37 protein-coding genes and 1 tRNA gene are annotated in these 41079 nt (G+C 70.7%); 23 read left to right on the forward strand and 15 right to left on the reverse strand.

Going from position 1 to position 41079, the window contains the following annotated elements:
* Positions 1-207 precede the first annotated feature (207 nt).
* Positions 208-2244 carry a fructose-specific PTS transporter subunit EIIC gene (locus RB628_RS09845; RefSeq protein ID WP_318319941.1) on the forward strand — a complete coding sequence of 679 codons (2037 nt, stop codon included), beginning with the start codon at positions 208-210 and terminating at the stop codon, positions 2242-2244.
* Positions 2245-2367: 123 nt separating this feature from the next.
* Here the strand turns inward: RB628_RS09845 and RB628_RS09850 are convergent, their stop codons facing one another.
* The 3 genes from RB628_RS09850 to RB628_RS09860 form a co-directional block, all read right to left on the reverse strand.
* Entirely contained in the window at positions 2368-3114 is a 747-nt protein-coding gene (locus tag RB628_RS09850) for a DUF6227 family protein (protein ID WP_318319942.1), read from the reverse strand.
* 190 nt (positions 3115-3304) lie between these two features.
* Entirely contained in the window at positions 3305-4537 is a 1233-nt protein-coding gene (locus RB628_RS09855) for a L,D-transpeptidase (protein WP_318319943.1), read from the reverse strand.
* A gap of 154 nt (positions 4538-4691) precedes the next feature.
* Positions 4692-5723, reverse strand: coding sequence for a P1 family peptidase (locus RB628_RS09860; RefSeq protein WP_318319944.1), 1032 nt, complete (start codon positions 5721-5723; stop codon positions 4692-4694).
* A 143-nt stretch (positions 5724-5866) separates the two neighbouring features.
* Between RB628_RS09860 and RB628_RS09865 the strand changes: the two genes are divergently transcribed.
* A complete protein-coding gene (locus RB628_RS09865; RefSeq protein ID WP_318319945.1) occupies positions 5867-6046 on the forward strand; it encodes a hypothetical protein in 180 nt (59 codons plus the stop codon).
* Positions 6047-6086: 40 nt separating this feature from the next.
* Here the strand turns inward: RB628_RS09865 and mscL are convergent, their stop codons facing one another.
* From mscL to RB628_RS09895, 6 genes are all read right to left on the reverse strand, one after another.
* Positions 6087-6593: a large conductance mechanosensitive channel protein MscL gene (gene mscL, locus RB628_RS09870; protein ID WP_318319946.1), complete on the reverse strand. Its 507-nt coding sequence runs from the start codon at positions 6591-6593 to the stop codon at positions 6087-6089.
* A gap of 138 nt (positions 6594-6731) precedes the next feature.
* On the reverse strand, positions 6732-7262 hold the full coding sequence (locus tag RB628_RS09875) for an RcpC/CpaB family pilus assembly protein (RefSeq protein WP_412180622.1): 531 nt from the start codon (positions 7260-7262) through the stop codon (positions 6732-6734).
* Between the two features lie 194 nt (positions 7263-7456).
* Positions 7457-8308, reverse strand: coding sequence for an S-methyl-5'-thioadenosine phosphorylase (locus RB628_RS09880; RefSeq protein ID WP_318319948.1), 852 nt, complete (start codon positions 8306-8308; stop codon positions 7457-7459).
* Between the two features lie 93 nt (positions 8309-8401).
* Positions 8402-8749, reverse strand: coding sequence for an FmdB family zinc ribbon protein (locus tag RB628_RS09885; protein WP_318319949.1), 348 nt, complete (start codon positions 8747-8749; stop codon positions 8402-8404).
* Positions 8750-8818: 69 nt separating this feature from the next.
* Positions 8819-10096, reverse strand: coding sequence for an MFS transporter (locus tag RB628_RS09890; protein WP_318319950.1), 1278 nt, complete (start codon positions 10094-10096; stop codon positions 8819-8821).
* Positions 10097-10324: 228 nt separating this feature from the next.
* Complete coding sequence (locus RB628_RS09895) at positions 10325-11890, reverse strand: potassium/proton antiporter (protein WP_318319951.1); 1566 nt, start codon at positions 11888-11890, stop codon at positions 10325-10327.
* Positions 11891-12089: 199 nt separating this feature from the next.
* Between RB628_RS09895 and RB628_RS09900 the strand changes: the two genes are divergently transcribed.
* Positions 12090-14843: a penicillin acylase family protein gene (locus tag RB628_RS09900; RefSeq protein WP_318319952.1), complete on the forward strand. Its 2754-nt coding sequence runs from the start codon at positions 12090-12092 to the stop codon at positions 14841-14843.
* A gap of 61 nt (positions 14844-14904) precedes the next feature.
* Here RB628_RS09900 and RB628_RS09905 read toward each other — a convergent pair whose 3' ends face one another.
* Entirely contained in the window at positions 14905-15519 is a 615-nt protein-coding gene (locus tag RB628_RS09905; RefSeq protein ID WP_318319954.1) for a 5-formyltetrahydrofolate cyclo-ligase, read from the reverse strand.
* Between the two features lie 110 nt (positions 15520-15629).
* Here RB628_RS09905 and galU point away from each other — a divergent pair, with 110 nt between their 5' ends.
* From galU to RB628_RS09950, 9 genes are all read left to right on the forward strand, one after another.
* Entirely contained in the window at positions 15630-16532 is a 903-nt protein-coding gene (gene galU, locus RB628_RS09910) for a UTP--glucose-1-phosphate uridylyltransferase GalU (protein WP_318319955.1), read from the forward strand.
* A gap of 5 nt (positions 16533-16537) precedes the next feature.
* A complete protein-coding gene (glp, locus tag RB628_RS09915) occupies positions 16538-17860 on the forward strand; it encodes a gephyrin-like molybdotransferase Glp (RefSeq protein ID WP_318319956.1) in 1323 nt (440 codons plus the stop codon).
* A 111-nt stretch (positions 17861-17971) separates the two neighbouring features.
* Positions 17972-18454 carry a cyclic pyranopterin monophosphate synthase MoaC gene (gene moaC / locus RB628_RS09920; RefSeq protein WP_318319957.1) on the forward strand — a complete coding sequence of 161 codons (483 nt, stop codon included), beginning with the start codon at positions 17972-17974 and terminating at the stop codon, positions 18452-18454.
* The gene (locus RB628_RS09925) at positions 18451-19005 is read left to right on the forward strand and encodes a MogA/MoaB family molybdenum cofactor biosynthesis protein (protein WP_318319958.1); all 555 of its coding nucleotides are present in this window, start codon (positions 18451-18453) and stop codon (positions 19003-19005) included. Before moaC ends, RB628_RS09925 begins: the two co-directional genes overlap by 4 nt.
* A gap of 26 nt (positions 19006-19031) precedes the next feature.
* Positions 19032-19637: a GNAT family protein gene (locus RB628_RS09930; protein ID WP_318319959.1), complete on the forward strand. Its 606-nt coding sequence runs from the start codon at positions 19032-19034 to the stop codon at positions 19635-19637.
* A gap of 187 nt (positions 19638-19824) precedes the next feature.
* Positions 19825-21108: a gephyrin-like molybdotransferase receptor GlpR gene (gene glpR, locus RB628_RS09935; RefSeq protein ID WP_318319960.1), complete on the forward strand. Its 1284-nt coding sequence runs from the start codon at positions 19825-19827 to the stop codon at positions 21106-21108.
* Between the two features lie 127 nt (positions 21109-21235).
* Positions 21236-21309 (forward strand) — tRNA-Ala (locus RB628_RS09940).
* Between the two features lie 155 nt (positions 21310-21464).
* Entirely contained in the window at positions 21465-22772 is a 1308-nt protein-coding gene (locus RB628_RS09945; protein WP_318319961.1) for a sensor histidine kinase, read from the forward strand.
* Between the two features lie 17 nt (positions 22773-22789).
* Positions 22790-23404, forward strand: a complete 615-nt coding sequence (locus tag RB628_RS09950) for a response regulator transcription factor (protein WP_318319962.1) — start codon at positions 22790-22792, stop codon at positions 23402-23404.
* 53 nt (positions 23405-23457) lie between these two features.
* Here the strand turns inward: RB628_RS09950 and RB628_RS09955 are convergent, their stop codons facing one another.
* Positions 23458-23937, reverse strand: coding sequence for a GNAT family N-acetyltransferase (locus RB628_RS09955; RefSeq protein WP_318319963.1), 480 nt, complete (start codon positions 23935-23937; stop codon positions 23458-23460).
* Between the two features lie 68 nt (positions 23938-24005).
* On the opposite strand from RB628_RS09955, the gene RB628_RS09960 reads away from it, so the two are divergent.
* Positions 24006-24809 (forward strand): exodeoxyribonuclease III, encoded by an 804-nt coding sequence (locus RB628_RS09960; protein WP_318319964.1) that lies wholly within the window; start codon positions 24006-24008, stop codon positions 24807-24809.
* Positions 24810-24836: 27 nt separating this feature from the next.
* On the opposite strand, the gene RB628_RS09965 is transcribed toward RB628_RS09960, so the two are convergent.
* Entirely contained in the window at positions 24837-25463 is a 627-nt protein-coding gene (locus RB628_RS09965; protein ID WP_318319980.1) for a MerR family transcriptional regulator, read from the reverse strand.
* 167 nt (positions 25464-25630) lie between these two features.
* Here RB628_RS09965 and RB628_RS09970 point away from each other — a divergent pair, with 167 nt between their 5' ends.
* The 4 genes from RB628_RS09970 to RB628_RS09985 all read left to right on the forward strand — a co-directional run bounded on the left by RB628_RS09970 (position 25631) and on the right by RB628_RS09985 (position 29358).
* On the forward strand, positions 25631-27178 hold the full coding sequence (locus RB628_RS09970) for an NAD(P)/FAD-dependent oxidoreductase (RefSeq protein WP_318319965.1): 1548 nt from the start codon (positions 25631-25633) through the stop codon (positions 27176-27178).
* Positions 27175-28131, forward strand: a complete 957-nt coding sequence (locus RB628_RS09975) for an alpha/beta hydrolase (protein ID WP_318319966.1) — start codon at positions 27175-27177, stop codon at positions 28129-28131. The genes RB628_RS09970 and RB628_RS09975 overlap by 4 nt, the downstream gene beginning before the upstream one ends.
* A complete protein-coding gene (locus RB628_RS09980; protein WP_318319967.1) occupies positions 28128-29030 on the forward strand; it encodes an SDR family oxidoreductase in 903 nt (300 codons plus the stop codon). Before RB628_RS09975 ends, RB628_RS09980 begins: the two co-directional genes overlap by 4 nt.
* An 82-nt stretch (positions 29031-29112) precedes the next feature.
* On the forward strand, positions 29113-29358 hold the full coding sequence (locus RB628_RS09985; protein ID WP_318319968.1) for a hypothetical protein: 246 nt from the start codon (positions 29113-29115) through the stop codon (positions 29356-29358).
* Between the two features lie 156 nt (positions 29359-29514).
* On the opposite strand, the gene RB628_RS09990 is transcribed toward RB628_RS09985, so the two are convergent.
* Positions 29515-32766 carry a S41 family peptidase gene (locus RB628_RS09990; protein ID WP_318319969.1) on the reverse strand — a complete coding sequence of 1084 codons (3252 nt, stop codon included), beginning with the start codon at positions 32764-32766 and terminating at the stop codon, positions 29515-29517.
* Between the two features lie 214 nt (positions 32767-32980).
* On the opposite strand from RB628_RS09990, the gene RB628_RS09995 reads away from it, so the two are divergent.
* From RB628_RS09995 to RB628_RS10010, 4 genes are all read left to right on the forward strand, one after another.
* Positions 32981-33583: a TetR/AcrR family transcriptional regulator gene (locus tag RB628_RS09995; protein ID WP_318319970.1), complete on the forward strand. Its 603-nt coding sequence runs from the start codon at positions 32981-32983 to the stop codon at positions 33581-33583.
* Between the two features lie 157 nt (positions 33584-33740).
* The gene (locus RB628_RS10000) at positions 33741-36002 is read left to right on the forward strand and encodes an MMPL family transporter (RefSeq protein ID WP_318319971.1); all 2262 of its coding nucleotides are present in this window, start codon (positions 33741-33743) and stop codon (positions 36000-36002) included.
* Positions 36003-36150: 148 nt separating this feature from the next.
* Positions 36151-36636 (forward strand): YbaK/EbsC family protein, encoded by a 486-nt coding sequence (locus RB628_RS10005; RefSeq protein WP_318319972.1) that lies wholly within the window; start codon positions 36151-36153, stop codon positions 36634-36636.
* Positions 36633-37478, forward strand: a complete 846-nt coding sequence (locus RB628_RS10010) for a DMT family transporter (RefSeq protein WP_318319973.1) — start codon at positions 36633-36635, stop codon at positions 37476-37478. The genes RB628_RS10005 and RB628_RS10010 overlap by 4 nt, the downstream gene beginning before the upstream one ends.
* Positions 37479-37499: 21 nt before the next feature.
* On the opposite strand, the gene RB628_RS10015 is transcribed toward RB628_RS10010, so the two are convergent.
* Complete coding sequence (locus tag RB628_RS10015; RefSeq protein ID WP_412180623.1) at positions 37500-37634, reverse strand: hypothetical protein; 135 nt, start codon at positions 37632-37634, stop codon at positions 37500-37502.
* Between the two features lie 232 nt (positions 37635-37866).
* Here RB628_RS10015 and RB628_RS10020 point away from each other — a divergent pair, with 232 nt between their 5' ends.
* Positions 37867-38805: a bile acid:sodium symporter family protein gene (locus RB628_RS10020; RefSeq protein ID WP_318319974.1), complete on the forward strand. Its 939-nt coding sequence runs from the start codon at positions 37867-37869 to the stop codon at positions 38803-38805.
* A 149-nt stretch (positions 38806-38954) separates the two neighbouring features.
* Here RB628_RS10020 and RB628_RS10025 read toward each other — a convergent pair whose 3' ends face one another.
* Positions 38955-40424: a metallophosphoesterase family protein gene (locus RB628_RS10025; protein ID WP_318319975.1), complete on the reverse strand. Its 1470-nt coding sequence runs from the start codon at positions 40422-40424 to the stop codon at positions 38955-38957.
* 269 nt (positions 40425-40693) lie between these two features.
* On the opposite strand from RB628_RS10025, the gene RB628_RS10030 reads away from it, so the two are divergent.
* Entirely contained in the window at positions 40694-40972 is a 279-nt protein-coding gene (locus RB628_RS10030; RefSeq protein ID WP_318319976.1) for a DUF1876 domain-containing protein, read from the forward strand.
* Positions 40973-41079: the final 107 nt, after the last annotated feature.

Here is a 41079-nt window from a genome sequence, read left to right on the forward strand (position 1 = left end):
TGCCCGTGGATCGTGTGCTGAGGGAGCCGGTGTCATGAGCTTCCGTCTGCGTGTCCTCCCTGAACCGGCCCTGACGCGGCGGGGTTCCCCCGGCCCCGCCGCAGCCACCCCCCTCCCCATGAACCCCCACCGCACCACCCGCACCACCCCCGTCCCCAGCCCCGCCCACCCCACTTTCCGGGCGATACGCGTGCGAAGGAGCCCGCGATGAGCGAGATGATCACCGCGGATCTGGTCGACCTCGACCTGTCCGCCCAGACCAAGGATGCGGCGGCCCGTGCCCTCGCCGAGCGCATGGTGGCGAAGGGTCGGGTGACCGACCTCGACGGCTTTCTCGCCGACGTGGCCGCCCGTGAAGCCCAGATGCCGACCGGCCTCGACGGCGGCATCGGCATCCCGCACTGCCGAAGCGAACACGTGACCGAGCCGACGCTGGCCTTCGGGCGCAGCGCCGCCGGGATCGACTTCGGTGCGGCGGACGGCCCCGCCGACCTGATCTTCCTGATCGCGGCCCCGGCCGGCGCCGACGACGCCCATCTGACGATCCTGTCGTCGCTGGCCCGGCAGCTGATGAACGACGAGTTCACGGCGGCGCTGCGGTCGGTGGGCGACGCGACGAGCGCCGCCGCGCTGATCCGCGGCGACGAGGCCCCGGCAGCGGGCGCCGACGACTCCGCGGCGGCTTCGGCGGCGGCCTCCGCCGAAGCCGCCGCGGGTACAGTCACCCAGCCGGCCGCGCGGCCCTTCCGTATCGTCGCCGTCACCTCCTGCCCGACCGGTATCGCACACACGTACATGGCGGCCGAGTCGCTGGAGAACGCGGGCCGCGAGGCGGGCGTCGAGCTCGTCGTCGAGCCGCAGGGCTCGGCCGGGTTCACCCGGCTCGACCCGGCGGTCATCGCCGACGCGGACGGCGTGATCTTCGCCCACGACGTGCCCGTACGGGAGAAGGAACGCTTCGCCGGGAAGCCGACCGTCGACGTCGGCGTCAAGGCCGGCATCAACAAGCCCGCCCAGCTCATCGCCGACGTGCGCGCCAAGGCCGAGCGCGGCGAGGTCACCGCGAGTGCCCAGGGCGGCGGTACGCCCGTCGAGCGGGCCGGTGAGTCCGGTGACAACTACGGCACCAAGCTGCGCAAGTGGCTGATGACCGGCGTCAGTTACATGGTCCCGTTCGTCGCCGCGGGCGGTCTGCTGCTCGCCCTCGGCTTCGCGATCGGCGGCTGGGAGATCAACAATGCGCCCTCGGTCATGGAGCACTTCTCCTGGACCCAGGTCGACAGCTGGGGCGCGCTGCTGTTCCAGATCGGCGGGGTGGCCTTCGGCTTCCTCATCCCGGTCCTGGCCGGCTACATCGCCTACGGCATGGCCGACCGGCCCGGTCTCGTCCCAGGCTTCGTCGGCGGCATGATCGCCTCGAACATCGCGGCCGGCTTCCTCGGCGGTCTGGTCGCCGGTCTGCTGGCCGGTGGCATCGTCCTCGCGATCCAGAAGATCAAGATCCCGCCGGTGCTGCGCGGCATCATGCCGGTCGTGGTGATCCCGCTGATCTCCTCGCTGATCGTCGGCTTCCTGATGTTCGTCGTGGTCGGCAAGCCCATCGCCGAGGCCCAGAAGGGCATGACGGACTGGCTCTCCGGCCTCTCCGGCGCCAACGCCGTCCTGCTCGGCATCCTGCTCGGCCTGATGATGTGCTTCGACCTCGGCGGCCCTGTCAACAAGGTCGCGTACGCCTTCGCCACCGCCGGTATCGCCGTCCAGGACCCGAGCGACGCCGCGATGAAGGTCATGGCCGCCGTGATGGCGGCGGGCATGGTTCCGCCGCTGGGCATGGCGCTGGCCACCGTCGTCCGCAAGAAGCTCTTCACCCCGGCCGAGCAGGAGAACGGCAAGGCCGCCTGGGTGCTCGGCGCCTCCTTCATCTCCGAGGGCGCGATCCCGTTCGCGGCGGCGGACCCGCTGCGCGTCATCCCGGCCTCGATGGCGGGCGGCGCGGTCACCGGCGCCCTGTCGATGGCCTTCGGTGCCACGCTCCGCGCCCCGCACGGCGGCATCTTCGTGGTCCCGCTGATCGGCAGCCCGTTCCTCTACCTGATCGCCATCGCCGCCGGCACGTGTGTCACGACGGCCCTGGTGATCATCCTCAAGAGCATGCGCAAGCAGGCACCGGGCGCCACGGCCGCCGGGTCGCCGGAGGGCGCCGCGCAGGCTGCGGCCGGGAAGAAGGAGCCGGTGGCGGCGTAGGGGGAGCGACGAGCAGGCGGATCCCGAGCCTGCGAGCACGCGAAACGCCACGGTCCCGGACAGGTGTTTGCTGTCCGGGACCGTGGCGTCCGCTCCGCCGGGGAAACCGGTGGGCGTACGGGGTTATGACGTCCGAGCCGCCCGGCGCTCCATCGCGTCCCGCGCCCCGTCCTCCGACGGATACACCTCGCACATGTGCCGGCCGTCCGGCGTGGCCGTGTGCTCGACCTCCCACAGGGAGATCTCCTCACCGCCGGGAAGAAGGAAAGCGTGCTCGTAGAGCGAGAAGCCGATACCGGACCGGCCCGCGCGGCACGGGCGCCCGAAGGCCTGTGTGATCTGGTGCGCGAACGCCGAACGCAGCAACTCGGCGGTCTCCGCCCCCGGCCGGTCCGCGTTCTCCGCGCGCCGCAGTAAACGGCGTGCGTGGTCCGCCGAGTTGTCCGGAACGTACCTGTGGCGCGGCTGGACGACCGCCGCGAGCTGCACCGTCACCGGCAGCTCGAAGTCCGGGGTGTCCGCCGGCAGCGGGAGCCGGGCCGTGGCGGCGCGCAGCTCCTCCTCGTCGACATACACCTCGTGCTGCGGACCCGCCCCCGGCGCGGTGTTGTGCACCAGCTCCCAGAGGGTGAGCGCCGAACCGTCGGCGAGCAGCCAGGTGTGGCGGTACGTCTCGCGGTGCAGCCCCGCGCTGTGGTGCGCGGAGTGCAGCGAACTGTCGTGCGCCAGCGCGCAGTCGAGCCGACGAATCGTGTCGTCTGGCAGCTCGAATGAGTTCAGTGCACGGCCCAGGAGCCGCTCGAGATGCTCCTCCGGAGACTCGGGCGACTCGGGTGGTTCGTACGCTGCCGTCTCGTACGGAACGCTCAAGGCTTCTCCCGGCGTTGCTGCATGTCACCTTGTGAGTGCATACCGTAGCCCCTCGGTCGGACATCATGTCCGGGAACCGAGAAAACGTACGCCCGGAAGACGCCCGGACCGCGCGAAAAGTTCCCGCACGGCCCCGAAAACCGTCAATGATCCGTCAACAGGCCCTGATCGGAAGGCAGTTCGGGCGGCGTCAGGAACCAGCCCCCGCCGTCCACTCGCTCCACGGCAGATTCCAGCCGTTGAGACCGTTGTCCGGCGCGACCTGCTTGTCGGCGGAGTTCTCGACGATGACGACGTCCCCGAGCATCGAGTTGTCGAAGAACCACTTCGCCGGCGTGGCCCCCTGCGCCCCCTGGACGTCCTGCAGCCCCACACACCCGTGGCTGGTGCCCGTGCGCCCGAAGGGCGGGTTGCTCTTCTCGTACCAGTAGTTGCCGTGGATGAAGGTCCCGGAGGTGGTCAACCGCATCGCGTTCGGTACGTCCTTGATGTCGTACGCGTCGGCGAGGTCGACCGTACGGCTGTCCATCCGCGTCTCCCGCAGCTTCTCGGAGATCACCATCTGCCCGTTGTACGTGGTGAACTCCGGGCTGCCGGCCGAGATCGGGATGCTCTTGACGGTCTGCCCGCCCCGGACGACCGTCATGGTCTGCGTGCTGACGTCGACCGTGGACACCTGCGAGCGCCCGATCGTGAAGTTCACGGTCTTCTTCTGTACCCCGAACACACCGTTGGCACCCTCGACCCCGTCCAGGTCGATCTTCATCGTGACCTTGGAACCGGCCTTCCAGTACTCCTCGGGCCGGAAGTCGAGCCGCCGCGCCCCGAACCAGTGCCCCACCACCTCCTGCCCGCTGCTCGACGTGACCGTGATGTGCGAGCGCACGGCCGCCTGGTCGCTGATGGCCTTGTCGAACGTGAACGACACCGGCATCCCCACCCCGACCGTCGTCCCGTTGTCCGGCGTGTACGTCCCGATGAAGCTGTTCGCCCTGGTGACCGTGGTGAAGGTCGATTCGGCGGTCCCCGCCCGCCCGCCGGCGTCCTTCGCGGCCACCGATATTCGGTACCGCGTCCCGCGCTCCAACTGCCGCGCGGGCTGCCAGCTCCGCCCGTCCGCCGACACCGCCCCCGCCACGGCCGCCCCCGACCCCGCGACGGTCATCTTCACCCCGGTCAGCGTGCCGCCGCTGACCTTCACACCGGTCGTGTTGATCGATGCGCCCGTCGAACCGTCCTTCGCGGAGATGGCGATCCGCGCGGCCGACGTCGCGACGGAGCCGCTACCGCCCTTACCGCCACCGCCCTTGCTGTCGTCGCCTCCGCTGTTGTTGCCACCGCACGCGGTGAGGGTCAGGGCGCCGGCCATCAGGACGGCACAGGCCCCCAGTACGCGCCGAGCCGCTGTGTCCGGCGTTGTCACGGGCTGCTCCAGATTTGTGTGATGTGGGTGATCCGCTCCCTGCGTGAGGAAAGAGGGAAACACCGGCGGCCCGGGTTCCCGACGACCGCCCTCACACCCATCACGTGACAGAACCGCGACAATCACGACTCAACCGACGAGGAGGCGCGCCGCGTCAACGGCCCCCGTACAGCTCTCCGTACGACGGCCATGTACCACCCGGCCCCGCCACCGACTCCGCCGCCCGTACGGCCCGGACAATCGCCCGGGTCACCAGGTCCGCGCCCGCCGTGAGGATCTCGTTCAGCGCGAGCGGGTTGTCCTCGGCCGGCGGACGCGCCCCCGTCGCCAACGTGAACACGGTGTCCCCGTCGGTGAGCAGATGTACGGGTCGTACGGCACGCGCGATGCCGTCGTGCGCCGTGCCGGCCACCTTCTGCGCCTGCGCCTTCGACAGCGCCGCGTCGGTCGCGACCACCGCGAGCGTGGTGTTCAGCGGCGGAAGGGGGGCCTGCGCGGCGACCTCGGCCAGCCGCCGCCGTGCCCTCTCGTGCACACCGGCTGCCGGATACCCGACCCGTCGCCCCTCGAACAACTCCCCGTACAGCACCCCCGTTTCCGGATCCACCGGGTACCCCGCCGCGTTGGCCACCACCAGCGCCGCCACCGTGATCCCCGACGCGAGCACGGTGCTCGCGGTGCCGACACCGCCCTTGAGATGCCCGGCCACGGCCCCCGTACCGGCGCCCACGCACCCCTCCGCCACGGGCGCGCCGGGTTCACTCGCGGCGGCCGCCTCGACGGCTGACCGACCGGTGGCCGCGTCCGGCCGGGCCCGGAAGTCGCCACCCCGGCCCAGGTCGAAGACGCAGGCGGCGGGCACCACCGGCACGACGTGTCCGGGATCGGGGCCGACCCGCACGCCGCGCCCCCGCTCCTCCAGCCAGGCCATCACGCCCGAGGCCGAGTCCAGCCCGTACGCGCTGCCGCCCGTCAGCACCACCGCCTCGACACCGCGCACGACGTTGCGCGGATCCAGGGCGTCGGTTTCCTTGGTGCCGGGTCCGCCGCCCCGCACGTCCACGGCCGCCACGGCCCCGCCCTCCGGTGCGAGCACGACCGTCGTGCCGGTGAGCCACCCGCCGCCGATACGGGTCGCGTGCCCCACTCGCAGGCCGGCGACATCTGTCAGAGCGTCAACTGTCATGACGCCCAGTGTTGTCCAGCGCCGCCCCTTCTTCGGCCTCAGCGGTTGAAGACCCCCTTCGGCGCTTCCGCGGGCGCCGGATCGCGCTCCGGCGCCCGCCACGGCCCGGACAGGGTCCGGCGGGTGGGACGTACCCTTGAGGCATGAGCACCCCCGCCGCCCCCGAACCGCGCGATCCGAAGCCCGCGCTGGTCTTCGACGACCCGCTGGACCAGCAGTCGTCGGACGACACGGACCGAGGGTGGGGCGAGCGCCCGGGTGGCGGTGACGGCGCGGCCGACCTGAAGCGCTTCCTCGACGAGAAGCCGCCCCACCACCTCTGAACCAGTCCGGACGCCCTCTGTACGCGGCCGGGCGCGCCGCCTACCGCTCGCTGTGCCGGGAGTCCCGCTGGGCCACCAGGGTTTCGTCGTGCCCGGCGCTCCGCTGGGCCACCAAGGCGTCGCGGATCTCCTTGAGGACCTCCAGCTCGCTCACCTCGATCATCTCCTGCGCGCCCTCCTTCGCCTTCTGCCGTGCGGCCATCCGGGCCAGGTACTTCGACATGGGCAGGACCATCAGGAAGTAGACGACGGCGGCGGTGATCAGGAAGGTGAGGGTGGAGCCCAGGACCGAGCCCCACATGATCCGGATGCCCGTCGCGGTGTCGCCGGTGCCGGTGCAGGGGTCCTTGAGACAGGAGCTGTAGTTGTCGAGGGCCTTGGTCCCGAACGCCCCCACCATGGGGTTGATGACGCCCTTCACCACCGAGTTGACGATGTTGGTGAACGCGGTGCCGATGACTACCGCGACCGCCAGATCGACGACGTTGCCGCGCGTCAGGAAGGCTTTGAAGCCGTCCCAGACGCCCGGTTGCTTCTTCTCGCTCACCGCGGGGTCTCTCCTCGTACAGGCAAATGGTGGAACAAACAGTTCCGCAACCTATGCCAACGACCGGCAGCCGTGTCCAATTGGCTAGCTCCAACGAGGGACTCGACGGCAGCCGGTTCGAGGCGATCGCACCACCGCTCACCACAGGGTCACCGCCAGCCGTGCCGTCGCGCCCGCGCCGGCCAGCCGCGACGCCGTTGCGTGCGGCACCGAGAGCACGACCAGGGCCCCGCCCTCGACCACACTGTCCTCGGGCGACGGGGCCTCCGGCACCTGCGTCACCCGTGCCCGCCGTGCGACCACCCGGGCGTCGGTGCCCGTCGGCGTCTCCTCGGCCGCGATGACGTCGACCCGGTCACCGGGTCGCAGCAGCCGCACCGTGGCCGCGTCGGCGATCCGTACCGGTGCCGTCACCATCTCCACCGCGGGCCGCTCCCGTACCGGATCCGCCACGGGGTGCCCCCGGACCCGTCCGACGTCGGGCGGTGGCCCCGCCGCCTCACGTGGGCCGGCGGCCACGATCGCCGCCGCCGTGACGGCGAGGCCGACGGCCAGCGCCCGCCTCCGGTGCCGCACCAGGCGCCGCAGTCGACACCGCCCGCCGCGCACGCGCACGGGAGCGAAGTGCGGCACCTCGCAGGGCGCGGGTACGAGAGGAACGGACTGCACGGGACGTACGGGAGACACGAGGACCACCACCTGTGACGAGGGACCTGCTGGCGCTCCCACGATGAGGCCTCGCGGCGAACCGCGCTGAGGCCTGTGTGTTACTCGCCGGTTGTGGACAACTCGCTCACCCGAACGAGGAGTTCCGCTCCGCCCGCCCCCCCGCCGCCTGCCCGGCCCCCCGCCCGGCCTCGGGATCAGGGCAGTTCGAAGCCCGGATCCATCCCGCCCAGCGCCTTCGCGCACAGGCAGTCCCGCGTCGCACTCGTCGGCAGCGCCGCCACCGCGTCGGACAGCACACCCCGCATCCGGTCCACGTTCGCCGCGAACACCTGGAGCACCTCCTCGTGCGAGACGCCCTCGCCGGTCTCCGCACCCGCGTCGAGGTCGGTGACAAGGGCCAACGACGTGTAACAGAGCTCCAGCTCACGGGCGAGCCCCGCCTCGGGATGGCTCGTCATGCCCACCACCGACCAGCCCTGCGCCCGGTACCAGAGGGATTCGGCGCGGGTGGAGAACCGCGGCCCCTCGATCACGGTCAGCGTGCCGCCGTCCACCGGCTCCCAGTCCCGCCCGCGCGCCGCCTCCAGGGCGACCCCGCGGCCGACCGGGCAGTAGGGGTCGGCGAGGGACACGTGCACCACGTTGGGGACGGCGCCGCCGGGCAGCGGCAGGCCGTCGAAGAACGTCCCCACCCGGGACTTCGTACGGTCGGCCAGCTGGTCCGGCACGAGCAGCGTGCCCGGGCCGTACTCGGGCCGCAGGCCGCCCACCGCGCACGGGGCGAGCACCTGGCGCACGCCGGCCGAGCGCAACGCCCACAGGTTGGCGCGGTAGTTGATGCGATGCGGCGGAAGATGGTGGCCGCGTCCGTGCCGGGGCAGGAAGGCGACCCGCCGGCCGGCGAGTTCGCCGAGGAACAGGGAGTCACTGGGGGAGCCGTACGGCGTGTCCACCTGTGTCTCGGTCACGTCGTCGAGGAAGGAGTAGAAGCCGGAGCCACCGATCACGCCGATCTCGGCGCTCGCGGGATTCACCTGGTTCACCATGCCCGCACACTAGGACCTGTCCGGCCGCGCGCGGAAACGCCGAAGACCCCGTCGCCGTACGACGACAGGGTCCTGCGGGTCAAGAGGCGGCGTTCACGCGGCCGAGCTGGTGCTCGACGAGCTGCTGGAGCCCGACGAAGAGCCGGCCGACGAGGACGAGCCGGACGACGAGGAGCTCGACGAACTCGACGACGAGTCCGAGGACGACGACGTCGATGAGGACGCCGTCGACGGCTTCGACGCGGGCGCGCTGCTCGACGAGGAGCCGCGGCTGTCGTTGCGGTAGAAACCGGAGCCCTTGAAGACGATGCCGACCGCGGAGAACACCTTCTTCAGGCGGCCACCGCAGCTGGGGCACTCGGTCAGGGCGTCATCGGTGAACTTCTGCACCGCTTCGAGGCCCTCAGCGCACTCCGTGCACTGGTACTGGTAGGTCGGCACTGTGTCTTCCTCCTGGCACTCTCACTCGATGAGTGCTAACGACGGTCCAGTGTGACGTATTCCCGGGGATCAGTCCACTGTCACCGGCACGCGGTGACCGACGCCACGTGCCACGGTCCGGCTCTCCGGGGGGATCGTCGCTGCTGGTGCGAGCCGTGAACGCAGGGCCACGAGGGTCGCCAGGGCCAGCAGCGTGCCGCCCATGGGGACCAGGAACCCGGCGCCGTCCCAGAGGCGGTCCTCCAGCTGGCCGGCGACGCTGACGGCCGTCGCCTGGCCGAGAGCCACCGCGCCGGTCAGCCAGGTGAACGCCTCGGTGCGGGCGCCGGCCGGGACCAGACCGTCGACCAGGGTGTAGCCGGTGATCAGGGCGGGCGCGATGCACATGCCAACCAGCAGGCCGAGCCCCGCCAGCGTCAGGGCGGACTCCGCCGTCCACAGGCCGGAGGCGGTGACCGCGAGTGCCGCGTACCCGGCGAGCAGGCGCCGCTGCGGTGCCATGCGCCAGGTGACGGCTCCGCAGACCAGGCCGGAGAGCATGTTGCCGGCGGCGAAGACCCCGTACAGGACGCCGTTCAGGCCGGGGTTGCCGGTGGACTCGCTGAACGCGGCGAGCGAGACCTGCATACCGCCGAAGACGGCCCCGATGCCGAGGAAGGCGACGATCAGCACACGTACCCCGGGGACGCCCAGTGCCGAAACGCGCTCCGCGCGCGCGTGCCCGTCGCCGAGCGGGCCGTCCGTGACGACCGACGGCTGGGTGCTCTTCTGCGCCGCGAACAGGAGGCCGCCGAGGAGGGTCAGCGCGGCCTCGGTGACCAGGCCGGCCGCCGGGTCGACAGCTGTGCACAGGGCGGTCGCGAGCAGCGGACCGAAGACGAAGGTCAGCTCGTCCGTGACGGACTCGAAGGCCGCCGCCGTCGGCATCAGGGGCGAGTCCTGGAGCTTCGCCGCCCAGCGGGCACGGACCATGGGCCCGACCTGGGGCGTGGAGGCGCCGGTCAGCACGGCGGCGGTGAACAGCGTCCACAAGGGGGCGCCGGTAAGCGCCAGCGCCGTCAGGGTGAGGCCGGACAGGGTGTGCAGGACGACACCGGGGACGAGGACCGCGCGCTGTCCGTAGCGGTCGGCGAGGCGGCCTCCGTAGGGAGCGCACAGGGCCATGGAGACGCCGGTGGCGGCGGCCACGGCGCCGGCGGTCCCGTACGAGCCGGTGGTGTGCTGGACGAGCAGCACGATGGAGATGGTGAGCATCGCGAACGGCTGTCGCGCGGTGAAACCGGGGAGCAGGAACGTCCAGGCGCCGGGGGTGCGGAGCAGCTGTCCGTAGGTGACCGTGGATGCCACGGCCGTGCCTTTCCGCTGCCTGGTAGCGCGGCCCCCGTGCGTGGGGCGGCGCCGAGAGCTGTCCTCTTGCGCGGACTGCGGTAGATGCCGACGCCCCCGCAGAGGATGTCCCGGCCGCCATACGGTCGCGCCAGCTCTGCTTCAGACAGAGTTGGTTCGATCAGGGTGCGCCTTCACTGTACAGGGGAAGCGGGCTGGTACGCCTGTGAAAGAAAGAAGCGAGGTACGTCACGCCTCTGCTCCGTTCCCGCCCGTTCCCAGCCACTGCGCCAGTTTGCCGCCCTGCCCCACGGCCCGCAGCCGTCGTTCCGTCGCGTCGCGGACCGGGTCGGTGGTCACCACGAGGAGTTCGTCGCCACGGCGCAGAACCGTCGTCGGCAGCGGGACGAACGACTTCTCGTCGCGTACGACGAGGGTGACAGCGGCGCCCGGCGGCAGCCTCAGCTCGCCCACCTCGACGCCGTGCATCCTGGAGCCGTCCGGAATCGCGACGGACAGCAGATGCCCGCGCAGCCGCTCCAGAGGGGCCGACTCGATGCCGAGGTCGGCGGCCTCCGCGCCCTTGCCGAGGCGGAGCGTGCGGGCCAGCCAGGGGAGCGTCGGGCCCTGGAGGAGGGTGTAGACGACGACCAGGACGAAGACGATGTTGAAGATGCGACGGCTGTCCTCGATACCGCTCACCATGGGGATCGTCGCCAGGATGATGGGTACGGCTCCGCGCAGCCCGGCCCAGGACATCAGGGTCTGTTCCTGCCACGGCACCCGGAACGGGGCCAGGCTGACGATCACGCTCAGCGGGCGCGCCACCATGGTCAGGACCAGGCCGATGACGAGCGCGGGCCAGATGTCGTCGCCCATCTCGTGCGGGGTCACCAGCAGGCCGAGCAGGACGAACATGCCGATCTGGGCGATCCAGCCCAGGCCGTCGGCGAAGCCGCGGGTGGCCGGCCAGTGCGGCAGCTTGGCGTTGCCGAGGACCATGGCGGCCAGGTAGACCGCGAGGAAGCCGCTGCCGTGGGCCAGGGCGCCGGCCGCGTACGCGGTGACCGCGATCGCCATCACGGCGATGGGGTAGAGGCCGGACGCGGGCAGGGCCACATGCCTCAGGCACCAGGAGCCCAGCCAGCCGACCGCGATACCGATGGCCGCGCCGATGGCGAGCTCCATGAGGATCACGCCCAGCAGCGTGTACCAGTGCTCGACCGGGCCCGCCGTGGACAGCGAGACGACCAGGATGACCACCGGGGCGTCGTTGAAGCCCGACTCGGCCTCCAGCGTGCCCATCACGCGCGCGGGGAGGGGGATTTTCCGCAGGACGGAGAACACCGCCGCCGCGTCCGTCGAGGACACCACCGCGCCGATGATGAACGCCTGCCGCCACTCCAGCCCGATCAGGTGGTGCGCCGCCGTCGCCGTGATCCCGACACTGACCGCGACTCCCGCCAGCGCCAGCACGGACGCGGCCGGGAGGGCGGGCTTGATCTCCTTCCACTTCGTGCCGAGTCCGCCCTCGGCCAGGATCACGACCAGGGCCGCGTATCCGATGACCTGGGTCAGTTCGGCGTTGTCGAAGTGGATGTCGCCGATGCCGTCCTGGCCCATGGCGATGCCGATCCCCAGGTAGACGAGCAGGCTGGGGAGCCCGCTGCGCGAGGAGACCCGGACCGCTGCCACAGCGATGAGGAGGACGAGCGAGCAGACGAGCAGGAGCTGGTTGAGATGGTGGACAGTCAGCGGCCGTTCCCTTCCCTGGCCCGGGCGCGGCACGCGCGCGGGCTCACGTACATCGGACACGAGGTGAGGTCACCGCATACCCGAATACTTCGTTACCTTACCTAACTCTTGACGATTCCTTGACGCTTCCACGGGCATGATCGAACGCCCGTCCGTTCGCGTACCCGACTCCGCGTCAAGTCGCGTCGGGCCCTGCGCCTATGGTTGCTCCAGCACTCCAGTACCGCCTGCCGCTCGCGTTAGGACAGCAAGGACAGCGATGCCCCCCACTACCACCAGCTCTTCCGGACACAAGCCCGGCAAGTCCGGCAGGAAGAAGGGGCGCAAAGCCCGACTGTTCGTGTTCGTCCTGGTTCTGGCCATCATCGGAGGCGCAGCCTACGGCGCGTTCTGGTCCGTCAGCACCGTCCGGGCCTCCCTGCCGCAGACCAAGGGCTCGATCACCCTCGAAGGCCTGTCCGGGCCCGTCGACGTCAAGCGCGACAGCTACGGCATCCCGCAGATCTACGCCTCCTCCGACGAGGACCTGTTCATGGCACAGGGCTACGTCCAGGCGCAGGACCGGTTCTACGAGATGGACGTACGCCGGCACATGACCTCGGGCCGGCTCTCCGAGATGTTCGGCAAGGGGCAGGTCGACAACGACGAGTTCCTGCGCACCCTGGGCTGGGACCGGGTGGCGAAGGACGAGTACGACAAGACCCTGTCGGACGCCACGAAGAAGTACCTCCAGGCCTACGCCAGGGGAGTCAACGCCTACCTCGGGGGCAAGGACGGCGCGGACATCTCCCTGGAGTACGCGGCCCTCGGGTTCACCAACGACTACAAGCCGCAGGAGTGGACCCCGGTCGACTCCGTCGCGTGGCTGAAGGCGATGGCCTGGGACCTGCGCGGCAACATGGAGGACGAGATCGACCGCTCTCTGCTGACCAGCCGCCTCGGCCCGCAGCAGATCGCCGACCTGTACCCGGAGTACCCGTACAGCCGGAACAAGCCGATCGTCCAGGAAGGCGAGTACGACGCCACGACGCAGTCGTTCGTTCAGGGCGGCAGCGCCGCGAGCACGGCGTCCGCGTCCTCCGGCACGGAATCCTCGGCCTCCGTGGACTCCGCGGCGCTCCAGAGCCAGCTGGAGGGCCTCTACCGGGTCCTGGACGACGTCCCGACGGCCGTCGGGGTGAACGGCAACGGCATCGGCTCCAACTCCTGGGTGGTCGCGGGCTCGCACACCATCAGCGGAAAGCCGCTGCTGGCCAACGACCCGCACCTGTCGCCCTCGCTGCCGTCCGTCTGGTACCAGATGGGCCTGCACTGCCGCAGCGTCTCCAGCAAGTGCCAGTACGACGTCTCCGGGTACACCTTCGCGGGCATGCCCGGCGTGATAATCGGCCACAACGCGGACATCGCCTGGGGCATGACCAACTCGGGCGCCGACGTCACCGACCTCTACCTGGAGAAGCTCTCCGGCGACGGTTACCTGTACGACGGGAAGACGAAGCCGTTCACCACGCGCGAGGAGACCATCAAGGTCGCGGGCGGCGCGTCCAAGAAGATCGTCGTCCGCGAGACGGAGAACGGGCCCCTGCTGTCCGACCGCAACGACGAGCTCGTCAAGGTCGGCCAGAAGGCCACCGTGGACGCCTCCGCCCCCGACCGGGGCGACGGCTACGGCATAGCACTGCGCTGGACCGCGCTGTCCCCCGGCAACTCCATGGACGCCGTCTTCCTGATCGACAAGGCGTCGAACTGGGCCGAGTTCCGCGCGGGCGCGGCCTCCTTCGACGTGCCCTCGCAGAACCTCGTCTACGCGGACACCGAGGGCAACATCGGCTACCAGCTGCCGGGACGCATCCCCACGCGCGCGGCGGGCGACGACGGCTCGCTGCCGGTCCCAGGGTGGGACTCCAAGTACCGCTGGACCGGCTACCTCAAGCAGTCCGAGCTGCCCTTCGAGTTCAATCCCGAGCGCGGCTACATCGTGACCGCCAACCAGGCCGTCGTCGACAAGGCCAAGTACCCGTACACGCTCACCACGGACTGGGGCTACGGCACCCGCAGCCAGCGCATCGCCGACCTGATCGCCTCGAAGACCAAGGGCGGCGGCAAGATCTCCACCGACGACATGCGCCAGATGCAGCTCGACAACAGCAGCGAGATCGCCAAGCTGCTGGTGCCCAAGCTCCTGGCGATCGACGTCGACGACAAGTACGTCCGTGAGGCGCAGAAGCTCCTTGTCGGCTGGGACTACACCCAGGACGCCGACTCGGCCGCGGCGGCCTACTTCAACTCGGTCTGGCGCAACATCCTGAAGCTCGCCTTCGGCAACAAGCTGCCCAAGGAGGTCCGGGTCAAGGGCCAGTGCCTGTACGTCAGGCCGGTCAACACCACCAGCCCCGCCGACGCGGACCAGCGGGTGCTCGAGTGCGGTCAGCGGGACGCGGACCAGGCGCAGCCGGACGGCGGCGACCGCTGGTTCGAGGTGGTCCGCAAGCTCATCAACGACCAGGACAACGACTGGTGGAGCACGCCGGCCACTCGCACGGAGAAGGCCGCGACCAACCGCGACCAGCTGTTCGCGCGCGCCATGACGGACGCCCGCTGGGAGCTGACCGCCAAGCTCGGCAAGGACATCGACACCTGGAGCTGGGGCCGGCTGCACCGCCTGTTCCTGAAGAACCAGACCCTGGGCACCGAGGGCCCCGCCTTCGTCCAGTACATCCTCAACCGAGGCCCCTGGAAGCTCGGCGGCGGCGAGGCGACGGTCAACGCGACCGGCTGGAACGCGGCAGGCGGCTACGGCGTCGTCTGGGTGCCGTCGATGCGCATGGTGGTCAACCTCGGCGACCTCGACAAGTCGAAGTGGATCAACCTGACGGGAGCCTCCGGGCACGCCTTCAGCGACCACTACACCGACCAGACGAGCACATGGGTCGAGGGCGAACTGCTCGACTGGTCCTTCACCGACAAGGCGGTCGACGACAGCACCAGCGACACCCTGCTGCTGAAACCGTGAGCACGCGGTAGTCCCGGAACGGCCCTCCACGCGCGCGTGGAGGGCCGTTCCGTTTTCCGTCTCAGGAAGGGCCGTGGAACCGGCGTACGCGCGAGGGAGTGACCACCGCCTGCACGGGCCGGTCGTGCGGCTCGGCAGGGACGCGGGGGACGACCTCGGAGTCGTACAGCAGCACCACCAGGGCAGGATCGGCGCCCGAGCGCTCCAGCCGGGCCAGCACACGGTCGTACGAGCCTCCGCCGCGCCCCAGGCGCAGACCCCGGTCGTCGACCGCCAGACCGGGCAGCAGGACGGCGCCGGCGCCCGTCACGGCGTCCGGCCCGAGGCGATCGCCGGACGGCTCCAGCAGGGCCATCCGCCCGCCGTGCCGCACCTCCACCAAGGACCCCTCCCCGGCGTACGTGCCCCAGTCGAGGTCGTTGTCCGGGAGGAGGGCCGGCAGCAGGACCCGTACCCCGCGCGCGTGCAGGGCGTCGAGAAGCGCGCGGGTGCCGGGCTCGCTGCCGACGGAGACGTACGCGGCCACCGTGCGTGCGTGCTCGAGTTCGGGCAGGCCGAGCGCGCGGGCGGCCAGAGCCGCCGCCGCTTCCTGGACGTCGGCGGCCGTCAACCCGCTTCTCACCGCGAGGAGGTCCCGCCGCAACGTTCGCTTGTCAGGCTCTGCGTCTGCCTCCATGGCTCTCCCACTATCGTTTCCAGTGCTCTCATGTGCTTCATATGCTGATATGAGTGTCAGTTAAGCGATGCCACAGAATCAGCACAAAGGCTCCGGATAAGGTTGCGGGCATGACTGAGTCGCACCCCAGGATCAGCAAGGCTGTCATCCCCGCAGCAGGCCTCGGCACCAGGTTCCTGCCGGCCACCAAGGCCACTCCCAAGGAGATGCTGCCGGTCGTCGACAAGCCGGCGATCCAGTACGTGGTCGAGGAGGCCGTGTCCGCGGGCCTCGACGACGTCCTCATGATCACGGGACGCAACAAGCGCCCCCTGGAGGACCACTTCGACCGCAACTACGAGCTGGAGTCCGCCCTTCAGAAGAAGGGCGACGCCGCGCGACTCGCCAAGGTCCAGGAGTCCAGCGACCTCGCGACCATGCACTACGTCCGTCAGGGCGACCCCAAGGGCCTCGGCCACGCCGTCCTGTGCGCGGCCCCGCACGTCGGGCACGAGCCCTTCGCCGTCCTCCTCGGCGACGACCTCATCGACCCCCGCGACCCCCTGCTCCAGCGCATGGTCGAGGTCCGGGAGCAGCACGGCGGCAGCGTGATCGCCCTCATGGAGGTCGCCCCCGAGCAGATCCACATGTACGGCTGCGCGGCCGTCGAGACCACCGACGACTGCGACGTCGTCAAGGTCACCGGCCTGGTCGAGAAGCCCGACGCGGCGGACGCCCCGTCGAACTACGCGATCATCGGCCGCTACGTCCTCGACCCGCACATCTTCGGCATCCTCCGCCAGACCGAGCCCGGCCGCGGCGGCGAGATCCAGCTCACCGACGCCCTCCAGCAGCTCGCCCAGGACGAGAAGGTCGGCGGCCCCGTGCACGGCGTCGTCTTCAAGGGCCGCCGCTATGACACCGGGGACCGCGGCGACTACCTGCGTGCCATTGTCAGACTCGCATGCGAACGTGAGGACCTGGGCCCGGACTTCCGGACCTGGCTTCGCAGTTACGTAGCCGAGGAGATGTAGCAACGTTGAGCAGCGCCGCGCCCCGCACCACCGGCCAGGACCACCTGTGGTCGGTGGACGAACACCTGGAGGACATTCTCGCGACCGTCCGCCCCCTCGAACCCATCGAGCTGCAACTCCTCGACGCCCAGGGCTGCGTCCTGGTCGAGGACGTCACGGTGCAGGTCTCCCTGCCGCCGTTCGACAACAGCTCCATGGACGGGTACGCGGTCCGGGTCGCGGATGTCGCGGGCGCGAGCGAGGAGTACCCGGCCGCCCTGACGGTGATCGGGGACGTGGCGGCCGGCCAGGACGGACTGCTCCATGTGGGCCCCGGCCAGGCCGCCCGCATCATGACCGGCGCCCCGGTGCCGCCCGGCGCCGAGACCGTCGTCCCCGTGGAGTGGACCGACGGGGGCCTCGGTGAGGGCCCCGTCACCGGGATGCGCGCCCGCAGCACGGACCCTGACGGCGCCCACGGCCAGGTGCGCGTGCACCGACCGGCACCGGCACGCGCGCACGTACGCGCGCAGGGCAGTGACGTCCGGGCCGGCGACCGTGCCCTCGCCGAGGGCACCGTCCTCGGTCCGCCGCAGATCGCCCTGCTCGCCGCGATCGGCCGCGGCACCGTACGGGTGCGCCCGCGCCCGCGCGTGGTCGTCATGTCGACCGGGAGCGAGCTGATCCAGCCCGGCGAGAAGCTCGCGGACGGCCAGATCTACGACTCCAACAGCTTCGCCCTCACCGCCGCCGCCCGGGACGCCGGGGCGATCGCCTACCGGGTGGGCGCGGTCGCCGACGACGCGGAGACCCTCCGTGCCGCGATCGAGGACCAGCTCGTCCGCGCAGACCTCGTCGTCACCACCGGAGGCGTCAGCGTGGGCGCGTACGACGTGGTCAAAGAGGCTCTCTCGCACGTGTCCGACGAGGACGAGCCCGGCGCCGGCGTCGACTTCCGCAAGCTCGCCATGCAGCCCGGCAAACCCCAGGGCTTCGGCACCGTCGGCCCCGACCACACCCCGCTGCTGGCCCTGCCGGGCAACCCGGTGTCGTCGTACGTCTCCTTCGAACTGTTCGTGCGGCCCGCCATCCGTGCCCTGATGGGCCTGACCGACATCCACCGGCCCACGGTCAGGGCGGTCCTGGCGACGGACAAGGCGCTGACCTCGCCTGCCGGGCGCCGCCAGTTCCTGCGCGCCACGTGCGCGGACGGGCAGGTGACGCCGGTCGGCGGCGCCGGATCACACCTGATCGCGGCCCTCGCCCACGCCGACGCGCTGATCGTCGTACCCGAGGACAAGGAGTCCGTGGAACCCGGTGCCGAGGTCGAGGTCGTGCTGCTCGGCTGACCCGGCCGGCAGCGGGCCCGCCCGACCGGGTGGGCGGGCGGGGCGGCTGAGGGGCGCGGGTTGGGAGTACCGTGTCGCGCACAACAGGCCCGACCGGGAGCGCCGCAGCACATGAGCACGCAGGACGACCGACTGACGCACATCGACGAGGCGGGCGCCGCCCGTATGGTCGACGTATCCGCCAAGGACGTGACCGCGCGCACCGCCCGCGCCAGCGGCCGTGTTCTTGTCTCGCCCCGTGTGGTCGAGCTGCTGCGCGGGGAGGGTGTCCCCAAGGGGGACGCCCTGGCCACCGCGCGGATCGCGGGCATCATGGGCGCCAAGCGAACCCCGGATCTGATCCCGCTCTGTCACCCGTTGTCGGTGGCCGGTGTGACACTGGATCTGTCGGTCGTGGACGACGCCGTCGAGATCCTGGCGACCGTGAAGACGACGGATCGCACGGGCGTCGAGATGGAGGCCCTCACGGCGGTCTCGGTCGCCGCGCTCACCGTGATCGACATGGTCAAGGCGGTCGACAAGGGAGCGGTCATCACGGACGTACGGGTGGAGGAGAAGACCGGCGGGAAGTCGGGCGACTGGAGCAGAGCATGACACCGACGCCGCCTGTCGAACCGCCGACCGGGGACGCGCTGCTCGCGCCCTACTCCGCCCTGGTCGTGACCGCGTCCAACCGCGCGGCGGCGGGCGTCTACGAGGACAAGGGCGGCCCCCTGATCGCGGCAGGGCTGGAGAAGTCCGGCTTCGCCGTCGACGGACCGTGGGTCGTGCCCGACGGCGCCCCGGTGGAGAACGCCCTGCGGGTCGGTGTCCAGGCCGGGTACGACGTCATCGTCACCACCGGCGGCACCGGCATCTCGCCCACCGACCGCACCCCGGAGGCGACCCGCGCGGTGCTCGACCGGGAGGTGCCGGGCATCGCCGAGGCCATCCGGGCGTTCGGCCGGGACAAGGTCCCGACGTCGGCGCTGTCGCGCGGACTCGCCGGAATCGCGGGCGGGACGCTGATCGTCAATCTGCCGGGTTCCACCGGCGGGGTGAAGGACGGACTGGCCGTCCTGGAACCCCTGTTGACACACGCCGTCGACCAGATCCGCGGCGGCGATCACCCCAGACCCGGCGGCAGCACCGGGGGTGCGAGCTGAACACCCCATCCTGGCCGGTCGAGCTGGTGGACGGCGATGTCGTCCTCCGGCCCGTCAGGCTGCGCGACCAGCGGGTCTGGCGCGAGGTCAACCGGCGCAACCGGGACTGGCTGCGGCCCTGGGAGGCGACGATCCCGCCGCCCACGCCCGGCGGCCCGATCGCGCACCGGCCGACCTACCGTCAGATGGTCCGGCATCTTCGCGCGGAGGCGAACGCGGGCCGGATGCTGCCCTTCGCCATCGAGTACCAGGGGCAATTGGTAGGCCAGTTGACGGTCGCCGGAATCACCTGGGGCTCTATGTGTTCGGGCCACGTCGGCTACTGGGTGGACGAAGCGGTGGCGGGCCGTGGCGTCATGCCGACTGCGGTCGCACTGGCGGTCGACCACTGCTTCCGTACGGTCGGACTGCACCGCATCGAGGTCTGCATTCGCCCCGAGAACGGGCCCAGTCGCCGGGTGGTGGAGAAACTCGGATTCCGCGACGAGGGGCTCAGGCCCCGCTATCTCCACATCGACGGGGCGTGGCGCGACCATCTCGTCTTCGCGCTCACCGCGGAAGAGGTGCCGGAGGGGTTGCTGGGCCGCTGGCAGCGGGCACGCTCCCAGAACACGCCGCGAAATCCCGCGTAATTGAATAAGTGTTCGAAAGTGATCGGCCGGCGATCGGTCGGCGATCGACTTCGGGCGCCAAATTCACGCCCTCGATGACCCGCTGATCGCATCGATCACAAAAAAAGCTCGAAATATCAGCCAGATCGTGCGACACACCGGCTCAATTGGCAGATGGCCTCACGCAAACCCCTCTACCGTGTGAGGCGTGAGCAGCAGCGGCCTCATCTACGCAGTCATTGTCGGGGCCTGGGCCGCCTACTTGGTGCCGATGTGGCTCCGTAGGCAGGACGAGCTGAACGAGGCTCGTCCGACGGAACGCTTCAGCACCGCCATCCGGCTCCTGTCCGGACGGGCGGGCATGGAGCGCCGGTACGCCAAGGACCTGCGGGCGCGCTCCACCGACGAGGGGGAGCGCGGCGCCGGAGACCCGGAGGGTGTCACCGACTCGGTGGACGTCCGGGCCTTCGCCATGCCTCCGACCGGCCCCCGGGCAAAGGTTCAGGTGCAGCAGGAGCAGGCACACGCGCAGGGCCAGGCGCAGGCGCAGTCACACGCCCAGGCGCAGGAGCAGCCCAGGGCGCCGAAGCGGGAGCAACAGGCGCAGGCACACGCCTCGGCTCCGATTTCGGCTCCCGCGAGGGACCGGGTGCGTGAACGCGTGCCGGCGGCTCGTCGGAGCGCGGGCGCCTCGGCGGAAGCCGCCGCGCGCGCCCGGCGCTCGAAGGTGCTCGCGCGCCGACGGCGTACGACGGTGATGTTGTTCTTCGCCTTCACGCTCGGCACGGTCGTCGCGGCGGTCGGCGGACTCGCCTTCCTCTGGGCACCCGCCGTCCCCGCGGCCATGCTGAGCGGATACATCGCCTATCTGCGTACGCAGGAACGGCGCCGTTTCACCTACCAGATGGACCGGCGCCAGGCCGAGCTCGCCGCGCAGCGACTGCGTGAGCGCCAGCCCCGGCGGCGGCCTTCCACCGACCCCGGGGCCGAAGAGCAGGACGAGCACCCCGAGCCGGAGACCGACCCCGGCCTGTCCGCGCTCGCCGCCGACCGGCGTGCGCTCGTCGAGCAGACCGATCACGCGGAGTGGGTCGACCAGCAGCGCGAACGCCAGCGCCGCCCCGGCCACGGCGACAGCTGGGACCCGGTCCCGGTACCACTGCCGACGTACGTGACCGCCCCGGTCGCCCCCCGCGCCACGTCCGACGTGGACCTCGGCGCACCGGACGCCTGGAGCTCGGCGCGGTCCAGCACGGTGGGCCGCGAGTCGGAGTCGCCGTCGGAGGAGCCGTCCGTGACGGAGGACACCATGGAGGCGGAGCCGGAGCTGTCGTCGGGGCCGGAGTCCGAGTCGGAGGCGGACCCCGAGGGCGCGGAGGGACGCACCGACGCGCGCCGCGCGGCCTCCGCCCGCCGGGCCCGGGAGCGGGGCCGTACGCCGCTGTTCGACCAGTACGAGGACGGCGAGCGGCCTCGGGCGGCCAACGAATAGCAGGCGGTACGCGACTGCGTTCGCCGAACTCCGGGCAGGTGGGGGCGGGTGCGGCGGCCTCGACTGACGAGCGCGGAACGGATTTCCGGGCACCCGGACCGGGATGCTAGAGTTTCACTCGTTGCAAGGGCCTGTGGCGCAGTCTGGTAGCGCACCTCGTTCGCATCGAGGGGGTCTGGGGTTCAAATCCCCACAGGTCCACGCACAACGCACAGATCGAAGCCCCGGCGGGTCTACCCGTCGGGGCTTCGGCATGTCCGGGGAATTCCTCCTGACTTGGGGTAGGGCCAGGCATACCCTCAACCCGCCCCCTGGGCCCATGGTCCGGGCCGTGCCCGCCTCCTACGGTGATCGTCATGCAGCCGAAGAACGTGTGGCAGGCCATGAGCTCGCCGGGGTTTCTCCTGTCGTGGTGGCCCTGGCGGTCGGTCGTCTATCTCGTCAGTGGGGCGGTGACCGGGTCCTTCTTCTTTGTGCTGATCGTGCTCATGGCGGTGGCCGGCGGGGTTCTCGCCGTAGTCCTCGTGGGGTTGCCGCTGCTGGTCGCCCTGGCCCTGGCCGGGCTTCCCGTCGCCAGGGTCGAGCGGCTCCGGCTGCGGCTGGTCGATCCGGAACCGGCGCCCGATCCGCATCGGGAGCCGGTCGTGCCCGGGCTGCGGCCCTGGCTGACGGTTCGGCTGCGGGAGCGGGCGACCTGGCGGGAGTTGGGGTACGCGCTGCTGTTCGCGGGGCTGTTGTGGCCCGTGGACGCCCTTGTTGTCGCCTTCGCGCTGCTCGTTCCGGTGTCCATGGTGGCGACTCCTTTGCTGATGGCCACTGTTGGCGACGGACAGGAAGCCAAGGTGCTCAAGGAGTGGACGGTCACCGACTGGCCGACCGTCTTCGGGGTCTCGCTGCTCGGGCTGGTGCTCCTGGCCCTGGGCGCCTATGCGCTCGGGGTCGCCGCCGGTGCGCGGGCCGGGCTGACGCGGCTGCTGATCGCTGCCAGGGACGTCGAGTTGGGGGAGCGGGTCGTCGAACTCGCCCGTTCCCGGGTCCGGTTGGTGGACGCCTTCGAGGCGGAGCGGCGGCGGATCGAACGCGATCTGCACGACGGTGCCCAGCAGCGACTGGTCGCACTGTCGGTGACGCTCGGTCTGGCTCGGCTGGACGCACCGCCGGGGCCGCTCGCCGATCAGCTGGCGAGGGCGCAGGAGCAGGCGGGGAGTGCGTTGGGGGAACTGCGCGAGCTGATCCACGGTATTCATCCCCAGGTCCTTGCGGACTACGGGCTCCAGGCCGCGGTGGCCGACGCGGCCGACCGTACGGCGGTGCCCGTGGACGTCACCTTCGACGTGCCCGGGCGCCTTCCCCGGGCGGTGGAGTCCGCCGCGTACCTCGTGGTCTGCGAGGCGCTCGCCAACATCGACCGGCACAGCGGGGCCGGCCGGGCCGAGGTCGGCGGTGGGCACCGCGACGGACGGCTGTTCCTTGAGGTGCGGGACGACGGGCGGGGCGGGGCGGACCCCGGGGGCGGCAGCGGGCTCACCGGGCTCGCGGACCGGGTGTCAGTACTCGATGGCAGACTTTCCCTGTCCAGCCCGCCGGGTGGACCGACGTTGCTGCGGGTGGAGATTCCTTGCGAGTGGAGCCAGTCGACGGATCGCGCCCATCGCTCCGCGTAGTCCTCGCCGAGGACAGTGTGTTGCTGCGGGAGGGGCTGATCGGGCTGCTCACCCGGGTCGGCCACGAGGTCATGGCGGCCGTCGGGGACGCGCAGGCGCTGCTCACGGCGGTCGCCGAGCAGGAACCGGACATCGTGGTGACGGACGTACGCATGCCGCCCGGGTTCCAGGACGAGGGGCTGCACGCGGCGGTGAAGCTGCGCGAGGCGAGGCCTGCGCTGCCGGTGCTGGTCCTCAGCCAGTACGTCCAGCGGGCCTACGCCGCCGAACTGCTCGACTCCGGTGACGGCACCGGCGTCGGCTATCTGCTCAAGGACCGGGTCGGGCAGGTCGCGGAGTTCGTCGACGCGCTGCGACGGGTCGCGGACGGGGGCACGGTCGTCGACCCCGAAGTCGTACGGCAGCTGCTGCGCCGGCGTCGCGACCCGCTGGAGCGGCTGACCCCGCGTGAGCGCGAGGTGCTGGCGCTGATGGCGGAGGGCCGGTCCAACGGCTCGATAGCCCGCGAGCTGGTGGTCTCCGAGGCGGCTGTCGGCAAGCACATCGGCGGCATCCTCAACAAGCTGGATCTGCCCCCGGCGGACGAGACACATCGGCGGGTGCTGGCGGTGCTCACGTTTCTGCGGGCCTGAGCTCGGCGGCAGCCGGTACAGGGGTTCCTGTATGAGGGTTCCCGTACGGGGTTCTACAGGCTCTTGGCGAAGCAGCGGCTCGCCTCGTGGTGGCGGTAGTAGCCGAACTTCGCGGAGGGTTCGTAGCCGCTGGAGGTGTAGAGGGCGATGGCCTCCGGCTGCCTGTCGCCCGTCTCCAGGACCATGCGGGTGCGGCCGGCGCTGCGGGCGTCCTCCTCCAGGGCGGCGAGTATCCGCCGGGCCAGGCCGAGTCCGCGGGCCTCCTCGACGACGTACATGCGCTTCAGCTCGGCGTCGCCGGCCAGATAGCCCTCGTCGTTCTCCTCGTCGTGGCTGCGCCAGCCGCCGGTGGCCAGGGGACGGTCCTGCTCGTCGTACGCGATCAGGTACAGGCCGGACGGCGGGTCGAACATCGTCGGGTCGAGGTGGGTGGCGTCGCCCTCGTCGTCGTAGCGGACGGCGTACTCGGCCTGGACCTGGTCGTTCAGCTTGACGGCGTCGGGGTGGTCGAAGGAGACCCGGCGGACATTCATGCCACAGACGGTACATGTATGCATATCGCTGTCGCCAGGTGTTTTCGCTCTCCGGGTATCGTGCCCGCGTGCTGACAGTGACCACTGTGAATGTGAACGGACTCCGCGCCGCCGCGAAGAAGGGCTTCGTGGAGTGGCTGGCCGAGACCTCCGCCGACGTGCTGTGCCTCCAGGAGGTGCGCGCCGAACCGCAGCAGTTGCCGGAGTCGGTCCGCGCGCCCGAGGGCTGGTACGTCACACACGCGCCCGCCGCCGCCAAGGGCCGTGCAGGCGTCTCCCTCTTCACCCGCCGCGAGCCCGACCGCGTCCAGGTCGGCTTCGGCTCCGCCGAGTTCGACGGCAGCGGCCGGTACGTCGAGGCCGACCTGCCCGGCGTCACCGTCGCCAGCCTGTACCTGCCGTCCGGCGAGGTCGGCACCGAGCGGCAGGACGAGAAGATCCGCTTCATGGACGAGTTCCTGGCCTATCTGAAGGGCCTGCGGGAGCGGGCTGCTGCTGATGGGCGCGAAGTGGTTGTCTGCGGCGACTGGAACATCGCCCATCAGCCCGCCGACCTCAAGAACTGGCGCGCCAACCAGAAGAACTCCGGGTTCCTGCCGGAGGAGCGGGAGTGGCTCGGGCGGGTGCTCGACGCGGGGGAGGGTGGATACGTGGATGTGGTGCGGGCGCTGCATCCGGATGTTGAGGGGCCGTACTCGTGGTGGTCTTACCGGGGGCGGGCGTTCGAGGCGGATGCAGGTTGGAGGATCGATCTCGCCGTCGCGACCCCGGGGCTTGCGGGGAAGGCGGTCAAGGCATTCGTGGAGCGGGCCGCCAGCTATGACGAGCGGTGGTCGGATCACGCTCCTGTGACGGTCGTCTTCGACATGTGACGCGGGGTGCGGGGGTGCACCGAACCTTCAGGGGGTCTCTCGCCGATTGAGTTGACGGTCCAGCGCCAGTGAAAGTTCCGCCTCCACCACCCGGCGCGCCAGCGGTCGCAGGCGGGCCGGGTCCGATTCCGGGGCGTGGGCGAGGATCATGTCCGTGAAGATCTCGGCCAGGGCGTCCGCGTGGTCGCGTACCCGTTTGCCCGCCGCCAGGACGGCCGACAGCGGGATGCCCTCCTGGACCAGCGCCGACGACGCGTCCAGGAGGCTGCGGCTGATGTGGACGATCTGCTCGCCGTCGGTGCCCAGGTAGCCGAGGTCCATCGAGGCCGCGAGGTTCTCGGGGGTGGCGTCCGGGCCGAAGCGGTCGGCGAGTTCCTCGGGGGTGAGGCGGACCGGGGTCTCCTCGGTGGGCGCTCCGAGGCCGAGCAGGTCGGCGACGTCGCGGCCGTGGTCGAAGGCCTCGGCCAGTTCCGCGATGCCGTTGAGGGTGTGCCCGCGTTCCAGCAGCGCCGAGATCGTGCGCAGGCGGGCCAGGTGGTGGTCGCCGTACCAGGCGATGCGGCCCTCGCGGCGGGGTGGCGGGATCAGTTTGCGTTCGCGGTAGAAGCGCAGCGTGCGGACGGTGATGCCGGCCAGCCCGGCCAGCTCCTCCATCCGGTACTCGCGCCCCTCGGCGTTCTCTGCGTCTGCCACGTCGGAACCCTATGGCGTACCGGCGGTAACTTTCTCTCCCGCACCCCCTACCCATCAGTACGGGCCTCCTCTACTCTCCCCATTGCGCCAGTGTTCACTGGCGCGGTCGCGCAGGGAAGGGCATCGGCATGGCCGAACAGGAAGCCGAACACGAACATGTGCGGGTGGCGGTGATCGGGTCCGGGTTCGGGGGGCTCGGGGCCGCCGTGCGGCTGCGCCGCGAAGGGGTCACCGACTTCGTCGTGCTGGAGCGGGCCGGCAGCGTCGGCGGGACCTGGCGCGACAACAGCTATCCGGGGTGCGCCTGTGACGTGCCCTCCCACCTCTACTCCTTCTCCTTCGCGCCCAACCCCGACTGGCCGCGCGCCTTCTCCGGGCAGGAGCACATCCGTGCCTACCTGGAGCACGTCACCGACGTCTTCGGGCTGCGGCCCCATCTCCGCCTCGACTCCGAGGTGAAGACGATGACCTGGGACGCCGGCCGGCTGGTGTGGGTGGTCGAGACCAGCAGCGGGACCCTGCTCGCCGATCTCGTCGTCTCCGCCACCGGGCCCCTCTCCGACCCCAAGGTGCCGGACATCCCCGGACTCGGCACCTTCCCCGGCAAGGTCTTCCACTCCGCCCGCTGGGACCACGACTACGACCTGCGCGGCAAGCGGGTCGCGATGGTCGGGACCGGGGCCTCCGCCGTCCAGATCGTCCCCGCCATCCAGCCCGACGTCTCCCGTCTCACCCTCTTCCAGCGCACCCCGCCCTGGGTGATGCCCCGCATCGACCGGGCCATCGGAAACGCCGAGCGCGCCGTGCACCGCGCGCTGCCCTTCACCACCCGGCTGCGGCGCGGACTCCTTTGGGGCGTAAGGGAGTTGCAGGTCCAGGCGTTCACCAAGCGTCCGGGCGAGCTCGGGGTTGTGGAGCAGCTGGCCAAGCGCAACATGCGCCGCGCCGTCAAGGACCCGGCCCTGCGCGCCAAACTCACCCCCGACTACCGCATCGGCTGCAAGCGCATCCTGCTGTCGAGTGCGTACTACCCGGCGCTCACCCGGCCCAACGTGGATGTGGTGGCCAGTGGGTTGAGCGAGGTGCGGGGGTCCACTGCCGTCGGGGCCGACGGGAGTACGGCCGAGGTCGACGCCATCGTCTTCGGTACGGGGTTCCACGTCACCGACATGCCCATCGCCGACCGGGTCGTCGGCGCGGAGGGGCTCACACTCGCCGAGGCCTGGGGGGAGGGCGGAATGCGGGCGCTGCGCGGGGCCTCGGCCGCCGGGTTCCCCAACTGGATGACGATCATCGGGCCCAACACCGGCCTCGGGAACTCCTCCATGATCCTGATGATCGAGTCCCAGCTGAACTATCTGGCCGACTACCTACGGCAGTTGGACCTTCTCGGGGGCCGGGTGGCTCTTGATGCCCGGGCCTCCGCCGTCGACGCCTGGAACGACCGGGTGCAGGAGCGGATGCGGCGCACGGTGTGGAACACGGGCGGGTGCAGCAGCTGGTACCTCGACGACAGCGGACGCAACACCACCATCTGGCCCGGTACGACGTCCGAGTTCCGGCGGGCGACCCGGCGCGTGGATCTCGCCGAGTACGAGGTTCTGCGGGCGGCCGGCAGCTCCGGTACCGGAACCGGCGCAGAGGGCGCCAACTCCCCTGTCGAGGTGGCCGCGTGAGCCGGCTGACGTCCGTGACGGACGGCCCGTACGCCCCGCCGGTCCCCGCCCGTGTGCTCACGGCCGTCTCCGCCGACGGCACCCGGCTGCATGTCGAGGTGCACGGCGCGGAGGACGGACCCGTGGTCGTCCTCTCGCACGGCTGGACCTGTTCCACCGCCTTCTGGGCCGCCCAGATCCGCGAACTCGCCCCCGATCACCGGGTGGTCGCCTACGACCAGCGCGGCCACGGACGGAGTCCGGCGAGCCCCGTCTGCAGCACCGACGTACTCGCCGACGACCTGGAGGCGGTCCTCGCGGCCACCCTCGCGCCCGGCGAGAAGGCCGTGGTCGTGGGGCACTCCATGGGCGGGATGACGGTGCTGGCCTCGTCCGCGCGGCCGGGGTTCCGGGAGCATGCGGCGGCCGTACTGCTGTGCAGCACCGGCAGTTCGCGGCTGGTCGCCGAGGCGCTGGTCGTGCCGATGCGTGCCGGGCGGCTGCGCACCTGGCTCACCCGGCGGAGCCTCAGTTCGCGCGCGCCGCTCGGACCGGTCACGCCGGTCTCGCGGCGCATCCTCAAGTACGCGACGATGGGAGCCGGTTCGTCGGCCGCCATGGTCGAGGCGTGCGCCCGGATCGTGCACGCGTGCCCGCGCAAGGTGCGGTACGCGTGGGCGCGGGTGCTGGACGGGGTTCAACTCGAAGCCAACGTACGGGAGTTGACCGTGCCGGTCGCTGTCGTCGTCGGTACGGCCGACCGGATGACCCCGCCCGTTCACGCGCGGGCGCTGGCCGCCGCACTGCCCCGGTGTCACGGTGTGACCGAGCTGCCCGGGATCGGGCATATGACGCCCGTCGAGGCGCCGGGGGCGGTGACCGGTGCGATACGTGAACTCACGGAGAAGTATGGGCAGTTGGGATCGCCGGGTACCCGGGCCGACAGCAGTGTACGTATCGAGGAGGGCGCATGAGCAGGGTCGGTCTGGACGGGCAGGTCGCTGTCGTCACGGGGGCCGCCCGGGGGGTCGGAGAGCTGCTCGCGCGCAAGCTCTCCGCTCGCGGGGCCAAGGTCGCGCTGGTCGGGCTTGAGGCCGACGCGCTCAAGCAGGTGTCGGAACGGCTGCACACCGACAGCGGGTACTGGCACGCCGACGTCACCGATCACGAGGCGATGTCCCGGGTGGCGGAGGAGGTCAAGGAGCGGTTCGGGAAGGTCGACATCGTCGTCGCCAACGCCGGGGTCGCGAACGGCGGGCCCTTCGCCGACTCCGATCCGGAGTCGTGGCGGCGGGTCATCGAGGTCAATCTCATCGGGTCGGCGGTCACCGCACGGGCGTTTCTGCCGGTGCTGATGGAGAGCCGGGGGTATCTGCTCCAGATCGCGTCCCTGGCGGCGATCACTCCGGCGCCGATGATGACCGCGTACTGCGCGTCCAAGTCCGGCGTCGAGGCGTACGCGCACTGTCTGCGGGCCGAGGTCGGGTACAAGGGCGTCCGCGTGGGGGTCGCGTATCTGTCCTGGACCGACACCGACATGGTGCGGGGGGCCGACCAGGACGACGTCATGCGGGAGTTGCGGCAGCGGCTGCCCTGGCCGGCGAGTAAGACGTATCCGCTGGGCCCGGCCGTCGACCGGCTCGTGGCGGGGATCGAGCGGCGGTCCAGTCATGTGTACGGGCAGTGGTGGCTGCGTGGGATGCAGGGGGTACGGGGGTATCTGCCGGGGCTGATCGGCGCGGTGGGGCAACGGGAGGTCGGGCGGTTCTCGGGACGGTTGCAGGGGATGGGCACCGGGCTCGTGGGTGCGGGCGGGGCGGCGGACGAGGATGCTCGGGCGCGGAGGGCGGACGCGGGCGGTGACAGTACGTGACCGATCGAAATGCGCGCTTTGTCCGGGCGTGCAAATCTGGTCGAGCCCCCATCCCCTCACCCACTTACGGGAGTGAACCCACATGGGCATGAAGGACGAGATGCAGGACAAGGCGCGACAGGCCAAGGAGAAGATGGAGCAGGCCCGGAAGGGCCAGCAGGGTCAGCGCCAGGAGGGTCAGCGTCAGCCGGGCCAGCCGGGTCAGGAGCGCCGCGAGCGTCGCCAGGGCCAGGAGGAGACTCCGGAGCGTGGGCGTCGGAGCGACGAGGACACGCAGCGGGCGATGCGGGACGAGGACGACCGGCTCAGCCAGGACCACGACATCTAGTCCTGGCCTGAGCGGTTGACGTGGGGTGCCCTCTGTTGTGCCGAGGGCACCCTGCGTTTTTGCTTTTGGGGTGCGTTTGCCGGGTGCAGGGGACGGTGGGGGGTTGTCGCGCAGTTCCCCGCGCCCCTGGGTGGGTGACGTGACCGGAGTTCTGGCTCAGGAACGCGGCGGGAGCTTCGGCCTTGCGCGGTTGGGGATCTCGTCGTAATTCGGAGGGGTTGCCGCGGGGTGGGTGTCGAGGAGGGACAGGGCCAGTTCGATGGCGTCGTCCATTTCCACGTGGCGGCCCTCCGCCCAGTCCAGGGGGGTGCGCAGAACCTCCAGGTCCGGGGCGACGCCCTGGTTCTCCACCGTCCAGCCGTACGTGTCGAACCAGGCCGCGTTCATCGGAACCGTGATCACCGTGCCGTCGCCCAGGCGGTGCCGGCCGGTCATGCCGACCACCCCGCCCCACGTCCGCTGGCCCACGACCGGGCCCAGTTCCAGCAGCTTGAAGGCCGCCGTGATCATGTCGCCGTCGGAGGACGTCGCCTCGTCGGCGAGGGCGACCACCGGTCCCCGGGGGGCGTTCGAGGCGTACGAGACCGGCTGGGCGTTGCGTGTCAGGTCCCAGCCCAGGATCGTGCGCGTCAGCTTCTCCACGACCAGTTCGCTGATGTGGCCGCCCGCGTTGCCGCGCACGTCGACGATGAGGGCGGGCCTCGACACCTCCATGCGCAGGTCGCGGTTGAACTGGGCCCAGCCCGAGCCGCCCATGTCGGGGATGTGCAGGTAGCCGCACCGTCCGCCGCTCAACTCCCGTACAACTTCCCGGCGTTGGGCCACCCAGTCCTGGTACCGCAGCGGACGTTCGTCGACGAGGGGGACGACCGCGACCCTCCGTGCCGTGCCCTCGCCCTCCGCCGGCGTGAACGTCAGCTCCACCGTCGTACCGCCCGCCCCCGCCAGCAACGGGAACGGCCCCGTCACCGGGTCCACCGGGCGCCCGTCCACATGGGTGAGCAGCGCGCCCTCCCGGATTCCCGAACCGGCCAGCGGTGAGCGGGCCTTGGAGTCGGAGGAGTCGCCGGGGAGGATCCGGTCCACCATCCAGCCGCCCTCCCTGCGCACGAAGTTGGCGCCCAGCAGGCCCTGCCTGCGCTGGTAGTGGGGTGGGCCCTCGTTGCGGCGGGCGGCCGTCACGTACGCGTGGGAGGTGCCCAGCTCGCCCAGAACCTCCCGCAGCAGGTCCGCGAACTCGTCGGGGGACGCGACCCGTTCGACCAGCGGGCGGTACTGCTCCAGCACCGCGTCCCAGTCGATGCCGCACATCCGGGGTTCCCAGAAGTACGCGCGGATCAGCCGGCCCGCCTCCTCGTACGACTGGCGCCATTCCGCCGGGGGATCGACCTCGTGCAGGACCCGGCGCAGGTCGATCCAGACGGTCGTGTCGCCGTCGCCCGGGTCGGTGGACGGCACCGCACGCAGCTCGTCGTCGTCCACGACCACAACCCGTGAGGCGTCGCCGCTCACCGCGAACCAGTCGAGGTGGTCGACGAGTTCGGACTTCTTGGCCTTGCTGATGTTGAAGTACTCGAGCGTAGGCCGGCCGCTGGTGTCGGCCGGGTTGGCGAACGTCTCGCCCAGCGCGCCCGAGATCGGCCAGCGCAGCCACACCAGCCCGCCGCCCGCGACCGGGTACAGCGCCGAGTACTTGGAAGCGGTGACCGGGAAGGGCGTCACCCGGCTCTCCAGGCCCTCGGCCTCGACGGTCACCGTCCCGTCGGCGCCCTCGTCCTCGGCGGGGTCCAGGCCACCGGCGGCCGGGCGGCCGTCGGGTGACAGGGCGAAGGGGGAGGGGGTGGCGGAGGAGAGGGGTACGAGGTAGGGGCGGCAGCCGAGCGGGAAGGAGAGGTCGCCGGTGTGGACGTCGTACACCGGGTCGAAGCCGCGCCAGGAGAGGAAGGCGAGATAGCGGCCGTCCCTGGTGAATACCGGGTTCTCGTCCTCGAAGCGGCCGTTGGTCACGTCGACGATCAGGCGGTCCTTTATACGCGCCATCTTGATCTGGCGGAGGGAGCGGCCGATGCCCGGATGGGACCAGGTCAGCCAGGCGCCGTCCGGGGAGAAGGCGAGGTCTGTGACCGGGCCGTTGAGGGAGCAGATCAGCTCGGTGACCTCGCCGTCCGACTCCTCCGCCGCGTCGATCAGGAAAAGCCGGCCGTCGTGGGCGGCGATGGCGAGCCGTTCGCCCGCCGGATCGGACACCAGTTCCAGTACCCGGCCCAGCTCGCCCGACGCCAGCCGCCTCGGTGCCCGCTCCCCGCTGGCCCTCGGCAGATAGGCGATCTCGATCGCGTCCTCGCCCTCCGCGTCCGTGACGTACGCGACCTGCCCGCCCGAGCCGAGCATCTCGGGCAGCCGGACCCGTACCCCGGGTGTGTCGGTGATCGTCCTCGCCGGGCCGTCACGATGTGTCAGCCAGTACAGGCTGCCGCGTACGACGACGGCGCTCGCGCGGCCCGTCTCGTCGACCGAGATGCCGTCGACGTGCTGCGCGGCGGGCACCTGGTACGTACGACGGCCCGCGCGCGGCCCCCCGAGCCGTACGTCGAGGCGCCGGGGGAGGGAGCCGGCGGTCAGGTCGTCGACGATCCACAGGTCGCCCGCGCACTGGTACACCACCCGGGTGCCGTCGCTGGAGGCGTGCCGGGCGTAGAAGGTGTCGTGGTCGGTGTGACGGCGCAGCCCGGAACCGTCGTACGCGCACGAGTACAGGTTGCCGACGCCCTCGTGGTCGGAGAGGAAGGCGATGCGGCCGCCGGCGAACATGGAGGAGTGGAGGTGGCCGTCGAGGCCGGGCAGGAGACGTTCGCCGTGCAGCCAGAGTCGGCCGGTCGCGCCGCCCCGGTAACGCTTCCAGGCGGCGGGCTCGTGGGGCGGGGTGCCCGTGAGGAGGAGGGTCTTCCGCTCCCCTGCGATGTCCGCGACCTGGATGTCGGAGACCGGGCCCCAGGGGAGCCGGCCGCCGGGGCCGCCGTCAGGGGGGACGCTGTAGGCCCAGGTGAAGTAGGAGAAGGGCTGGCCGTGGGAGGCGACGGCGAGGATGTCCCCGTCCGGGGACCAGCCGCAGACCTGGGTGTCGGCGCTGCCCCAGTAGGTGAGCCGCCGCGCGGGGCCGCCGTCCACCGGCGCCCGGTGGATCTCGGGCACGAGACTGCGCCAGCTCGTGTACGCGATGTGCCGGCCGTCGGGCGAGAAGCGCGGGTGCCCGACTTTCGTACGGTCGACGGTGAGCCGCCAGGCGCGGCCGTCGGTCCCGGGTGACCCCCGCCCTCCGTCTCCGTCGAGGCGGGCGAGCCAGAGGTCGTCCTCGGCGACGAAGCACAGCAGGTCGCCGCTGAGATGGGGCAGGCGCAGGTAGCTCACCTCCCCATGCTTTTCCGGTTATGGGGTCCCAGCAACTTCGGACCCCGTCATTCATGAGATATCTGGTACCGAGGGCGGCACGGGCGCCCTTCCGTGAGCGAGGACACGTACGAAACGGTTTCGTTTCTGTGCTTCTCAGGGTATGTTCATCCACGTAGGGCGGAGCTGTACGAATCGGTGTCGTCCGACACCGGAGCCGGAAAGGGTGAGTGGCATGACCGAGGTCGCAACGGCGCGTCGTAGTCGGATCACTCCCGAGCGCGAGGCCGAACTGTACGGCGCCACGCTCGACCTGCTCCGGGAAGTCGGCTACGAGGCACTCACCATGGACGCCGTCGCCGCCCGTACGAAGTCCAGCAAGGCCACGCTCTACCGCCAGTGGGGCGGCAAGGCCGAACTGGTCGTCAGGGCCATGCGGCACTTCAAGCCGGGTGGCGCCATCGCCGATGTCGACACCGGGTCCCTGCGCGGCGACTTCCACGACCTGCTGCTCCGCGAGGACGACTGCGCCATGGAACAGAGCTCCGCGCTGATGCGGGCTCTGGGCATGGCGATCCACGGCAACCCGGATCTCCTCCAGGCGTTCCGGGAACTGCTCGTCGAGCCGGAGATGGTGGAGTTCCGCAAGGTGATGCAGCGTGCCGTCGACCGTGGGGAAGTCAGCGCGGACAACCCGGCGGCCGACTATGTGCTGCACATGATGATCGGCGGCTTCGTGGCCCGCACGCTCATCGACGAAAGGCCACCGACCCAGGCCTACCTGCGTGACTACATCGACGCCGTGGTGCTCCCCGCCCTCGGCGTGCCGGTTCCGTAGGACAGCCCGTCTCCGACCAGCCGAACCAGCCCTCTGAACACCCCCACTTGCACCTGACGCGACCGCTCTCGTCGTCGGGCTGATCACCCCTGCGCCCCAACAGGCCGATCAACCCTGCCCTGTTGCTGTTAAACGACCTGACCGGGAGTACGCCCTCGTGGCCACGTTCCTCTACAAACTCGGCCGGCTCGCCTTCAGGCGACGGCATTTCGTCGCCCTGATCTGGGTGGCGCTGCTGACGCTCGCGGGAGTCGGCGCGGCCAGCGCGCCCGCCGCGGGCACCACTTCCTTCTCCATTCCCGGTACGGAGGCCCAGAAGGCCTTCGACCTGCTGGAACAACGCTTCCCCGGTGCCAGCGCCGACGGAGCGACCGGGCGCATGGTCTTCAAGGCGCCCGAAGGCCAGAAGATGACGGACGCCGACAACAAGGCGACCGTCGCGAAGGCCGTCAAGGGACTGGGCGACGGCTCCGAAGTCGTCTCCGTCACCGACCCGTTCACCACGAACGCCGTGAGCCAGGACGGAACGGTCGCCTACACGTCGGTGAAGTACAAGCTTCCCGGCATGGAGCTCTCGGACTCGACCAAGGACGCCCTGGAGGCCGCCGGGGACGATGCCCGGGCCACCGGGCTGACCGTCGACGTCGGGGGTGACGCGCTCCAGGCCGCGTCCGAGCCGGCGGTGATCGGAGAGATCATCGGCATGGCCATCGCCGCCGTCGTCCTCGTCGTCACCCTGGGGTCACTGGTCGCGGCCGGACTGCCGCTGCTGACGGCGATCGTCGGCGTCGGTATCGGCGTCTCCACCATCACCGCCCTCGCCAACGCGCTCGACCTCGGCGACACCACGTCGACGCTCGCGCTGATGCTCGGTCTCGCGGTCGGTATCGACTACGCGCTGTTCATCGTCTCCCGCTACCGGAGCGAGCTGGCCGACGGGCGCGAGCGTGAGGAGGCGGTCGGTCGCGCCACCGGCACCGCCGGCTCGGCGGTGGTCTTCGCGGGCCTCACGGTCGTGATCGCCCTCGCGGGCCTCGCGGTCGTCAACGTCCCGATGCTGACCAAGATGGGCCTCGCGGCGGCGGGCACGGTCGTGATCGCCGTACTCATCGCGCTGACCATGATCCCGGCGCTGCTCGGGTACGCGGGCCGGAAGGTCCAGCCGGCCGGCGAGAAGAAGAGCAAGAAGAGCAAGAAGAGCAAGAACGACGAGCAGAGCGAGGGGCTCGCCGACGACAAGGGCGACACGTCCGAGAAGCAGGCCAGGCCCAACATGGGCACCCGCTGGGCGCGCTTCGTCATCCGCCGTCCGGTCGCCGTGCTGCTGTTCGGTGTGGTCGGTCTGGGCGCGATCGCGGTGCCGGCCACCCAGCTGGAGCTCGGTCTGCCCGACGACGGCTCGCAGCCGACGTCCACGACCCAGCGCAGGGCGTACGACCTGCTGTCGGAGGGCTTCGGCCCCGGCTTCAACGGCCCGCTGGTGATCGTGGTCGACGCCAAGGGCAGCGACGACCCGACGGCCGCCTTCGGTGACGTGGCCGACGGGATCAAGGGCCTCAAGGACGTCGTGACGGTCACCCCGCCGGCGCCCAACAAGGCCGGTGACACCGCGACGATCACCGTGATCCCGGGCTCCAAGCCGTCCTCGATCCAGACCGAGGACCTGGTCCACGCCATCCGTGACAAGGGCGCCGACGTCAAGGCCGACACCGGCGCGACGGTACTGGTCACCGGCACCACCGCGATGAACATCGACTTCTCGCAGAAGCTCAACGACGCCCTGATCCCGTATCTGGGTCTGGTGGTGGGCCTGGCCTTCCTCCTCCTGATCCTGGTCTTCCGCTCGATCCTGGTCCCGTTGAAGGCGGCCCTCGGCTTCCTGCTCAGCGTGCTCGCCGCGCTCGGTGCCGTGGTCGCGGTCTTCCAGTGGGGCTGGCTCGCCGGTCTGATCGGCGTCGAGGAGACCGGCCCGGTCATGTCGATGATGCCGATCTTCATGGTCGGCGTGGTCTTCGGTCTCGCGATGGACTACGAGGTGTTCCTCGTGACCCGGATGCGGGAGGCGTACGTCCACGGCGAGGCGCCGGACGAGGCCATAGTGACCGGCTTCAAGCACAGCGCCCGGGTCGTGGTCGCCGCCGCGATCATCATGATGGCCGTCTTCGGCGGCTTCGTCGGCGCCAGCGACTCGATGATCAAGATGATCGGCTTCGGCCTGGCGATCGCGGTCTTCTTCGACGCGTTCGTGGTCCGCATGGCGATCGTCCCGGCGGTACTGGCCCTGCTGGGCGCGAAGGCCTGGTGGCTCCCGAAGTGGCTGGACCGCGCACTCCCCAACGTGGACGTGGAGGGCGAGGGGCTGCGCGCCCTGGACGACGACCGTCCCAAGGACGAGGACCGGGAACTCGTACGGGTCTGAGGCGGTCGCGAGCAAGGCAGCAAGGTGAGGAGGGGCACCCCGCGGTGTGGCGGGGTGCCCCTCCGGCACTCCGCACCTCACCCCTGACTCTCGTCCCGCCCCCGGAATTCGTTCGTGACGCATCTGTCCGCCAGCTAACGTGCCGGGCATGACCACGTCTTCCCGTTTCGCCGGGGCCCTCGATGAGCTGGGCCTCGGTGAACTCCACTCCCGTGTCCGCCGGTTCCCGGACGAGACCCGTACCGCCGCCGAGGCCGCCGCCGCGATCGGTTGTGAGCTGAGCCAGATCTGCAAGTCGCTGATCTTCTCCGCCGACGGCGTCCCGGTCCTCGTCCTCATGGACGGCGCCTCCCGCGTCGACGTCGAGCTCGTCCGGCGCGAACTCTGCGCCGCGAAGGTCACCCGCGCCAAAGTGGACGTCGTACGGGAGACCACCGGGTACGCCATCGGGGGCGTGCCGCCCTTCGGGCACAAGACCAGGACCCGTGTCCTCGCGGACCGTTCGCTTCTGGAGCACGACGTCGTCTGGGCCGCCGCCGGTACCCCGTACACCGTGTTCCCCATGGAACCGAAGGCTCTGATCGCGCATGCCGGCGCCACCCTCGTGGACGTGCGGGAGTCGGCGTCCTCGTGACGCCGGTCGTCACCGCCGCCGTACTGCTCGCCGCCGTCACGCACGCCTGCTGGAACGCGCTCGCGCACCGCATCACCGACAAGCTGGTGGGGTTCACGCTCATCGCCGGCGGGGGCACGGTGATCGGGCTGGCCGCCGTGCCGTTCCTTCCGCTCCCCGCTGCCGAAGCGTGGCCGTATCTCGTCGCGTCGGCTTTCATCCACGTCGCCTACTACGTGCTGCTCATGCGGTCGTTCCGGCTCGGTGACTTCGGGCAGGCGTATCCGATCGCGCGCGGTACCGCGCCCCTGGCCGTCACCGTGCTCGCCGCCGTGTTCGCGCACGAGGTGCCCGACGGATGGGCGGCGGCCGGAATCGCCGTGTCCTGTGCGGGACTTACCGGGGTCGCGCTGTGGGGGCTGCGCGGGCGTCGGCCCAACTGGGCTGCGATCTGGGCTGCGTTGGCGACCGGGCTGTCCATCGCCGCGTACACCGTCGTCGACGGGCTGGGCGTACGGGCCTCGGGTTCCGCGCTCGCCTACATCGCCTGGCTGATGGCCCTGGAGGGCATCGCCATCCCCGTCTACGCGTTGTACCGGTGGCGGGGCCAGTTCCTCGCGACGGTGCGGCCCTTCGCGGCCGTCGGGCTGCTCGGGGCCGCGTTGTCCGTGGCGGCGTACGGGCTGGTGCTGTGGGCGCAGACGCGGGCGGAACTCGCACCCGTCGCGGCGTTGCGGGAATCGTCGATCATCGTCGGCGCGGCCATCGGCGCCGTGTTCTTCAAGGAGCGGTTCGGGGCGCCGAGGGTGGCTGCGGCCGGGCTGCTCGTCATCGGGATCGGGCTGATGCTGCACGCCGGGTAGGGAGACCCGCGAACCCCGCGGTCACGCCGGCGCCGCGTAGCAGCGGACCTTCACCCGCTGCCCCGGGCCCCACTCCTGCTCGACCTCCGCCGCCAGCAGCGTCCAGCCCAGGCGCTCGTACAGGGCCGCCGCCGCGACGGCGGTACGTTCGAACACGGCCGTCCCATCGGCCGGGCCGCCCGCACGAGTGCCGTACTCAGGAGGTACGGGTACTGATCTCACTGGATGTCACGCAATACGCGCCGCACAGTCCACCAGATCACACATCGCGCTGGGCCCAGTTCGAACCTTGTGACAGGGACTCGGCAACTGCTTCACTGTGGCGACCTACGGGCCGTGCGGCGGCATTTCGCAGTCTCCGCTGCCCGTCATCCAGGAAGCGTGAGGCATGAACGATTCAGCGCTGATCACGACCGGCTTGCCCGTCGCGCTCACCATCATCATGTTCGGCCTCGGGCTCTCGCTCACCACTGCCGACTTCAGGCGCGTGGCCCGTTCCCCGAAAGCGGTCGCTTTCGCCCTGACCGTGCAGATAGTGGTGCTACCGCTGCTCGCCTTCGGTCTGGTCGAAATGTTCGACGTGGACCCGCTGCTCGCAGTGGGCGTGATGCTGCTGGCCGCGTCCCCGGGTGGCACCACCGCCAATCTCTTCAGCCACCTGTTCCGCGGGGATGTGGCGTTCAACGTCACCCTCACTGCGATCAATTCCGTGCTCGCAGCCGTCACCATCCCCCTCATCACCAACCTGGCCATCAGTCACTTCGATGCCGAGGGCGACCTGGGACTGCAGTTCGGCAAAGTGTTGCAGGTGATCGCCATCGTGCTCATCCCGGTCGGGCTCGGCATGCTCGTCCGGAAACGCTCCGCGGACTTCGCCGCCCGAGCGGACCGTCCGGTCCGTGTCTTCTCCATCGTCATCCTGGTCGCGGTGTCCCTGGGGGCGCTGCTGGGAGAGCGGGAGAACCTTGCGGACTACCTTCGCCAGGTCGGCCTGGTCACCGGCATCTTCTGTCTGGCGAGCCTCGGTATCGGCTACGGCGGTGCCAGGGCCCTTCGCCTGAATGAGCCTCAGGCTGTCGCCAGCGCCATGGAGGTGGGGATTCACAACACCACTTTGGCCCTCACCATCGCACTGAGCGTCCTCGACAGCACCGCGGTGGCGGTTCCCAGTGCTGTCTACTCGGTTCTCATGTACGTACTGGCGACGGCCTTCGGCTACGCCATCACCCGGAATCGCTCGGGAATCCCTCGACGGCGGGCTGAGCCCGTGAGGGCGACGGGGGCCGGAGACGCTCAGGCACTCGACCCGTCCGACTCCGCCGGCTGAACCTCGCCGGCCGCCGCGCGGACGCAGTCACGAGGTTCAGCTTCATGACCTGCTCTGCGAGTTCGACTCGACTCGAAAGGTGCGGATACGGAACGGGACGGTGTTCGCGGCGCTGCTGTCTGTCGTACCTGTCGTACCTGTCGTACCTGTCATCCGGGCATGAAAGCACGGACGCCGGACAGGTCGTGGAGGCGCATGCTGTTGCGGTCGGTCACCGAGCGGCCGAGGGCGTGATGCGGCCACAGGCCTCCCGCCGTGAGGCGGCTGCGCTCGACCCAGGCGCGGGCCGGAACGCTGCTGTTCTTGTAGTAGTTGAGGGCGTAGCCGCCGGTGTGGATCCGGAGGAGGCAGAAGCCGCCCGGGTAGTCCTTGACCGCGCTGACCTCCTGCTGGGTCACGTGCGGGGCACTGGTCAGGACCGTGCGCTTGTTGCGGTGGGTGTGGCCCGCGTGGTGAAGAAAGACACCGGGGGAGGCCGAGTAGGAGTCGACGATCTCCCTCGCCTGGGCGCGGTCCAGGCGCTGACCTCGGCCCATCGGGAAGACCGAGTCCCGTGTGGTCAGCGGGTGGTGGCCGAAGACGATGGTCGGCTGGTCCCGGTCTGTCCTCAACTGGGCCCTGAACCAAGCCAGTTGCTCTGTGCTCAGGCCGCCCGAGTCCCCGCCGTTGCCGTTCTTCTCGTAGGTGTCCAGGCCGATCAGACGCAGGCCGCCCAGGTCGCGCGCGAAGTAACCGGGGCCGTCGGCGCCGCCCAGGAAGCCGTCGCGGAAGGAGTCGTCGGGGTGTCTCGGGCGGTCGTGGTTGCCCCGTACGACGAAGTAGTCCCGTCCGTGGGTGCCGAAGCCGTCCAGGATGCGGCGGGCCTCTGCCAGGTCCTGCGGTGCGCCGGCCGCCGAGATGTCCCCGGCGGCGAGCAGTACGTCCGCCCCGCGCCGGTGGGCCTCCTCGACCATCGCCCGGCTCATGATCTCCGGGTACGGGTCCAGGCCGGGCGGCTGCGAGACGCCGCGCAGCATCGGTACGCCGGCCACCCGGCCCGCCGTGGTCTCGCCGAGGTGCAGGTCGTTGCAGAGCGCGATGGAGAGGAGGTGGCGGCCGGGAGGCGGCTGGGGGGTCGTGAAGGAGTACGGGCCGCCGTGCGAGCCCAGGCCGTGCAGCGAGGTGCCCACGGCGTTGCCTCGGACCAGGTGCAGGGGCGTCGGTGTGGCCGCCCGGCCGCGCGAACGGGCCTGGTAGTAGTACGTCTGACCCGGTTCCAGATCCGTCAGCTCGACGTGGTGGTGGGCGGTCGGGTGGTCCTCCGACGCCGTGCGGTTGAGGTGGGCCGGGTGGGTGCCGTACACGACCTCGCCCTCGGTGACCGCGGGGACCAGGTGGCCGAAACCGTCGTCGGTGCCGGGCACGGCCGTGTACCAGGTGATGACGGCGCGGTCCTCGGTGAGCGTGACCAGCTCCAGGTTGAGGGCGGTCACGACGTCGGAGCGGGTGAGACGTTCCCGGCGCGCGGCGAGCGCGGAGCGGAGTACCGCGGGCGTGAGGAGCGCGCCGGAGCGGACGAGGTCGCCGGGGGAGGGGAACGCCGCCAGAGCGGCGAGGGGAGCGGAGAGGCAGCAGCGCATGATCGGAACGTGCCCGTGGCCCGTCAACAACTGCCGTGAAGGCAGAGGCGGCACGAGGAACGGGGCACGACAACAACTCCTTGGCGTCAGCACGGGGTCTTCTGCAGCGTACGGGCGGGGGGAGAGCGGGCGTCCCTCGCACGGGGCGATCGCGACGAACGTCACACAACGGACGCCGCGTGTTTCCGCGGTGCGTGCCACCCCCGGCACACATGCGTGGCGGGGCGGACAGGAGCACCCTGGAATCAGAGGTACCGGAGGTGAACGTCATGACGCACACCGCAGTGGGATGGCATGTCGAGCTGGAGTTCGAGGAGGACGAGCAGCGTACGAGGGCCGCGGCCCTCGTACGGCTCGCGGACGGGAGCGAGGTACGGGCCAACGGGTACGCCAGCCGTCACCGGTCGGACGAGAATCAGCCGCGCGTCGGCGAGGAGATCGCCGGGGCGCGCGCCCTCAACGAACTGGCGATGAAGCTACTGACAAAGGCACACGACGAGATCGACGAGGCGTCGGGGCGTAGGTCGCGCTCGCTGGCGCTCGGATAGTCCGCTCGGTGGGGCGGTGGGGGACGGTACCCGTGGTCCGTCCCCGGCTCCCAGGACTCCGTTGGGAAAGGGACGAACCGTCGAACGAGGTGGTCGCCCCGGTCGCG

Origin of the sequence: Streptomyces sp. ADMS (assembly GCF_033441795.1) — a bacterium.
GTDB lineage: Bacteria > Actinomycetota > Actinomycetes > Streptomycetales > Streptomycetaceae > Streptomyces.

Coding starts and splice junctions, on each gene's coding strand:
- RB628_RS09905 (WP_318319954.1), bottom strand. CDS start 15,519: ATGGAGGCAGACGCAGAGCCTGACAAGCGAACGTTGCGGCGGGACCTC.
- RB628_RS09985 (WP_318319968.1), top strand. CDS start 29,113: ATGGGCATGAAGGACGAGATGCAGGACAAGGCGCGACAGGCCAAGGAG.
- RB628_RS09965 (WP_318319980.1), bottom strand. CDS start 25,463: ATGGAGGAGCTGGCCGGGCTGGCCGGCATCACCGTCCGCACGCTGCGC.
- RB628_RS09955 (WP_318319963.1), bottom strand. CDS start 23,937: ATGAATGTCCGCCGGGTCTCCTTCGACCACCCCGACGCCGTCAAGCTG.
- RB628_RS09945 (WP_318319961.1), top strand. CDS start 21,465: ATGCAGCCGAAGAACGTGTGGCAGGCCATGAGCTCGCCGGGGTTTCTC.
- RB628_RS09845 (WP_318319941.1), top strand. CDS start 208: ATGAGCGAGATGATCACCGCGGATCTGGTCGACCTCGACCTGTCCGCC.
- RB628_RS09860 (WP_318319944.1), bottom strand. CDS start 5,723: ATGACAGTTGACGCTCTGACAGATGTCGCCGGCCTGCGAGTGGGGCAC.
- RB628_RS09900 (WP_318319952.1), top strand. CDS start 12,090: ATGCCCCCCACTACCACCAGCTCTTCCGGACACAAGCCCGGCAAGTCC.
- RB628_RS10005 (WP_318319972.1), top strand. CDS start 36,151: ATGACCACGTCTTCCCGTTTCGCCGGGGCCCTCGATGAGCTGGGCCTC.
- galU (WP_318319955.1), top strand. CDS start 15,630: ATGACTGAGTCGCACCCCAGGATCAGCAAGGCTGTCATCCCCGCAGCA.
- RB628_RS10025 (WP_318319975.1), bottom strand. CDS start 40,424: ATGCGCTGCTGCCTCTCCGCTCCCCTCGCCGCTCTGGCGGCGTTCCCC.
- RB628_RS09980 (WP_318319967.1), top strand. CDS start 28,128: ATGAGCAGGGTCGGTCTGGACGGGCAGGTCGCTGTCGTCACGGGGGCC.
- RB628_RS09865 (WP_318319945.1), top strand. CDS start 5,867: ATGAGCACCCCCGCCGCCCCCGAACCGCGCGATCCGAAGCCCGCGCTG.
- moaC (WP_318319957.1), top strand. CDS start 17,972: ATGAGCACGCAGGACGACCGACTGACGCACATCGACGAGGCGGGCGCC.
- RB628_RS09880 (WP_318319948.1), bottom strand. CDS start 8,308: ATGGTGAACCAGGTGAATCCCGCGAGCGCCGAGATCGGCGTGATCGGT.
- RB628_RS09925 (WP_318319958.1), top strand. CDS start 18,451: ATGACACCGACGCCGCCTGTCGAACCGCCGACCGGGGACGCGCTGCTC.
- RB628_RS09995 (WP_318319970.1), top strand. CDS start 32,981: ATGACCGAGGTCGCAACGGCGCGTCGTAGTCGGATCACTCCCGAGCGC.
- RB628_RS10020 (WP_318319974.1), top strand. CDS start 37,867: ATGAACGATTCAGCGCTGATCACGACCGGCTTGCCCGTCGCGCTCACC.
- RB628_RS09970 (WP_318319965.1), top strand. CDS start 25,631: ATGGCCGAACAGGAAGCCGAACACGAACATGTGCGGGTGGCGGTGATC.
- RB628_RS10030 (WP_318319976.1), top strand. CDS start 40,694: ATGACGCACACCGCAGTGGGATGGCATGTCGAGCTGGAGTTCGAGGAG.